A 57,671-nucleotide genomic window follows, 5' to 3' on the forward strand; every position below is an offset into this window, starting at 1 on the left:
GACGTGACCTTTGGACTAGGACATGGCAAGGTACACGTATCTCCCTTTATATCGGGGTACTTGCCGCAACAATTGACTTAATTATAGGGATAGCCTACGGTGGAGTTTCTGGATTCTACGGGGGCAGAGTCGATAACCTGATGCAGCGTATCATTGAAATTCTTGTAGGGATACCAAACTTAATTGTTGTCATCCTATTTATTCTTCTCTTTGAACCAGGGTTATTTACAATTACGATGGCAATGGTTATTACCGGCTGGGTCGGAATGGCCCGGATTGTCCGTGGCCAGATATTACAGTTGAAGAACCAAGAGTTTGTGCTGGCTTCCCGTACATTGGGAGCAACAAATAACCGCCTTATCTGGAAACATTTACTACCAAATGTTATGGGCCCTGTTATCATTACGACAATGTTTACTGTGCCAAGCGCAATCTTTACAGAAGCATTCCTAAGCTTTATTGGATTAGGGATTGCACCACCGCAAGCTTCATTGGGTTCATTGGTTAATGATGGGTACAAATCAATCCAGTCATACCCACATATGATGTTAATACCGTCTGCCGTTATATCTGTTCTTATCTTGAGCTTTAACTTAATGGCCGATGGATTACGTGATGCACTTGATCCGAAAATGCGTAAATAATGGGGGGAGAAAAAATGAATAGATTACTAGATGTAAAAGATTTGCATGTCTCCTTCAAAACGTATGGAGGAGAAGTAAGTGCAGTACGTGGGGTAGAATTCCATCTTGATAAAGGAGAGACGCTTGCGATTGTAGGTGAGTCAGGTTCTGGTAAATCAGTTACCACCAAAGCGGTAATGAGATTGATTCCAAACCCTCCAGGGTATATAAAGCATGGAGAAATCCTTTTTGATGGAAAGGACTTGGCGAAGCTTTCTGAAAAAGAAATGCAAAAGATTCGCGGGAAAGACATCTCAATGATTTTCCAGGATCCCATGACATCTCTAAATCCAACTATGACGATTGGTAAGCAAATTATGGAGCCGCTTTTAAAGCATCAAAAGTTAAGTAAAGCAGATGCTAAAAAACGTGCCATTGAACTTTTAAAACTCGTTGGACTGCCTAGTCCGGAAACACGCTTTAAACAATACCCGCATCAATTCTCTGGTGGACAGAGACAACGTGTTGTAGTTGCCATAGCGCTTGCATGTAATCCAAAGATTTTGATTGCAGATGAGCCGACAACAGCACTTGATGTTACGATTCAAGCTCAAATTCTAGAATTGATGAAGGATTTACAGAATAAAATTGAGACTTCTATTATATTTATCACTCATGACCTTGGAGTTGTAGCGAATGTAGCGGATCGTGTTGCTGTAATGTATGGTGGTCAAATTGTAGAAAGTGGAACAGTCGATGAAATTTTCTATGACCCAAGACATCCCTATACATGGGGCTTATTGTCTTCGATGCCAACATTAGATACAGATACTGGTCAACAGTTGACAGCGATACCAGGTACACCACCAGACCTAATGAATCCTCCAAAAGGGGACGCATTTGCGTTACGAAGTGAGTATGCGTTAAAAATTGATTTTGAAGAGCAGCCGCCAACTTACAAAATTTCAGATACCCATTTTGTTCGTACATGGTTACTGCACCCGAATGCACCTAAGGTTGAGCCTCCTGAGGCAGTAAAGCTAAGACAACGTAAGATGCCTTCTAACTATGAAGAGCCTGTACTAATTGAGGAGGTTCACGCATAATGGCAGAAAAGTTATTAGAAATTAAGAACCTTAAACAATACTTTAACCCAGGAAAGCCTAATATGGTAAAAGCAGTCGATGATGTTTCTTTTGACATTTATAGAGGTGAAACTCTTGGATTAGTTGGGGAGTCTGGTTGTGGGAAATCTACAACTGGACGTACAATTATTCGGCTTTACGATGCAACAGATGGGAAGGTATTATTTGAAGGTGAAAATGTCCATGGACGTAAATCTCGTAAAGAACTGAAGAAATTCAATCGTAAAATGCAAATGATTTTCCAAGATCCTTATGCATCTCTTAATCCTCGTATGACGGTTAAAGATATTATTGCAGAAGGAATTGACATTCATAATCTTTCTTCATCTGAGCAGGAACGTACAGATAAAGTTCATGAACTTCTCGAAACAGTAGGTCTAAATAAAGATCATGCGAACCGTTATCCACATGAATTCTCTGGTGGACAAAGACAGCGTATCGGAATTGCACGTGCTCTTGCGGTTGATCCTGATTTTATTATTGCGGATGAACCTATTTCAGCACTTGACGTGTCCATCCAGGCACAGGTTGTAAACTTAATGAAAGACCTTCAAAAGGAAAAAGGTCTGACTTACCTATTTATTGCCCATGATTTATCAATGGTCAAATATATTAGTGATCGAATAGGGGTTATGTATTTTGGTAAATTAGTGGAGCTTGCACCTAGTGATGCTCTATATAAAAATCCATTACACCCTTACACTCAATCTCTTCTGTCGGCGATTCCACTACCAGATCCAGAATATGAGCGCGCACGTAGAAGAAAAGAGTACGATCCAGCTGTTCATAACTATAATGATACAGATGATTTACAAATGCGTGAAGTGTCTCCGGGTCATTTTGTTTATTGTTCAGAAAAAGAATTCAAACAATATCAGGCGCAATATAAAAATTAAGAGGAAAAAACGATCTCATTATGAGGTCGTTTTTCTTCTGTAAACAGATGAGCTGCATATACTAAAGTATATGGTTGATTTCCCTGGAAATTTCGACAAATAAGGAGAATTTTCTCTTTTCTTTCTAGTTATTTCCTTGTTATGATAGAAGTAGTTTTGTAGATAGATATATTGATTGAGGAGAGGTTATATTGAACTGGAAGAAAATCATTGCTGCTTTAAGTGTATCTGCCTTGTGCGTAATTCCATTTCAATCTGTCGCTGCAGATGAAAGTTCAAAATCATTAACTAATCACATGAAGAGAGAAACAGCGTTGGAATTAAAGAGTATTCCTGATCAAGTTTCACGTTTTACTTATGATTCAGGTTTGAATTTTGAATATCCGGATGCTGTAAGAGGAATTTATGTGACTGGGCACTCTGCAGGTGGAAGTCGATTTGAGGATCTTATTCATTTAATTGATCAGACAGATTTAAATGCTATGGTCATTGATATTAAAGATGATTGGGGCAATGTTACATATCAACACAAAGATTCAAAATTTAACGGTATTGGAAAATCTTATATTAAAGATCCAAGAGCAGTGTTAAAAAAATTAGAAGAAAAGCAAATTTATCCAATAGCAAGAATTGTTGTTTTTAAAGATTCGGTGCTTGCAAACAAACAGCCAGAGTTAACCTTTAAAGATGGTAATTCCATCTGGAAAAATGGACGCGGAGAATCATTTGTGAACCCGTTTATGAAGGAAGTTTGGGATTATAACGTTAATATTGCGATCGAAGCTGCTAAATTAGGCTTTAAAGAAATACAGTTTGATTATGTACGTTTCCCTGAAGGATTTGAAAAAAGGGATGACGAATTAACTTATGGGCATGGTGAATACACTGATAAAAATGTTGATAATGTTCAGAAGCGTGTTCATGCTGTAACAGACTTTGTTGAGTATGCAAGTGAGAAATTGGAACCATATGGTGTGGAGGTTTCAGTTGACATATTTGGCTATACTGCAACTCTTCCAGAAGCACCAGGTATTGGCCAAAACTTCTCGAAAATTTCTGAGCATGTAGATGTTATTTCTTCAATGATTTATCCTAGTCATTGGACATCGTATTTTGGTATTGCAAAGCCAGATCTAGAACCATATAAACTAATTTCAGAATATGCAAAGCTTGAAAATAAAAAACTAGCTGAACTTGAGGATCCCCCAACTTCAAGACCATGGTTACAGGATTTTACTGCATCATGGTTAGGAGCTGGAAATTATAAGGTTTACGGAAAATCTGAGATCGAGGCTCAAATAAAGGCATTACAAGACAATGGGATTGAAGAGTATCTACTTTGGAATGCAGGAAACAGTTATACTAAAGGTGTAGACTTTACACCTTAACAATAAAGAGGCTGTCCCATAAGGGTCCGGAACCAATGATTGTTGATATATAGAGGAAGTCTTGTGGCTTTCTTCTATATATTGAAGTTGTGGTTCCTGACACCTTGGTTTTGGGAAAGCCTCTTCTTTTGATTTTCTATAAATGAAACGTATGATCATTTGACAAATTTTCAGAATACGTTAAGATTATAATGTAAACAAATACCGCTTGACATCCACTTATTTCCACTTATTTGTTTTATCCCTTTAAAACCTATAAGCACTTTTCCATTTTTTATTCACAATTGAGAAGGTGCCAATCAGTATTATTGCTATCATAATTTAATTTTCATAATTGTTAAGGACTTGGCTAAAAATAATGATAACAACCTTCTTTGATTGTAAAAAACATAAAAGGAGTAGATCCATGCATTGGTATGAAAAACTAAATCAATATTTCCCGGTAGAAGAAATGAAATCGAAAGAGCACATGGAAACATTATTAAAAGAGAGAAGCGATATTTATCGTAAAGATGAAGGTAAGCATCATATTTTAATGTATGTAGAGTTAGATGATTTTACCTTTATTGATTACTTATTCGTTTCTAAGGATGCCAGAGGCCAAGGTTTAGGTCATAAGTTAATACAGAAATTAAAAGATAAGAATAAACCTATTATATTGGAAGTAGAGCCCGTTGATTATGATGATTCAGACACTGAGAAACGTTTACGTTTCTACAAGCGTGAAGGCTTTGAACATGCAAAAAGTATCGGCTATAAACGACGCTCTCTTGCTACAAATGAAGTGAACCCAATGGAAATATTATATTGGGCACCAAATGATGAGTCAGAAGAGCTTGTATATGAGAGTATGAAAAAAACTTATGAAATGATTCATACTTATAAAGATGAAGAATTTTATGGTGAATCCTACCAACCTGTAGAAGAAGTACTGACAATGGAAGTAAGTGCAGAAGATGATGTTTTAAAGAATATTTAAAGCTCAAACCTTTTGAAGCCTTATTGTGTCAATTCGCAATAAGGTTTCTCTAAATGAAAATATTTAGTTCATTATAATAGGTTTAGATCCTTAGATATCGGGTATATAAAAAGTAGATGAAGTATAAAAGTGTAAGTAAATCTTCTGTATAAGAATTGTGACAATTTGATTAAAACTATATCCAATGTTTTATAATTCATGTATAATACATAATAGAGATTTCTTCTTTAAACTAATTATAATCTGAACATTAATTTTGTTTAAAAGAAATTCACTCTAATGAACAATTTATTCCTATTCTTATATAAGGGAGTGTGAATGAGTTATGGTAACATTGTTCACTTCACCTAGTTGTACATCTTGCCGAAAGGCGAAAGCGTGGTTAGAAGAACATGACATTCCATATACAGAACGTAATGTTTTTTCAGAACCTTTAAGCATTGATGAAATCAAGGAAATCTTACGTATGACGGAAGATGGAACAGATGAGATTATATCAACACGTTCTAAAACTTTCCAAAAGTTAAATGTAGACTTAGATAATTTACCTTTACAAGATCTTTTCGAGCTTATTCAACAAAATCCAGGTCTTTTACGTAGACCAATTATTATGGATGAAAAAAGATTACAAGTTGGATATAACGAAGATGAAATCCGTCGCTTTTTACCAAGGAAAGTTCGTACTTTTCAGCTTCTTGAAGCACAGCGTATGGTAAACTAATGATTTCTTAGGAGCTGTCCCATAAGGGGTCGGGAACCACTGTGATTGTCCGTATATAGAAGAGGACTTGAGGGTTTATTCTATATATGGAAGTTATGGTTCCTGACATCTTAGTCGGGGCAGCTCCTTTTTTTGAATTGTGCTTTTTCTTCTATTACTTTTCAAGTACTTTTTATTGAGATAAAACAAATTAATAGAGCAGTCGTTTTTATATTTTTGAAGGAGATTTATGGTAAGAGGCGAACTAATTATAATAAGAACACACTACACGCTTGAATTTTGTGAAAATATTCGCTAAAATGACCAAAACAGGAATAAATAATAGACTAAACCAATTAAAAAATGGGTAATCATTTTAATTCCATTTCATGTCTATTTATCATAAAATAGAAGTACAAGGCATATACTAACAAACGAACTTTTATCTTTTTCACCAGCAATTCAGAGCACTGCTCGGGGGTGTATTCCCTTCACAAACTACGTACAGAAGGGAGAGGTGTATGATGGAAATCGAACGTATTAATGATAATACTGTAAAGTTTTACATTTCTTATGGAGATATAGAAGATCGCGGATTTGACCGTGAGGAAATCTGGTATAATCGAGAGCGAAGTGAAGAACTATTTTGGGAAATGATGGATGAAGTTCATCAGGAAGAAGACTTCACGATTGAGGGACCGTTATGGATACAAGTGCAAGCACTTGATAAAGGCTTAGAAGTTTTAGTGACCCGGGCTCAAGTATCAAAAGATGGTCAGAAATTTGAACTTCCCATTCCTGAGGATAAATTAAAAGACTTGCCGGTAGATGAGAAAATTGAGGAATTCCTTGATGAGCACTTTCAAATCAAACAAGATCAAGAAGATGAGGATGGAGCGTTAGAGTTCACCATTAAATTTAAAGACTTTGAAGATGTAATCTCTTTGTCTAAACAAATCTCTTCTTTATCTTATGAACATATGATGAGTAAGTTATTTTCATATAATAACACCTATTATATTTATGTAGAGTTCTCAGATGAGCATTTTGAAGAGGAAGATGTCGACAACTTGTTAAGTATCATGCTTGAGTATGGAGATGAAACACCGATTACTGTACACCGTCTTCAGGAGTATGGAAATAAGATATTAGATGAAAACGTATTTTTAACGATAGAAAATCATTTTGCTTAAGAGAGTTGAGGGTGACCCGAAACAAAGAGTCCAGCACCCGTTCATTATATTGAACGGGTTTCTTGACCTTTTCTGGGTCACCCTTTCTAGGTAACCAGCCTTTTACTATGCCTGCGGTTGGCGGGGGTAGCGATAATGCTTTTCATCGAATGATCAAGCGCTTTTCTAGTAACGTCTTTTTGAATAGATTTTTGGAAGGTGCGAGCGAATGAAGAATACTGTTAGAGTTCTTATATTTTTAACGATTATTTTTCTCCTCTATACATTTTATTTAGACACCTACATAGATGGGTTTATTTTTAAATACGTAAGTATTCTCTTAACTCTGACCGTCATTGTTATTGGGTTTGTGATTTTTTTTGAAAATCGACATCCAACTCAAACCCTAACATGGTTAGTCGTTTTAGGAGCCTTCCCGATTTTTGGATTTATCTTCTATCTTTTGTTTGGGAGAAATTACCGTAAAGAGAGAATGTTCCGGAAGAAATATATTCTGGATAAGGAATCATATACAAAATATGAACCATCTACCAAGAATGTTGATGAAAATGATGTAAGACTAAGTCTTTCTCAAGATAAACATATTCGGCTTGCAAAAAAGCTTAGTAATAGTGCCATTTCTTTTTCATCAGAAACGGAAGTATTGGCGAATGGAGAAGAAACATTTTCTCGAATCAAAGAACAGATAAAAAGAGCCAAGCATCACATTCATTTAGAATATTATATAGTGAGACATGATGAATTAGGAAATGAAATTAAGGATCTTTTAATAGATAGGGCAAATCACGGTGTTAAAATTCGATTTCTATACGATGCAGTAGGTTCTTGGCAGTTATCCAAAAAATATATTATCGAATTAAAAGAAGCCGGGATTGAAATGATTCCTTTTGGTCCAGTTAAAATTCCTGTTCTAAATAATAAATTTAATTTCAGAAACCACAGAAAGATTATTGTCATTGATGGTAGTATTGGGTTTGTTGGTGGATTGAATATTGGCGATGAATATTTAGGGAAGAATGAACATTTTGGTTTTTGGAGAGACACTCATTTAATGGTTAAAGGTGAGGCTGTACGTACACTTCAATTAATATTTCTTCAGGACTGGTTTTATATGACTAATGATAGTTTCTTGACACCAGGATATTTAAGCCCAGAGCCAATTCAGGGGCAAAGTATTGGTGGTGTTCAAATGATCGCCGGAGGGCCTGACAATGAATGGAGCGTTCTTAAAAACCTTTTTTTCTCACTAATTACTTCAGCGAAAAAGAGTGTCTGGATAGCTTCTCCTTACTTTATTCCAGACGAAGATATTTTTTCAAGCTTGAAAATTGCTGCATTAAGTGGTCTCGATGTTCGTTTACTCGTTCCTCACCGCCCGGATAAACGGGTTGTATTTCATGCTTCAAGATCTTATTTTCCAGAATTATTAGAGGCTGGGGCCAGAATCTTTGAATATGAAAAAGGATTTATGCATAGTAAGATTTTAATAGTAGATGAAGAGTTTGCATCGATGGGTACGTCAAACATGGATATGAGGAGCTTTCATTTGAATTTTGAGGTGAATGCTTTTCTATATAAAACGAAAAGTACTCAATCATTAGTTAACGAGTACGAGAATGATATGAAGAATTCGAGAGAAATTACCCTTGAACAATTCAATAAACGTCATTTTGGTTATCGTATCATTGAATCGACCGCAAGACTTTTATCTCCCTTATTATAGTAGAAGTGGCACCATAAATTTAGGTGCCACTTTAAAATTTTAAAGGATTTTTTGTCTTAATGTTGAATGTTATAAAGTATGGAGGTGTTTTATGTTAGTTAGTAAGAACATGCTAGGACAATTCATTTTTAGCCTTCAATATTCAAAGGAACACTTGAAGGAAATGAATAATGAAACTACATTTTTTTGTCCTCAGTGTTCAAAGAAAGTGATATTAAAAATAGGTACTCAAAAAATCCCGCATTTTGCTCACCAAACAGATTCTACATGCTCATCAGAACCAGAAACCCCACAACATTTACAAGGGAAAATTCTTCTCTACCGTGCCTTGTCAAACAAATATACCCAAGTAGGATTAGAACAGTTCTTCCCACAGATTAGACAAAGGGCGGATGTTGCTTTAAAAAACAGTGGAAAGGTTTATGCTATCGAATATCAATGCTCATCACTAACTGAAGAAGAATTGATTAAGAGGACTTCTGGATACGAAGGAATTGATATTTCTGTTCTCTGGTTATTAGGTAAAAAGATTGAGTCAAAATATCAACACGGTAATAAATATATTTTATTAAGTCCGTTTCATCAGATGTTCATTCAATATTCAGAGAAGAATGGATACTGGATACCTTACTTAAATAGTGATGAAGGGATGATTTATTATTACAGTGATTTAATCCCAATATCTAAAAGAAAATTTAAAGCTAGTATTTCATCACAATCTATCAGTCAAATTAAGCTCCCTCTTATACTTCCTAATACGGATAACACTCATTATACTTTAGCTGAATGGGACCATGATCGGAAAAGTTGGATTCAAAACAAGCTTCTTTATAATAAAGGAATTTACGATCCATTTCTTAAGGAAGTGTACCAATCAAATGATTTCCCTACTCAGCTTCCTCTATTTATAGGACTCCCAGTAAAACATTCCATTCATTACAAAACCGATTGTATTCCATGGCAATATTATTTATGGAAAGATGTATTAAAAAATAAGAAGAGTGGAGAGATGATTACTAATATTGAAATCGGTTCCTCAATTAGCAGGAGGGTAAAGAACGGGGAAATTCAAAAAAGAGAATTACCGTTAATAACAACCTTTCAAAGTCCAATATCGGATTATATCAGACTCTTAGATCGACTGGGTATAGTTAAAATCATCGATAATAAGTCATTAATCCTTCGGAAAGAATGGAAGTCAGGACGTACGGTGGATGATTATCAACAAGAATCAAGAAAATTCTTAGAAGATTTTAAAGAAAAATTGACTCAAGATTATAAGAATAAGAAATAAAAAACAAATTTATGTGAGTAAATAATAGGAAAGTAAACAAAATATATGAGAAACCGATAATTATTTGAAGGATAATTAGTAAAGAAAAGAGAATATTATTAGGTGAGAATTTTCGTAATTCGAAAGAATGGAGGGTCATAATGACAAGTGAGACAGCAAATAAAAGTCTTCCATCCCGTAAGGATGTAAAAGAAGAGTTAACATGGAGACTAGAAGATATTTTTAAAAGTGATGAAGACTGGGAGAAGGAATTTAAAGAGATTCAATCTTTAGCAAAACAAGCGGAAGAGTTTAAGGGAACTTTAAGTCAAAGTGCCGATAACCTATATAAAGCGTTACATTTCCAGGATGAAATTTTGGAACGAATGGGAAAATTATATACATATTCTCATATGAGATCTGATCAGGATACGACCAATTCTTATTATCAAGGTTTGGATGATCGAGCTAAAAATTTATATACACAATTATCAAGTGCATTCTCTTATATGATACCTGAAATTCTAACAATTGAAGAAAACAAATTATCTTCATTTTTAGAAGAAAAAGAGGATTTGAAATTATATAAGCATGCACTTGAAGAAATCAATCACCAAAGACCTCATATACTATCAGCTGAACAAGAGGAACTTTTAGCAAAAGCCTCTGAAGTGTTAAATGCTTCTAGTAACACTTTTGGTATGCTGAATAATGCTGATATCGAGTTCCCATCTATTCAGGATGAGAACGGTGAGGAAGTAGATGTGACACATGGACGTTATATTACTTTCTTAGAAAGCAGTGACAGAAGGGTTCGAGAAGATGCTTTTAAAGCAGTTTATGAGACATACGGAAAATTCCAAAACACTTTTTCGACTACATTAGCTGGGGCTGTTAAAAAGGATAATTTTAGTGCTTCAATTCGAAACTACAGTTCCGCTCGCCATGCAGCATTATCAGCAAATAATATTCCTGAAAAAGTATATGATAATTTGATTAGTACAGTACATGAGCACCTTCCTTTATTGCATCGTTACATAAAACTTCGTAAAAAGGTTCTTAATATTAATGAGCTTCATATGTATGACCTTTACACTCCTTTAGTGAAGGATGTAAAGATGGATGTATCCTATGAAGAAGCTCAAGAATTAATTTTAAAAGGACTACAGCCATTGGGCGAAGATTATTTAAATGTTTTAAAAGAAGGGTTTCAGAATCGCTGGGTTGACGTAGTAGAGAACAAAGGAAAACGTAGCGGTGCCTATTCCTCAGGTGCTTATGGGACAAACCCATATATCCTCATGAACTGGCAGGATAATGTTAACAATCTTTTTACTCTTGCCCATGAGTTTGGTCATAGTGTTCATAGCTATTACACAAGAGAATCCCAGCCATATCCATATGGCCATTATTCAATATTTGTTGCAGAGGTAGCTTCTACATGTAATGAGGCATTGCTTAATCATCACCTTCTCAATACTATAGATGATGACAAGAAACGACTATACTTATTAAATCATTATTTAGAAGGATTTAGAGGTACTGTTTTCCGTCAAACAATGTTCGCGGAATTCGAGCATCTAATTCATAGAAAAGCACAAGATGGAGAAGCCTTAACAGCAGAAATGTTAACGCAAGAGTACTATAATCTTAATGCAAAGTATTTTGGAGAAGAAGATCTCGTGATCGATGAAGAAATTGGCTTAGAATGGGCAAGAATTCCTCACTTCTATTATAATTATTATGTTTATCAATATGCGACAGGCTTTAGTGCTGCAACAGCATTGAGTAAACAAATTCTTGAAGAAGGAGAACCTGCTGTTGAGAGGTATATTGACTTCCTTAAATCTGGAAGCTCCGATTATCCTATCGAAGTATTAAAGAAAGCAGGAGTCGATATGACAACGTCTAAACCAATCGAGGAAGCATGTAAAGTATTTGAACAAACCCTAACTGAGATGGAAAAATTATTAAATTAATAAGATAAGAAGAAGGCTGTCCCAACAAAGGTTTATGGAACCGTAACATCTATTTATAGAAGAACCAAAGAGATTCTTCTATTATAGAAAAGTAATCGTTCCAGATCCTTATGGGACAGCCTTTTATTTGACAAATTAATAGACCTCCTCAAAATTTTACCCTTTAAATCCCTTAAACTGCTTTGCATAATTCATATAATAAATAAAACAAAGTAAAGAGAGAAATAATAGAGGAGAAGTTATATAAATCGGCATTAATTTCAGCAAGCCTAATATATTTAGAAAAAAGGCGATGATTATCAATAATAGTAAAAGTGCAAAACGAATTTTTGCTCCCACGAGAAGGTTCCACTCCTTTATTCTAAAGTTAGTATAATATATGAACTTATTTCTAAAATTATCAATATAATTTCAATGTCAAACTGTGTAAAAATCTTCATAAAAGAAGAGTGTTTTTTCTCTCTTTTTTAATGAAAACCCTTTCATATCAAGGAATTTGACAATATTGTGAAATAGCAAACAAACAACTTGCCAATACAAGATTTTTCATGATATAGTAGCACTGTGAAGTTGATCACAAGCAAACATATACCCCTTTGTTTGACCGTGAAAAATTTCTCCCATCCCCTTTGTTCGTATTTGAAAAGCCGATGTCGTGAAGCGACATCGGCTTTTCTGGTTTTAATAAAATAGTATAAGATTACGATTAAGAGCGATCTCTCCAAAATGTCCCATGCTTGGCAGGGATTCTTTCAACTTTTTGTTGTAACATTAACCTCTTCATTTGTTTTTCTACTTCATTTTCTTCCATATTATATACCACAGCAATTTCTTTTGTGGCAACTAGTTGATAATACTTCAAAAATGACTCTAATGGCGGTAATGCTTGAGGTACTAGCTTTTCAGAAAGCATTTCCTCTAGAATTTGTACATAAACTTCATAATGATAAATACCTGTTACCTTAATCCCTTCATCTTCAATGTTTTCATTAAAGAACACAAGTGTAGGGATTTCATCAACTTCCATTTCAGAGGTAATCTTTAAATCACATTGAAACGCTTTGGATGCCCCTTCTGAATGGAGATCATTGAGAAATTCGTCCATATCAAGATTGACCCGATAAGCGCACTCTTTTAGAACTTCAAATTGAGAGATGTTTTTCTTTTCAAGAAATAAAACTTCTTGAAGCTTTCGTAGAAATAAAATGCCTGCACGTCTACCTTGAAGTTCTGCTGCTTTTATTCCTATTGAGGCAAGAAAGGGTGAGTGGATTGGATCCTCAAACCATAAGCTACCATCACAGGACATCCCCGAACGACTAGCTGTTTTTTCATATTGTTGAGCCAACGTCTGGTGTTTTTTCTTTGTTCCGACATTTAAGGAAGCTAATTTCCCGCTGATGACGTATTTAATCGTAAAACATTTTCCATATTCAATTTGGAGTTTTTTTAGTATTGGTTCTAAACCCCAGCATTCGGGACATAATGGGTCAATAAACATGTAAATTTCTAATGGCTTTTTCTCAGAACTGCACCATTTCGGATGTGTCCATTTAGTTGGATTACTCAATTTGATCACCTTTAGTTAATTCTTCCGTATTCACCATATGTCTCGCTGTCAAAACCAATCTAGAATATAAGAATTCTCGTATTTCTCCTACTAGCTCGATTTCATTCATGGCTTCGTCCATACAGGAAAGCCAGGCTCTTGCTCGAGTTGGTGTGATTTCAAAGGGTAAATGTCTTGCTCTTAACATAGGATGACCATGTTCTTGTGTATATAGTGCCGGTCCACCCAAATATTGTGTTAAAAACTGCTTTTGTTTTCTTGCCGTCTCGGTTAAATCACTTGGGAAGATTGGGGCTAAATCTGGATGCTGTCCAACTCTATGATAAAAAGCATCTACGAGCATCGAGAGTTTTTCTTCGCCAATAAACTCGTAAGGCGTCGCATTATTCTCGACCATAGTTATGACTCCTTTTTCCTATGTTTGTAATTATTTTAGCAATGGACGAAAAATATCTCAAATAAATAGCTTTAAGGAGCCTGTTTACTCCATAAAATGAGTCTAATTTGAACGTTCTTTCTTCTATTTTCATCCTCGGGTTTATAAATTATGTAGGCAAAAGAAATGGGATGACCTCTAAGTTGGAGAACATCCCTTCTGTTAATTCGAGTAATGATTATTAGCTTCCTTAGATGAATTTAATACTAAGTGTAATAACTACTACTTACTTTTTTCACATAGTTCCTAGTCTCTGTAAAGGGTGGGATTCCTCCGTATTTTTCGACATTCCCTGGCCCCGCGTTGTAGGCTGCAAGTGCTAAATCTATATTACCATTGAATTTATCTAACATCTGTTTCATATATTTTGCTCCAGCAAATACATTTTGTTCCGGATCAAAAATATCGGTTACACCCAGACCTTTTGCAGTAGTTGGCATTAATTGCATTAACCCTGATGCTCCTGCATGGCTAACAGCAGTTGGATTAAAATTAGATTCATGTTGTATAATCGATTGAATTAATTTTTTTGGTATTTTATAGATGTCCGCTGCACGAGTAATAATCTCATCCAAATTTTTAGGCACTTCATTAGTTGCTGCAGATGGCTGGAATCTTTCTATATCAGTAGATTGAAGTGAATGAAGCAGACGAACAGCTCCAATCTTATTCTGAAAATCATTTTGTCTCGATAGGGAATTTATTGCTTCTTCAAATATTTCCTGAAAGGAACTTTGATTATTTTGATTATAGGTAGAATTGGTTCGATTCATTCCATTTAAGGCTTTAAGATCTATCATTATTTTTAACTGTTGGATGTCCATTACATATTCTCCTTATGTTTGGCCAGTTCAAGGCGTCTGCGCTTTTCTATTTCTAATCTCCAGCTCCGGCGCCTAGCTCCTCGAGACATAAGTCAAGCCACCAAGGAAGGGAAAAAGCCCCCTTCCTTGGTGACTCGCCTTATGCTTGTCGGAGCTGATCAAGGCGCCTCTGCTTTTCTTATTCCAATGATTTAATCATTTCATTATAAAATCTTCTAATTTTATTTTCGGTTGAACGATAGGGAATGTTTAGTTCTTCTAAAAGGGAACGGAATATTTTTTCTCCTTCTTCTCTATTTCGAACTTCATATTCCAATTCATAGTCTTCATTATTGAGGTAGAAGCTATAATCGAACACTAATAATCCATTTTTATAATGCACTTCTGCCCTTTTAGTGGAGAGTGTACCAAAATGCTCCAAAGAGTCGATCTCTATATCCAACTTCTTAATTTCTTCTAAAACCTCGCCTCTAGGAAAATCTTTATCATGAATCATTCTCGTTACATCTTCTTCTGAAATCTTTTGGTTTGTTTCTAATAATCCTTCCGTAATTGGCTGCTTTAATGTTAAATGATATTGAAGATCTTTGTATCGAATCCTCAGTGCAGAACCTAAATCTTTCAATTGAAAATCTTGAGTATCGAAATAATGATTTTCCTGTAAGAAAAAATCATGTTCTGCAATGGAAAAGGTTTTGAGTAAAACTATAAATTCATCCTCTGTTAAAAGGTTCTTAAATTCAATTTCTACTTCATGCCCCAATCGAATCTTCCTTTCCTTTATTCTATTTCTATTATCTCTTGCAAATGGAAAGACTTCAATCCTTAGATGAAAAAGGGTTTCATGTGTTAAAATAAGAAAGTGATTTTCTGTGATTTTTTTTTCTATACGCTGTTTTCTAAAAGATTGTTGTTTATTAAGAACATAAATCTTTGTAAAAAGGTTGGTCTTCGCTGCCGGTGCGAGACTCCTGCAGGAGAAGCGGGACAGGTGAGACCTAAGCAGGAGCAAGGCGACGAGGAGGCTCACCGCCCGCCCCACAGAAAGCGAGCATCCTGCAGCGGAAACCAACTACCAAATAACAACAATGTTTACAAAAACAGCCTATAAAAAATCTACCTTATTGCATGTATCTTGCAGATTATTAAAAGGGTAAGGCGATTATTTGATTAGTTGGCACACAGGAAAAAACAATTTTTCATGATGGATAAGAAAGGGGACTATAAAATATGAGACAAAACATACATATTATAAAATCAACGATTGATGAAAAGGGGTTACACTTACATACGGAAGAATCATTAGAAGGTTTAGCACCTACGGGACAGATTATTGCTGATTCCGATAATCTCTCGTTTATTTACCTTGCAGAAACAAAAGATGATTATGCACACATAAGAATAGAAGCAAAGGTATGGGATGATGTAAAAGAGGCATTAGATAAAGAATTGAATGTATTCGTTGTCAACGAGAAAGAAAGTTTAAAGTTAGAAAGCTTTCAAGAAGAACTTTCTTATTTAATAGAGAATATTGAAGGAAATGGGAATTATGGAGAAGTAATGGTCTCAAGAGTGGAGTCTGTATTCTTACCTAAGGGTTAAAGTTGGAAAATTGAATGAACCTATCAGGATAGGATGTTACTGTAAAGAGGTGAGAGGAAAATGAATCATTGGGATCAGCTCCTAGCTCCATATAAACAAGCAGTTGATGAACTCAAAATTAAACTTAAAGGAATGAGAGGAGAATATGAGTTAGAAAATATTCATTCTCCTATTGAATTTGTTACAGGGAGAGTAAAACCGATAGCAAGTATATTAGATAAGGCTAACGAAAAAGGGATTCCTCTTGAAAAGCTAGAAAGAGAAATTCAAGATATTGCTGGGTTACGAATGATGTGTCAGTTTGTAGATGATATTCACTCGGTTGTGGAAATGCTGAGAAAAAGAAACGACTTTCAAATTATTGAAGAGCGTGATTATATTTCTCATAAGAAGAAAAGTGGGTATCGTTCTTATCATGTTGTTATTGAGTATCCAGTTCAAACCATCCATGGGGAGAAGAAAATTCTAGTAGAAATTCAAATCCGTACACTGGCTATGAATTTTTGGGCTACTATAGAACATTCATTAAGCTATAAATATAAAGGTCAATTTCCTGAAGAGATCCAGCTTAGATTACAAAGAGCTGCAGAAGCCGCTTTTCGACTAGATGAAGAAATGTCTCTAATCCGTGAAGAGATTCAAGAGGCACAAGCCTTTTTTTCAAAGAAGAAAGAGTTGGATAAGGAAGTACGGAAAAGTGCTAAAAATAAACTAGGTAGGAAAAGAAAATAAAAAGGGTGAAGTGATATGCGATTTGCGATAACCTCTAAAGGAGATTCTAAATCCAATACGTTAATGCATAAGATGAGAACCTACTTACAAGACTTTGAATTGATTTACGATGAAGAAAAGCCGGATATCGTCATATCTGTAGGTGGGGATGGAACACTCCTTTATGCGTTTCATCGTTATAGCTCTAGACTAGATAAGACAGCTTTTGTCGGAGTACATACAGGTCATTTAGGCTTTTATGCTGACTGGGTACCAGAAGAAATTGAGAAACTTGTCATTGCTATTGCTAAAACTCCCTATCAAATTATTGAGTATCCACTCTTAGAAACGATCATTCGCTATCAACATGGTGGAAAAGAAACCAGGTACTTAGCTTTAAATGAATCCACTGTAAAAAGTGTGGAAGGTACTCTCGTAATGGATGTAGAAATTCGCGGACAGCATTTTGAACGCTTCAGAGGAGATGGGCTCTGTCTTTCCACTCCTTCAGGAAGTACTGCCTATAATAAGGCTTTGAGTGGAGCCATCCTTCACCCGTCTCTCCCTGCTATTCAATTAGCGGAGATGGCTTCAATCAATAATCGTGTCTTCCGAACAATCGGATCACCATTGATTTTACCTGCTCATCACACATGTATGTTAAAGCCTATCAGAGGAAATGATTTCATGATAACGATTGATCATTTGACACTTCTTCATAAAGATGTAAAGTCTATTCAGTACCGTGTTGCAGACGAGCAGATTAGATTTGCAAGGTTTCGTCCATTTCCCTTTTGGAAAAGAGTTCGAGATTCCTTTATTGCTGATGAATAAAACAGCCAATAAAGAGGTAAGCATATGAACTTATATTTAATAAAATGGACGATTAAAGAAAGAGATGAAAATAAAAAAATCAAACACTTTCTTCATGAGAACCTTATTTCACGAAGAACACTAAAAGCGATAAAATTTGATGGTGGCCATATTCATGTGAACGGTAAAGAAATAGATGTAAGATACCCGCTTAAGGTGGGAGATCTTCTTGAAGTAGCTTTTCCTCCAGAGATCAAAAGTGAAAAGATCCAAGGAGAAGTTATTCCGATGGATATTGTCTATGAAGACCGTGATGTGCTGGTAGTAAATAAGCCTGCTGGAATGAATACCATTCCTTCACGAGAACACCCTGAAGGAAGTCTTGCAAATGCTATTATCGGCTACTACGAAAGGAATCAAGTTCATTCAACGGTTCATATCGTAACCAGGCTAGATCGTCAAACCTCAGGACTGTTGTTAGTAGCAAAACATCGCCATGTTCATCATCTATTCTCACTTCAACAAAATGATAATATTGTAAAAAGAAGATATGAGGCACTTGTTGAAGGAAAGTTGGAGAATGAGCAGGGGAGCATTATTGCTCCTATTGGGAGAAAGTTGAGTAGTATTATAGAAAGAGAAGTACGTAATGATGGACGGTACGCTTGTACACATTATAAAGTTCTTGGAGAATATGATGAATTCTCCCATCTTTCTCTTGAATTGGAGACGGGGAGAACCCATCAAATACGTGTTCACTTATCACATATTGGTCATCCATTACTTGGAGATGATCTTTATGGTGGGAAGATGGATAGGATTAACAGACAAGCCCTTCATTGTGTCCAGTTATCATTTTATCATCCTGTATGTAAAAAAAAGATGAACTTTTTTTGTAAGCTACCTGAAGATATTCAGCAGCTACAGAAGTAACAAGTTTGTTTAACGATGGAGATCGGGTCATCAGAGCAATGATTAAATCAATAGAAAAGTAACTTAAGGTTACCTTGGATTTGATTTAATTATTAATTCTAATGCCTATTAGGTCTCCTTCTTTTTTTATATTTCTCTAAATTTTTCAGGAACAAATGGGAGTGTAGAAGGGATACTAATGATTTCATTTTCAGGATATCGGAATGCAGTTAATTTCCCTCCAAAAACTGCTCCTGTATCAATATTAATGGTATTTTTCGTTTTCTTTGGCTCCCTTACAGGAGTATGTCCATAGACAATGAGAGATTCCCCGTGATAACTCAGTGACCAATCTTTTCTGACAGGTGTACCATCATCATTCTTCTCGCCTGTAATGTCGCCATAAAGAACAAAGGTTTTTACTTTCTTATTGACCTTTCCGATATATTCTTCTTTTATTCCCGCATGCGCAATAATGAGCTTCCCATCATCAAGAACCTGATAGAGAGGGGATTGTTCATATAATTCTTTAAACATATTACCTATTACTTCTCTTTTATTCTGAGGGAGAGCACCCAGTTCTGCCACTGTTGTTTCAAGTCCATGAATGATTTTTACATTATTTCCTAAAAAATAACGATATAGCTTATTGCAATGATTTCCAGGTACATAATAGGCAATTCCAGCTTTCCAAAGCTTCCAAACGATTTTTATTACTTCCAATGACTGTGGACCACGGTCAGTTAAATCACCGACGAATCCAAGTCGGCGATTTTGTGGATGAACGGGATATCCCTTTTCCCAACTGTAACCTAATTGTTGTGTTAATTGATTAAATTCTTGATAACAACCATGTATATCACCGATAATATCGATTTTCATTACTACACCCCTTCTATAACATTTTACTTTTAACCATGAATTTTCATACAAAAATGAAAGCGTTTTTGAATAAATTTTTTTATATTTAATGTTTATTGGGCGACAACTTAATGAAGATTTGCTAGTATTATGAGGACTTAGTTTTGAACAACAAGAGAGGAGGGTAATGAAGATGTCAGAAACGAAGGAAGAAAAAGAAAGAGAACGTGAGATGATCAACGAAGAGCTGCTAATCCAAGCATTAGAGGAAGAAAACCTAGATCTGTTTCGAGAAGAGTTTACTGCACTCCATTCATATGACCAAGGGAAATTCTTTATGAAAATTGGCGACCATCTTCGGATTCGATTATATCATTACCTCTCTCCCGAAGAAATGGCAGAGCTATTTGAAGGTCTGGATATCGAAGAAGATGAATATCAACCAATTTTAGCAGAAATGAACCCTTCGTATGCGGCAGAAATGCTATCAGAAATGTATGCTGATGATGCTGTTGATGTCTTGAATGAACTTGATAAGGATCAAGTGGCGAGCTATTTAACGATTATGGATGATGATTCTGCTAAGGAAATTAAGGAACTTCTTCATTATGAAGAGTATACCGCTGGAAGTATTATGACAACTGAGTTTATTGCAATTTCAGCAAATCAAACAGTGCGTTCAGCAATGTATATTTTAAAAAACGAAGCTCCAAATGCAGAAACCATTTATTATATTTATGTGATTGATGAAGATAAACGTTTAGTGGGTGTTATGTCCTTAAGAGATCTTATTATAAGTGATGATGACACAATGATTTCTGAAATCATGAGTGATCGAGTTATGTCAGTTTCGGTTGGAGATGATCAGGAAGCAGTAGCTAGAAAAATGAAGGATTATGATTTTCTTGCTGTCCCAGTCGTTGATTTTCAAGATCATCTATTGGGTATCATAACAGTTGACGATATTATGGATGTTATGGATAAAGAAGCCTCAGATGATTATTCGAAATTAGCAGGTGTCGCCGATATGGATACCGTTGACCGTAATCCATTTAATGCTGCAAAAAAAAGGCTACCCTGGTTAATAGCTCTATTATTTTTGGGAATGTTTACAGCAAGTTTAATTGGGCGGTTTGAAGAAACCCTAGATAAAGTCGCCATTTTGGCTGTTTTCATTCCATTAATTGCAGGAATGGCTGGTAATACAGGAACTCAGGCACTTGCTGTCGCCGTCCGAGGGATTGCAACGGGTGACTTAGAACATGAGAATAAGTGGAAGCTCATTGCTAGAGAAGCAGGAACAGGCTTGATTACAGGATCGATATGCGGTGTTGTTGTCATGGTTATTGTGTATGTTTGGCAAGGTTCATTTTTTCTTGGTATTCTGGTAGGATTTTCTATACTCGTCACCCTTATTGTAGCGACGTTAGCTGGTGCACTTATCCCACTATTAATGCATAAATTGCATGTTGATCCTGCCGTAGCTTCAGGACCATTTATCACGACCATTAATGATATTATTAGTATTTTAATTTATTTTGGGATGGCTACTTTATTTATGAGCTATTTGATTTAATTAGAAAGGGGATTAGTTATGGAGCATCATGCCTCAGTATCATCATTAGTGATTGTTATTTTAGTGGCATTCTTAACACCGATTTTACTGCATCGTTTAAAATTAAACTTTATACCTGTAGTTATTGCAGAAATCATTATGGGATTGGTCATAGGTCAAAGCGGTTTTGATCTCGTTGAACAAGATATGTGGCTCGAAACCTTGTCAACATTGGGTTTTATCTTTTTAATGTTTTTGAGCGGACTTGAAATAGATTTTTCTGCTTTCTCATTAAGTAAAAAGAGAGAAAAACTACCTAACGGTAAAGATGAGCCTAATCGGCTAGTCATATCAAGTATTATATTTACGGGGATATTTATCATTTCATTGTTATTATCCTATATTTTTGTTCTCGTTGGACTAATTGATAATGCCTTTTTAATGACTTTAATTATATCAACGATCTCATTGGGGGTTGTATTACCTACCCTAAAAGAAAATCACCTTACTAAAACAGGTATTGGGCAGATCATTTTGTTAATTGCAGTAATTGCTGATTTAGTAACAATGATATTACTCGCTGTATTTGTCTTTTTATATGGAGACAAAGGTGGAAATATGTGGTTGCTATTGCTTTTATTTGGTGCAGGGTTTCTCTTGTACTTTTTAGCAAAAAAATTCAAAAACAATCCATTTATGAAAAGCTTATCCACCGGAACAGTACAAATTGGAACAAGAGCTGTATTTACCTTAATTATCCTGCTAGTAGGTGTTTCCGAATCTGTTGGAGCTGAAAACATTCTTGGTGCCTTTATAGCAGGTACTCTCGTATCTTTACTTGGACCCAATCAGGATATGGTACATAAACTAGATTCGTTTGGATTTGGGTTTCTAATTCCGATTTTCTTCGTTATGGTGGGAGTAGAATTAGATTTATGGTCTCTCCTTAGCAATCCAAAGATGCTGATTTTAATCCCATTATTAATGATTGCTTTTATCGTGTCTAAGATCTTCCCAATTTTATTACTGAAGAAATGGTATGATACGAAAACGACGATTGCCTCAGCATTTTTATTAACATCGACTTTATCTCTTGTTATCGCAGCTGCTAAGATTGCAGAGCAGATGGAAGTTATTTCACCCGAGGTGAGTGGAACCTTAATCCTGGTAGCTGTCATTACATGTGTTGTTACACCTATTGTATTTAAGAAGTTATTTCCTAGAGAAGTGACTGAAGAGAAACAGATTCGAGTCGCATTTATTGGTGCTAATCAATTAACGATGCCGGTCTCAAGGGAATTAAAGTCCTCTTTATATGTGCCGACTATTTATCACACTCGGCAAGATAAAACAGAGCGAGGTATTTCAGATTCCTTGTTCTCGATTATTGAAATTGACAATTATGAAATGGATACGCTTGAAAACGAAAATATTTTTGAAGCGGATATCGTTGTGATTTCAACGGGAGATGAAGAAACCAATGCGACCCTTGGAGTGGCTGCGAAAGAAAAAGGAATAGATCGAGTCATTGTTCGTGTGGAAAGTCCAGATTTAGAAGACTCTTTACGAGAACAAAATGTCGAGGTCTTTTCTGTATTCCTATCTACTAAAGCACTGCTCAGAGCCCTTATTGAATCACCGTCGGTTATGAGTATTTTAACTAATCAAGAAACATCTTTGTACGAAATCAAAATGTTGAATGCTCAATTCGAGGGGATGACATTAAGAAAGTTTCCATTTACCGGGGATGTCATTTTTGTACGAATTTTTAGAGGGAAAGATAGCATCGTACCACATGGTGATACGGAACTTCATATTAATGATCGTCTTATTGTGACGGGATCTAAGGAATACGTCGATGAATTAAAACGAGAGTTGGAGTTTTGTGAATACTGTTAATAGAAGGGAACCACTTTAGGTGGTTCCTGTTTTTTTAGTAGGCTCTTATCAGTTTTAGTAAGCGGATTTCATAGAAGGAATTAGTTGAATAAATCTCGAAACTATTCATTAAAGAATTGACTCAATAATCTTGAAAAATAATTCATGACAATAAGGAGTGCTAGCTCATGTGGGAGAAAAAGATTGATGAGATTAGAGAAAAGCTTATGATGTCGATCGAATCACTAAGTGATCACGAGATTAATACGAAGCCATCGGAACAGGAATGGAGTATATCCGAAATTATTCTTCATTTAATTGGAGCGGAAGGCAGGTTTATGAAGCTTGCGAATCAAGCTGCAGAGGAAGGGAATAGTAGGAGTGTAGGGTTAGTAAACTTATCTCCTCTAGATAATCGAAAACAGAAGCATATCGCTCCAATTGATCCACCAAGTGACTTTCATACAAAGGAGCAATTAGTTTGTGAATTAATCAAATGTAGAAGACAAACTCATATTTTTTTAAACCATTACATTGAAAAGGATCTTGCCAATCATTCGATGAATCATCATCGTTTTGGGGAAATGCCTATTTGGCAAGTTTTTGAATTAATGGGGAAACATGAGTTACGTCATTTACACCAGATAGAAGAGGTTAAGCAGAGAATTTTGTAGAAATACTTTTAAAATGAGTAATAATAAGTTAAAATTAGTATCAGGTACTAATAACATGTATTAATAGGAGGATCATATTATGTCTCTTTCACTTCAAGGCAAAACCTATGTGGTAATGGGTGTTGCTAATAAACGCAGTATCGCATGGGGCATCGCGCGATCATTGCATAATGCTGGAGCAAAATTAATTTTTACATATGCAGGTGAACGATTAGAAAAAAGTGTTAAGGATCTTGCGTCTTCACTTGAAGGTGAAGAAAGTCTTGTATTACCATGTGATGTAACAAATGATGAAGATATTGAGAAATGTTTCGCTGCAATTAAAGAAGAGGTTGGCGTGATCCATGGGCTGGCGCACTGTATAGCTTTTGCGAATAAGGAAGAGCTTGTCGGTGATTATATGAACACGACGCGTGAAGGATTCTTATTATCCCAAAACATTAGCTCCTATTCGTTAACAGCCGTTTGTAAAGTGGCAAAGGATTTAATGACAGAAGGTGGCAGCATCATTAGCATGACGTATCTTGGTGGCGAGCGTGTTGTTGCCAACTATAATGTCATGGGTGTTGCAAAAGCATCTTTAGAAGCTAGCGTAAAATACTTAGCAAATGATTTAGGAAAACATGGTATTAGAGTGAATGCCATTTCTGCTGGCCCGATCCGTACGTTATCAGCAAAAGGTGTCAGTGATTTTAACAGTATCTTAAAAGAAATTGAAGAACGTGCACCACTTCGTCGAAATACAACACAAGAGGAAGTTGGAGATACAGCTGTATTCCTTGCAAGTGATATGTCTCGAGGAATTACGGGTGAAAATATTCACGTTGATTCAGGTTATCATATTCTCGGGTAACCATGAAAGAGGCTGGTCCGTTGATGGATCAGTCTTTTTTATTTTAAAGAAAAATGGAACAAAGGCTCTATTTGTAGCCCTTTTGTTTGACTTCTCTCTGTTCATGGTTATTTTAGGAATGAATTAGGGGATGTATCTAACTCTTCAGTAAAATTCTGTATAGCTTTTCTTGACACTTCAACCGATAGGAATTCCTCTCCATTTTCTTGTTATTAAATTTCCCGATAAGCTTTCGTACATCCTTATCGTGGATGATTAGTTTCCTATATTGTTCCTCTTTAATAAAGTTTTGGAACCATTCATATTTTGTTAAGTGGTTAATATTTCTTACTATGTCCTCTTGTTGTACCTTTCGAAAAGGCAGATAGACAATCAGGTTTAACAAATCAATTAAAATGGCCAAAGTATTACCTCCTAAATCTTTATAAGAAATACGTTTAATGGAGGAAAAGGTTTCTTAAATTAACCCATTTAAATGGAAGAAGGTACACCCGGATATTAGGCAAAAGGAATGGCGACAAAATGTGGTTCACGTATTCATTATTTGAGCCACTCCGACAATTCTTAATTCAATGAAACCAATGGGCACTTCTCGCATACATATAATATAGAGTATGTTATGGAGGTGTCTAGATGGGATATGACGAGGTTAAGAGACGAGATCCTTTACTGTATATAAATCAACCAAAGATGCAAGAGGCTAAAGCAAATATGCAGGATATGTTTCGATCTAAAAGACAAGACCCGGTAAAAAAAGAAAAAGCAAAAATGATTGCAAAGCGGGTTATGAAGCCTGCTGATGATCATGAAGCCGTGGTTCAAGATTCATTTAAATTATCCGAAAAGGACAAACAAGAGGAATTGAAAGGGGCATTAGCTTTTCACCGAGTGAAACCTTTTAAGGAAATGAATTTAGAAGAGAGAATAGAATATTTATTGGTTACCATTAGTGGCAGACCGCCTTTTCCGTGTGAGTATATAACTGAGGAGGGAAGCTTTAGAGGAATTATTCAGAAACATGATGGTGAAGCTATAGAGGTAAAAACCTTTCAAGGAGATAATGTAAGAATTAAGAAAAGTGCTTTACACGAGATTAAGATGATTGGGTTATAAAAAGAATAGGGATGCCCCTATTCGAAATAGGACCCCACTTTACACTATTAGAGAGGTTTCTCTTCAGTAAGAAAGTGGGACCTTATTTTCTATGGGGTATCCCTTATAGATTTCTATTTCGATTAAACATTACTTAATCATCATTGTCGTCACAGAATAAGTCAACGTGTACATCTTTTACACATTGAATAGCGCAGAAGCAGTCTAAATCTACAGTAATACAGTCACCAGTTAATTTCCACTCACTTTCGCCAAGTGCATTAGCAAAGAATTCGTCCTCAGAATCTGCATTCATTTCTCTAGAACATTTATGTTTCACTACTTGTAGTGTCGCGCAGCAATTATCAAAGATTTCTTTTACACGGAAAAATGGTGATTTGTAAGGCCATTTTTTAGTGTGAGCTTTAAATACATCGCCTTTTTTGGTATATAGCTTGAAGATACGTGTGTTTGGACGTTGATTTGATGGACTAACCATTGACCCTAGTGGTTCGAGAAAACAATCTAGTTTACACTCATCACACTCGTCAACTGCGTTATCTTGAATATCTTTTATGGCACGCACAGCTTCGCACACACAATTGCGCTTTTTGTGATCAAAATCATCTCTATCTCTACCGCAACCCATATTGAAGTTCCTCCTTGTTTATAAAGATTTTATTTACATTAATAAGATATTGCAGGAGAGGGCTTTCAGTGACGGACAAACGCCCGTTTTTAGGAAAATAGGCTATTTAAAAGGAGAATCTAAATTGGAATTAACAATCTTTCAATTTTTAGTTATTTGTTTAGCATCCTTCCGTCTTACACATTTAATTGTTTTTGATAAAATTACTGAATTTTTAAGGGCTCCGTTTTTTGAAGAATTGAGAGAGAAAGCGGAAAATGGGGAAGAAGAAGTGTATTTAATTCCGAAATCTGGTGGGATTACTGGATTTATAGGCGATCTTCTAAGTTGTTATTGGTGTACAGGAGTTTGGTCAGCTACCGGACTCTATCTTCTATTCATTTTCTTTCCAATCGTTGCTGGACCAATCATAACCATCCTTGCTGTTGCAGGAATGGCGGCGGTTATTGAAGTGGTTGTACAAAAACTGTTTTAATTCTGATTATTTTAAACAGCTTTAGTTTAAAGCTTCCTTCGATGTTTTTAATATAGGAAGCTAAAGAGCTAAAGCTTTTTATACATAGAAATTAAGTTTGTTTTTCTAAACTACCAATTTTCCTTAGGCAAATGCAGGATACAAGCCATTTAATTGCTTCATATGATATTTAGTAGGAATGGAAAGAAGGAGGAAGCAAAATGAATATGCCGTCATCTTCTAATAACAAATCAGTTCAAATTCAGCCCGTACAAAAGAAAAAAGGTTGCGGATGTGGAAAGAAAAAAAAGAAGCAAAAAAGATTGTCCTAAGTGGCAATCTTTTTTTGGGGATAGGAAAGGATAAAATTTTGATTGAAACCTAAATAAATAGGATTATTCGTGTATAGCTTCAGCTCCTGTTAAAGGTGCTTACGCTTTTCTTTTTTTTATTGGCATAAAAATTCCAAATAAGAAAAAAATAAGTGAAGATAATCTATAAAAGAGGAGTTTATTATGAAAAAACTAGTATTTACAGTACCTTTATTGTTCCTGTTTAGTGGATGCTCTAATTTAGAAGAACCTCATGATGAAAGCAGAGTTGCATTGATTAAAAAAACAAACCCACCTCCAATTGAGCTTGTTGATCACCCAGAAACAGATAGTGTCGGACATGCTATAAAAAAAGATGTGGACAAATTGGAAGAATTATACGATACCGCTGTGATTCAAGGAATGGATAAAGATGTCCTAGTTGCCTATAAAGTGAAGCACCTTCAACGATTTCATATGAAGAAAATTGAAAAAAAAATGAAGAAGAAGCTTGAGGAGAAATATCCAGATATGGATTTTACGGTATCAAGTGATTATAAAATTTTTTTAGAAACGATTCGATTAAAGGAGAGAATTGAAAGTAAACATATCTCCAATAAAGAAGCAGAAAAAAGATTTAAAGAGATTGTCGACCTTCAACAGGAATTAACATAGAGAGGAGCAGGAATATGAGCAAAAAACAAAAGACACCTGAACAGATGCAATATGAAAAGGTAGAGCAGAAACATGAAACAAAACGACCTGTTGTGAAAAATTGTATTAAGGCGTTTTTTATCGGTGGATTGTTTTGTATTGTGGGGCAAGCTATATCATATTTCTATATTTATTTTTTTAATTTTACAGAACAGACAGCTGGAAACCCAACTGTTGCCACAATGGTTTTTATTGCGATGCTTTTAACAGGATTTGGTGTTTATGATCGAATTGGACAGTTTTCAGGAGCAGGAAGTGCTGTTCCGGTTACTGGTTTTGGAAATGCTGTCATCTCTGCAGCAATTGAACATAGAACGGAAGGATATGTACTTGGTGTAGGTGGGAATATTTTTAAATTAGCTGGGGCAGTCATTGTATTTGGTGTGTTTTCTGCGTTTGTCGTTGCCCTTATTAAATCCATTCTGATTAAAATGGGGGTGATTTAATGTTGAAAGGTAAATATTCTTGGCACTTTCAAAATAAACCAGTGATTTACTCTACAGGTGTTGTAGGAGGCCCATTCGAGAAACAAGGGCGTCTTGCTGAGGATTTTGACTCATTTTATGATGATCTTTGGATGGGAGAGGATACGTATGAGAAAGCAAACCGTACTTTGATTGAGGATGCGGTAAATCTTGCTCTCGAAAAAGGGAACATTCAAAGCGATCAAGTACAATTTTTCCTTTCAGGTGATTTAATTAATCAAATAACTCCTTCTAGCTTTGCGGCGAGAACGAGTAAAATACCATATTTTGGATTATTTGGTGCGTGTTCCACTTCAATGGAGGGTCTAGCACTAGCTTCATTTATAGTCGATTCTCAAGGAGCGGAAAATGTAGTTACTGGAGCTTCAAGCCATAACGCAGCAACAGAGAAGCAATTCCGTTACCCGACTGAATACGGGAGTCAAAAACCTCCAACAGCTCAATGGACTGTAACAGGTGCAGGTTATGCAGTTGTAACAAATGGATTAAATGCAGTTGGTAAAATGCCACGTGTTACTTCAGCGACAATTGGCAAAGTGCTTGATCTTGGATTTACTGATCCTTTCAATATGGGAGGTGCGATGGCCCCTGCGGCTGTGGATACAATCGTCCAGCATTTTCAAGATTTAGAACGTGATCCAAGTTATTATGACCTTATTATTACAGGGGACTTAGCAAAAATCGGGCGTGAAACAGCCTTGGAATTATTAGAACAAAAAGGCTATACCTTAAATGAAGATCAATTTATGGATTGCGGGCTATTAATATATGACGCCAATCAGCCTGTTCAATCTGGTGCAAGTGGACCAGGGTGCTCAGCTGCTGTCTTATATGGGCATTTATTAAACCAAATGAAAAAAGGGGTATACCAAAAGATTCTAGTTGTTGCAACAGGAGCTTTATTATCACCGTTAACTTTTCAGCAAGATGAAACCATCCCATGTATCGCCCATGCGGTTTCTGTTGAATATTGTTAAAATGCGGAAAGGAGGAAGTAACTCATGCTTGCAATGTTTTTTTGGGCTTTTGTTATAGGAGGTATTATTTGTGTAATTGGTCAGCTTTTATTTGACATTGCCAAATTAACACCAGGTCATACATTAAGTCTTCTTGTTGTAGCCGGTGCTGTATTAGCAGGTTTTGGACTTTATGAGCCACTCATTGATTTTGCCGGAGCAGGAGCCACGATTCCCATTACAAGTTTCGGAAATTCGCTTGTTCAAGGAGCAATGCAGGAATCAGAACAACATGGAATTATTGGTGTGTTAACAGGTATGTTCGAAGTAACAAGCTCTGGGATATCTGCGGCTATTATCTTTGGATTTTTAGGTGCGCTATTATTTAAACCAAAAGGGTAAAGAAGGTGTCAGGATTTGCCGGAGTATTTTGAAGTTGCATTTAGGAGTATCGGAATTGTTGCAGCGTTATTTTTTATCACAAAACTCCTTGGGAAAAAACAGCTTTCTAAACTTTCTTTTTTTGAATATATTACGGGAGTGACGGTAGGGAGTATTGCTGGAACCCTTTCCATGGATCTTGATTTAGCACTTGGAGAAGGGCTAATGAGTATCCTGATTTGGTTTTCAATCCCATTCATCTTTTCTTTAATTTCATTGAAAAGCACTAAATTTAGACATTTTGTAGAAGGAATCCCAACAGTATTTATTGAGAACGGTAACATTGATGAAAAGGCTTTAAAAAGAGAGAAATACACAACAGATGAATTATTAGAGCAGCTGAGGAAAAAAAATATATTTCGAGTTGCCGATGTAGAATTTGCATCATTGGATACGAATGGCGATTTAAGTGTCTTGTTGAAAAAGAATAAACAGCCTCTCATTTTTGAAGATATTAACATAGCTATGAAAAAAGCGACTACTCCTCAAATGGTTATAAGTGATGGGGTTGTAGACAAAGCGGCATTAAAGAAAGTCGGCTTCAATGAAGCTTGGCTTCAAAGTGAGCTCAAAAAAAGAAATATTGGTATAACAGACATCTTTTTAGCCCAGTTAGATGAGGATGGTCACTTGACTTTAGATCTTTTTCATTGGCAGAAGAATTAAAACTGATCATTATTATGAATTAACTATCGCCCATACACATTTATCCACTCTTACATATGTTAATAGGGAGCTTTAGGATAAAGTGAGGTGATACTTAATGCCTTATGGATACGGAGGATATGGCTATGGTGGTTATGGCTGTGGCTATGGCGGTGGTTACGGATCAACATTTGTATTAATCGTAGTATTATTCATCTTGTTGATCATTGTCGGTGCAAGTTTCTGCTAATTAAATACTCGTGTGTGGAGGTGAATCCAAACGGATCACCTCTGTTTTTTTGTTTAGCTGTATTCATAAGATTTGTTGCTATTAGAACAACAAGAAACACTATATGTGCAGAGATCTAAATGGGGAGGACGGATTTGATAAAATTGATGATTAGCCAATTTTTTTGTATTAGATGCCTTTTGGTACACTAAAAACATCTTTTAACACCAAAGGAGTTTTTGTTTTTTCTAGCATAATGAGGCGAACCAATCTTTTGCATATTACATATCATGAAAGTAGTTGTAAAGGAGGCGTAGAAGATGAATAATAACTTCTTTAAAAATATTGAGAAAAAAACCGGAGTCAATATGAACGATGTTTTTGAATTAGCCAATTCATTACAGAACGCTAATTTTAAAGATGAACAAACCGTTCGTGGAGTCATTAGACGAGTGTCCCAAATCGCCAATAAATCTGTAAATAAAGAAACTGAAGACAAAATTGTTAAATCCATTATTAATGATGGAAAACAACTTGATTTTGGAACCATTTCCAAAATGATAAATAATACCAATAATGGCAAGAAATAAGGAGGAGAGGATGACCTTTTAGGGAGTCCTCTTTATTATTGTTTTTTTTTCATCCCTTTAAGTTGCACCCTTTCACTTTCTTTATCTTATCCCTGAACACTTACTCGCTCGATAAATAACAACCTTATATCCATATTTTTTCAATTTCACACCCAAATAATCTCTCAAATTACCGAATAGTTTATAGTAATTGAATTTCGGTAAAGTGTTAAGAGAGGTGAAGAAAAATGGGTTACATTGCTCCAATCCCTCATCATCAGTATAAACAATATGCAGAACGAGAAATGAAAATAGTGTATGATCCTTTTAAATTTGTACCTATACCCAGAATTAACTTAAAATCGAAATTAAAGGAAAAGGATCATACTCGACTTCAGCAAAAATTTTCAAGAAGGAAAAAGAAGCACCCAACCTTAATAAACAAAAAAATAATGCACGATTCTTCAATATCACCTGACTTTTTAGCAGAGTTTACAGGAAAAGGGATACACTTTAACGAATATGTTTGAAAACAGGGAAAGGGAGATTTTCTTGAAATTTATAAAAGTAAGTGACGAATGTTTCTATTTTTCAAGTGCAGTCAATATTGGATATATCAAGAAAGATGGAAAAGGGTTGCTCATTGATTCGGGGATTGATAAATCAACGATGAAAAAAGTTTGTAATGAACTGAACGAAAACAAGTTCCCCCTTGATTATTTAATCATTACCCATGCTCACGCGGATCATTTTGGAGGTGGGCATTACATAAAAAGTACGTTAAACCTCCCTATATTTGCTCCTGCTTTGGAAGCGGCTATTATCGAAAACCCAGTTTTAGAACCGATTTATTTATGGAATGGTGCTTTTCCTCTTTCGGAATTAAGGAATAAATTTCTTGAAGGAAAAGCTGTTAAAGTAGATCACTTTATCCATGAAGGTAAGCTAGAAATAGGACCTTTTGGTTTAGAGGTCCTAAGTTTACCTGGTCATTCCTATGGGCAAATCGGTATTTTATTTCAGGGTATCCTGTATGCGGCAGATAGCTATTTCGGAATGGCCGCATTGGATAAACATGTAGTGCCGTTTATTACTGATCTGAAGGAGGCACTGTCTACTCTGAAATATTTGAGTGAGTTCCCTTGTCAAGGCTCCATTCCTGGGCACGGACCATTTGAGGAAGACTTTCATTTAACCATTCAACAGAATATAAATGTCCATAATAAGCAATTGGCCACTCTTGAGGGTTTGATACAAAAATATACATCTATTCCATTTGAAAAATTATTATCAAGATTCCTCGATGTGAATGATTTAAATGTAAACAATATTGGGCAGCTTCTCTTGTTTAGAACGACTTTTACAGCATATTTGACATATCTAATGGAACAAAAGACCATCAATCTTTGCGTCAAAAACAATCACCTAATGGTCGAATGGTAAGTTTTAATAACTCTGTATAAAGAACCCTTCCACATCTTCCCACTCTGCAAAGAGAACCTCTTTTGCGGAGTGGAATCCATGTTTTTTTATTTCCTCCATTAACCATTCTTTGTTTGCATCAATTATTTTTAAGTTATCATAAATAATCTCCCCGTCCATGATTAACGCAATTGGGATTGTAACCTTTGATGGCTTAAGATTTAAATCCTGTCTTTTAACCAATTCGAACATTGACTTTTTAACAACACTAAGTGAACCATTCGGTTCTAGGAAAGCGAATTCGCACTCCCTTACTGAGAATATATCTTTAGCCCTTAATAGGTGTTGAAGCTGATTAAGATCTAAATGATTTTTCTTGAGCTGTTGAAAATTAATTTTTCCTTTATGTATGACGATTGCAGGAGTGCCTTCTAATACATGTCTAAACCTTCGATATCTTTGAGTGAAGTGTTCAGTAAGATAGATTAATCCTCCCCAAATAATAATGGCAAATAATATTTCCTTCACACCGGTTTTGCCATCATACAATGAATTTCCAACAAGTTCCCCCAAGATTAACGCTGAAATGAAGTCAAATGCTGTAATTTGTGTAATTTGAGTTTTTCCCAGGATTTTTGTTAATAATAAAAGTGCAACAAAACCAATAGTGAGTTCTATAGCGATCCCAAATAAATCCATAGAAAGACCCCTTTATAATAAGTAATAGCTGTTTTCGCAAGTGTTGTTGCTTTTACAAGTTTAAATCTAAATTTATTATAATTTGATTATATGAAGTTAGAAGTTGGAGTGGACCGAATCATAAAGTTATTAGCAACAACTTTGCGTAAAGAGCAAAAGTATTCTATGACATTATGGTCTGATTCGTAGCGGAATATACAATGAAAATGAAAGAGGGTGACCCTTTATTTAGGGGCACCCTCAGCTTCTTTTCTGTTTATAATGTCTTGGTCATTGTTTTATGTGGGATTCCGGCGTCCATAAACTCATCAGAAACAACATGGTAGCCTAGGCCTTCATAGAAAGGAATGGCTTGTGTCTGTGCGTTTAGTTTTAAGGAAGGAATCGCTTGTTGTTTTGCATATTCCTCTATTGCATCCATGATTCTCTTTCCTGCGCCTGTACCTCGCTGATGTTTGACAACACAAATTCTTTCCACCTTGCCTATACCATCTACTAAACGAAAGCGTCCTGCTCCTATTGGTTCTGATTCGAGATAAAGAACGAAATGAGTAGACTCGTCTTCCAAATCATCAATCTCAATTTCCATAGGAACCATTTGTTCATCTACAAATACGGTTTTTCGTACAGAAAATGCATCGTCTAGCTGAGACTTTGATTCAACTACATAAACATTCACTGTGAATTAGTCCTTACCTAACCGGAATGTTTCATAAACTGTCCAAGAACCATTTTCAAGTTGATAGAGTAGGTGGAAGCGATCGACAATCTCTTCATGGTCTATTCCCATCATTCTTAAAGAGCCATAGACATCCGAATGTTCATCATTGGAAAGTTTTTGAGCAACCGTAATATGTGGAACAAATGCATACTCAGGTTCTAGTCCTAAAAATTCAGGCCCATGCATATCATTATGAAGCCCTTCTAATTCTGGATTTGAGTCTACTTTAAAATAGATAACATTGTTTACAGGCTGGAAAGAACTAATTTTATATGCCTTTAGGTTAAATGGGTCGTACTTTTTCGCAATATTACGCAGTTTGTCAGCAATTTCTTTAATATGCCCATCATCATCTGTCGAAAACACATTTCTCAATGTAAGATGTGGTGGAATCAAAGCATAATGTGGATCATATCTTTTTCTGTAAGAATTCGCTAAATCTTGTAATTTCTTCGATGGGAAAATAACAATTCCATAATTCATTTTGTACAACCTCCTCATTCCATTAGATACTAAATTAGAGCATATCTTATATTATAGCAAATTTTCAAACATTTTCACATAGGGCGAATGGTTTGGAGTTTTTTATGAGAGGACTCTATATGATGGTATTGGACCAGCATATAGAATCACCCTATATTCATTTGTATTAAGTTGTTTTTGTCATTGTCCATTTCTTATTTCAATTAATGCTTAGAACATCATTTTTAATGCACGTTTTAGATCAGGCTGCCAATATTTCCAAGTGTGGTCACCATCAAATTCGTCATAAAACGAGGAAAAATTCTTTTCCTCAAATAATTGATGTAACTCTCGATTAGGTACAAGAAAATCTTTAACTTTACCATCAGTTGTTTTCACTTCTGTTTCGCCTGTCCCGATGATGTGGTAAAGATTTATCAAATGAGGTTGTGTATGCTCTGTTACAGCCGTTAGGACTTTCTCGTTTACAAAAGGAGACTGTAGGATCACTTTACCGAAAGTATTAGGGTATTTAAGAGCGGTCATGAGTGATACTGTTGCACCAAGGGAATCACCTATCAAAGCTCTTCCCATACCAATATGATAGGTAGGATACTTTTCATCGAGAAATGGTACTAGTTCATGTGCTAAAAAGCGAATATATGCATCATTTTCTTCTCCATCCGGATGATACTTCCTGCGTCGATCTTCTACATTTTTATAAGGAATCCCTACAATGATCATATTTTCAATTTCACGTTCCCCAAGAAGTTCGTCTGCTAAACGAGGAATTCTGCCTAACTGAAAATAATCCTTTCCATCCTGTGCAATGAGTAAAGAATACTTATACAAAGGAGAGAATGTTGCAGGTAAATAGACAAGCATTTCTATTTCTTCATTTAATTCTTTGCTATAGAGGCTAAGTTCATTGATTGTACCTCTTGAAGACGTCATTATTCATACCTCCAAAAATGTTCATCATTAATTTTAAGCGGTTACAGGAAGATTGTATCATAACTTAAATCATAATTCCTTGTCATTACCTTCAATGCGAATTTTCGGAAAAGTTGATATAATGAAAGAACAACATTTTAAATCGTATTACTGTAATTTTGAGAGGGGAAAAATCTATGAAAAAAACGATTCATTCGCAAGAGGTTACACTAGCCGCACGTAAGCGTTTAGAAGATAGAGGTGTCAAAATAGAGGATATTGCAGAAATTGTTTTTGAAATGCAGTACCCCTACCATCCAGAACTCAGGATGGATGACTGTGTAGACAGCGTAAAAAAAGTCTTATTAAAAAGAGAGCTTCAGCATGCGATTTTGGTAGGTGTAGAGCTTGATATGCTAGCAGAGAATAAACAGCTTTCCGAACCATTACAATCGATTGTAGAATCTGATGAAGGATTATTTGGAGTGGACGAAACCATTGCATTAGGTGCGGCACTTGGTTACGGAAGTATCGCGGTTACCACATTTGGTCATCTCGACAAAAATAAGATTGGAATTATCCGTGAGTTAGATACAAAAAGAGGAGAGGGTGTTCATACTTTCTTAGATGATATTGTCGCAAGTATTGCAGCAAATGCTGCTTCTAGATTGGCCCATAGGTTTAGAGACAGTGAAGAAGAGTTGGCTGATGGGGAGATTAAAGATCAAGAGGAATTAATAGGATGAAGAAGGTAAAGGCCAGCTCTTAGTTATAGGGTTGGTTTTTTTCTTTGGAAGAAAGTTACTTAAACCACATGGTCGGTAGTATTTATGAAGCTTTAAAATTAGGTTAGCAAGTATCAGAGATCTAATGATAATAGCTTTTAATGACAAAAAACAATCTAGTATATGTAAACGGTTTATACATTATGCATACATTTGAGACAATTCAAGTAATTTAAATCATTGATTCGTTGAGGTATAGTAATTTTCTGAATAATTAAAACCTTTGTTTTTATTAGTTAGATTAAGAAAATATGTAAAGTGTTTGACAATTATATTACATAACATGATAGAATACTGTTTAGGTAAGTACAATTTTAATAGGGGGGAATTTCTTATGAAGAAACGCAGTTATTTTCTTGGGACAGCAATAGTCCTTATGCTCTCTATGATTCTCGCAGCATGTGGTGGAGGAAGTGGGGACTCCTCTGATGGCGGTGGAGATAATGACAGCAAGGTAGACTTTGTTGCAATAGCAACAGGTGGAACAGGCGGTACATATTATCCGCTTGGAGGAACTTTTGGAAAACTTATTACAGATGAGACTGATATTAAACACTCAGTTGAGACATCTGGGGCATCAGCTGAAAACATGGCGACGTTAAAAGCTGGCGATGTTCAAATTGCTTTTACTCAAACAGATATTGCAAGCTATGCAGTTGAAGGAACACAAATGTTTAATGAAAAAATTGATAATGCCAGAGGAATTGGAACACTTTATCCAGAAACAATTCAAATTGTAACGACAAAAGATTCAGGCATTAAATCTGTAGAAGACTTAAAAGGAAAAGTTGTGTCTGTAGGGGAAGCTGGGTCAGGAACACTTTTAAATGCTGAACAAATTTTAGAAGTCCATGGAATGACAACAGATGACTTGGAAGCAAGAAACCTGTCATTTGATGATTCTACAAATGGCATTCAAGATGGAACTATTGATGCAGCATTCATTACTGGTGGAACTCCAGTCGGTGCAGTTGAAGGATTAGCAGCAACTGAAGACATCTCAATCGTGCCAATCGAGCAGGATATGATTGACAGTTTAATTGAAAAGTACCCATATTATGCAAAAGACGAAATTCCTGCTGATACCTATAGTAAAATTGCAGAGCCTGTGACAACTGTAGCGGTTCGAGCAATGCTAGTTACTTATGAAGATATGCCTGAAGATGTTGTATACAACATTACTAAAGCAATTTTTGAAAATACGGATAAAATTCAGCATGCTAAAGGTGAGTTAATTAGTGCTGAAACGGCACTTGATGGTATGGGTATCGAACTTCATCCTGGAGCGAAGAAATACTTTGATGAGAAAGGTATTTCTAAAGAGTAGTATGGATGAACAAGGATAGACCGAGAATTTCTTGGTCTATTCTTTTATTGTTTACAATAATCTATATGAATTCATCAAAGTTTTATTTCGTGTTATCGATGGAGGATTAAACATGAAGGTTAAACTAATTTTTATTTTTTTCATTCTTCTCGCATGTTTAAGCGTAATCATCCTCTTCCCCTTTAAAACATATCTTGTCATTGAGTCAAGAAATAACCCTGAAGACTATTTGTTTCTGTCTATTGAAAAAGAGAAAGAATTTGCCGTTTTCTATACTCATTCTATTCATAAATCTTTAGTAGAAGAGTGGTATGCTCTAAGTGAAAATGATCGGATTAAGCAAACTAAACTAGTTTATGAAGACACAGCGATTGGTATGCCTTCAAACTCAGAATCTGGAGGAGAATTCGTTCGGACAGATGACGGTAAGTATGTCATTGAGAATATAAACAGAACGTTTACTTCGATAAATATGAGAATAGGTCAAGTAATTGCCAATCATAAACTTGTCTTTCGAAATAATCTCTATGAATTTTCGGAATATTTTCCGGAAGGTTCAGTTGTGACAATCAAAGCTAAGAAAATTTCGTTATGGCAAAAATGGAAAGGAGTGAAAGTTGATGAGTGAAAAGAAACTACATCAAACACTTAGTGAAGAAGAACAAAAAGAATTATTAGAAAAGTACGATCCAGAAGCTGCTACTCGAAGTGTAAAGGGAATATTTAAATGGATTATATTCTTTGGGTTACTTGCGTTCTCAGTATTTCAGCTATATGCATCGATCGCACAAGTTATTCCTAGACAACTACTATTATCTATTCATTTAGGGTTTGCACTTTCTCTTATTTTCTTATTATATCCGGCTAGAAAGAAGAATCTAAAGAAGAATAAAGTTGCTTGGTACGACATTATTCTTTCGATACTATCAATTGTTGTAGGCGCTTATTGGCCGATTATGCAAGAGGATATCGTTAATCGTATTGGACTAATGACCACAACAGATTTTGTTATTGGTGGACTGGCAATTCTATTAGTCTTAGAAGCAACTAGGCGTGCTGTTGGTTTACCGATTACGATTATTGCTGCTTTGTTCTTGCTGTATATGTATTATGGACGTGTAATGCCTGGATTCCTCGCACACCGTGGATTTGACTTTGATGATATTGTTAAAACGATGTTCTTTACAGGTGAAGGAATTTTAGGAACACCTCTATATGTATCGGCAACCTTTATTTTTCTTTTTCTTTTGTTTGGAGCTTTCCTCGTTAAAACAGGAGTTGGTCAGTATTTCAATGACTTAGCTGTTTCGATTGCAGGTAAGAGAACGGGGGGGCCGGCAAAAGTGGCGATTTTCTCCAGTGCTCTCCAAGGGACGATTAGTGGAAGCTCTGTTGCGAACGTTGTCACTTCCGGTTCATTTACCATTCCGATGATGAAAAAACTCGGATATCGGAAGGAGTTTGCTGGTGGTGTTGAGGCAGCAGCTTCAACAGGTGGACAATTAATGCCACCTATTATGGGTGCTGCAGCATTCTTAATGGTAGAGTTTATCGGTGGGATATCGTACTGGGAAATCGCTAAAGCGGCAGCTATCCCAGCATTGCTTTACTTTACAGGTATTTGGATTATGACTCACTTTGAAGCGAAACGAATCGGTCTTAGAGGGTTATCAGATGAGGAGATGCCTAATCGTAAAGAAGTCTTAAAGAAGATCTATCTACTTATTCCTATCTTAACTGTTATTGTATTATTACTTAGCGGAATAAGTGTTATGCGGGCAGCATTATGGTCAATTGTTGCTACGATTGTTATTAGTGCAATTCGAAAAGATACAAGAATCGGCCTCATGAAAATGATTGATGCGCTTGTAGATGGCGCGAGAACAGCTCTTGCTGTTGCTGCAGCTACTGCATGTGCAGGTATTATTGTAGGAGTTGTAACGAAAACAGGATTAGGATTAACACTTGCAAATGGTCTTGTGGACCTTGCTTCTGACATTACAAACACAGCAAACGGTAAGCTATTGTTGACTTTGTTCTTTACAATGATTGCATCGATTGTTTTAGGAATGGGATCACCTACAACAGCAAACTATGTCATTACATCAACGATAGCGGCACCCGCTATTATCTTATTAGGGGCTCCTGAGTTATCTGCTCATTTGTTTGTGTTCTATTTCGGTATTATTGCTGATATCACACCACCTGTAGCGCTCGCAGCATTCGCAGCAGCAGGTGTATCTGGGGGAGAACCTATTAAAACAGGGGTCAATTCGGCAAAACTTGCCATTGCAGCGTTTATTATTCCATATATGTTCGTGCTCTCGCCTGAGTTATTATTGATTGATACAACGATTCCAGAGATTCTGTGGGTTGTCTTTACGGCAATTACCGGTATGACGGCTATTGGTGCGGGGATAATCGGGTTCTGGATGAGAAAAATTTATTGGTATGAACGAATTGTGTTCGTTATTACAGGATTACTGCTGATTTATCCAGAAGGCATGACAGATATGATTGGTTTAGGGTTATTTATAGTAATGGTTGCCCTTCAATTCTTTATGAAAAAGAAGGATGGAGGACAAAAAACAGAGGTAACAGCATAAAGAATATTCTGGCTTTCTCTATGTAGTATAGGGGGAGCCATTTTCATTGAGATAAAGACCAAGTTGGTTAAATAATATTGGGACGAGATGAAGAAGTTCTTTTCTTCTCAATAGCGAGGATTTGGTCGAGCTTAAACGTTCTTATGTTTCGTCTATAATAACAATATGCTCTTAAGGTTTTAACGTTTAGCTCCTTAATGATTATGGTTCTTTTTGTACAAATACCTTTTTCACTTAAATAAATCATTTCTACAGGACTTTGTTCTAGCTGAAAACGGATTAATTTACTTCTCATAATGGAACCTCCTTTTTATTTATATTATTAGTATATACGAACAAACGTTCCTTTATACATGTTGGATTTTACCAAGAATTATTTTATATAATGTATTGATTGTTTACTAATAGTGGTAGTCTTAACAGGAAGTTAGACGAAATATAGAAGTGGTTAGAATTGTAGTTACTTATTGACAATTTTATTGATTCGTTATATATTATTAATTGTCGTTAGAATAATTTATTTACATATGAATGGGATCTGTTAGCTCAGCGGGAGAGCACTTCCTTGACAGGGAAGGGGTCGGGGGTTCAAATCCCTTACAGATCATACCGGTTAGTGAAGGCTGTAATCCTTGAGGGTTGCAGTTTTTTTTTACAAAAAAATATGTTGTCTTTGTCTTCTGACTTTATAATTTTATTAAGAAACCTTTTTGGAATTGACGGAAGTTTTCAACACTGAATATAGTGGAAGTGACTGTGATAAATTACTTGAACCTTTTGGGGGACTGGATATGAGTGGAATTGTCAAAACCTTTCAAACACCGTATTATGCAGTGATATTTACTTCGCAGCGAACAGATAGTGACAGAGGATATGGGAAAATGTCCGACAAAATGGTAGAGTTGGCTTCTCAGCAAGAAGGGTTCTTAGGAGTGGAAAGTGCCCGTCAGGAAGGACTAGGAATTACAGTATCATACTGGACCTCTCTTGATGCAATCAAGAACTGGAAGGAGCAATCAGCACATAAAATTGCACAAGAAAGAGGTAAAACAGAATGGTATAAAAATTTCTCTCTAAGAGTTTGTAAGGTGGAGAGAGATGATTATTTCGAAATATAGTTCTTATATGTCCATTATGAAGTCTATAATCAGAAGGACAGGCTAGGTTATCGAGGGCAAACACGTTTAGAAAAAGAAGGTGCGAGCGCTTTTAACAAGAATTTATTCGAGGAGCGAAGGCGGTTGGAGTGAGTGCAGAATTATCTTTAAGCATTTTATTCCAAATGCGATAGGTCCTATTGTTGTTAACGCAACATTGATGATGGCTATATGATTAATCTTTCCTATCTTAGATAATTATCCAAAGCCTATACAACCCCGAACCTATATGGAGTTCGGGGTAAGAAATAGCTCTATTCAAAGTTGATACGATCTCGATAATGAATAGTTCTGATTGGAACAATGAAAATTTTCATTCGAAGAAGTTTGAATTAATTTTTTTTAGCTTCTAATTCTTCTTCGAAAAAGAAAGTACCTGGATGCTCTTTTACTATATAAGAAAATCTTTTCATATTTTTTACATATTGAGATTTCAATATTGTGACTTCCTGACCAGTTTCTTTAATATAGGCTTTGGCTCCATTATTGAATAAGCTTTTTGATGTTTTCAAGTGGACACTCCCTTTTTTGTTTCTAATTAATTATACCATAGAAACGAATGAATCATTTTCCTTGTACATTGATTGAATCCTCTTCATTTCCTTTATCTAGCAACTATGTTACACTTTTAAAAAAGTGGAAGGCAATTTGACAAATTATAAAGCAAAGAAAAGTAATCTTAATGATTTGCTAGCTAAAAATAACATGGATTTAGATACATTAGAAAAGAGTACGAATATTTCTAAAAGCCAGCTCGAAAGCTATACATCAAAAAAAAGTGATGAATTTAAACTCAGCTATGTCGATCTCTAAACATTTGAACTGTCAAATTGAAGATTTATATGAATGGAAAACAGAAGAGTGATCCTTTCACTCTTTTTAATTTGATTAGATGAGACAGAAAATAAGTAAAAAAAAAAAGAATTAACATTCATGGACTTGCTAATTTCTTTATTATCAGTTATGCTATGTAAGAATTATTTTTGTTCGGTATGTAAGAGAACAACAACCTTCACTTAATATCGTTTAGAGCAAGAATAGTATTATTGTGTGTGAACCACACTAGGAGGCAACAAACATGGAAAATGGTAAAGTTAAATGGTTTAATGCAGAAAAAGGATTTGGATTCATCGAAGTAGAAGGCGGAGAAGACGTATTCGTACATTTCTCAGCAATCCAAGGTGAAGGTTTTAAATCACTTGACGAAGGTCAAGAAGTAACGTTCGATATCGAGCAAGGCGCTCGTGGCCCACAAGCTGCTAACGTTAGTAAAGCTTAATGATCATAAGCTAGTTATATACAAAAACAGGCCCTTAGAGGTCTGTTTTTTTAATTAATTCTCTACTTATGAAATTCTATCAAAAGCCTGTAGCCTCTGTTTAGAGGTCTACAGGCTTTTGATAATTTAGTAGATATATTTCCTTTAGGTTTGTTCATACTTTCCAATACAGTGCTCACATTCGTACAAATAGGATTCATATTGTTCTTTAATTTCACTTCCACACTCACGGCATTCTTTCTTTGGTAAGTTACGGTAAAAATCTAAATTCAACATTTTAAATTCCTCCCAATTGTTTTGTTAATTCCATTGTATTATAACAGGTAATGAAAATCCACAACTGTTATATAATTGTTTAAAAATAGGCAAATAGTTATAGTGGTGATTAAAAATGACCATGATCATGTTGGAAAAAGTCAAAGAAAACAGAATCTATTAATATTTCCAAAAATTTATGGTTGTAATCGTTTTCCATGGTTGTATACTTATATTTATAAATACATTTTTTTACTGAATATCCATCAACAAAAATGTTTTGGAGGTATGAGATGAAAAAAATTAATCCTGCCACAATCACTTCTTATAGTCAATTTGGATATGTCAAGGTACCGAAAACGATACAATATGAATGTCCAAGATGTTTGAAGATGGGTAGCATTGAGCTAAAAGCTAACTCTTATCAATCTAATCATAATGAACTGTTATTATCGAAAGGGAAGTGCAACAACTGTAATAAAACATCTGAGTTTGTCATTGCCACCCCATCAGGTACCTCAAAGGGGCAGAATCAAACTGCCACGAATGTATACATATATGACACGAGAGGAGGAGAACATCCACTCGATCAATTGAAAAATAATGAAAAAATTCCTAAAGACCTGATCAGAGCGTTTCATTCCGCGTTAAATGTCTATGAATCTAAGGATTACTCTGCTACAGCCGTTATGTCTAAACGTGTGCTGGAGAGTGTGGCTAAAAGCTTTATTGGAGAAGAATCATTCAATCAATCCTTAACACAACAATTTGAAGAGCTCCCGAAATATGTAGATTTCTCTAAGCCAATGGTTTCTCTAAGTCATTTATTAAATGGAAATGGAGAGTTTAATAAGATTCTAGACTTAGAACATGAGATGGATGATGAAACAGCAGAATTAGTGATCGATATGTTAGAGGCTTTAATTGAGTATTTATTCATTCTTCCCCAAAGAATCGAAAATGCACAAAAGAAAATCGAGCAGCGGGTTGGTAGAAAAAGTGTAGTCAGGGATCTTCAAATTAAATAATACGGATTAAAGTAAGGTTGACTCATGGTCAACCTTTTTAGTCCTATTTATTTTTTAAATCTCTCTTGGTTATTTCACTGCGAATATCCTTTTCTTTTGAGAACTCAGTATCTTGTTTAGGTTTGTTGGGGTATTTATTTTTACGTTCTCGATTATCGTTTTTATTCGTCATGATGAAACCTCCTTTTGCTTTAGATTAACTATATTTTGTCCATTTGTACTTTTTTTATAAAACGAATTAAATCTAGCTCGCTTTTCTATTTTTGACTTTGATTTAATTTATAAAAAAATGAGTGAACCTTCTAAGAAGGTTCACTCATAAGAAGTTACAGTTTTGTCCGAATATCCCAAAGCTCGGGGAAGAAGCGGTGATCTAAGACTTTCTTTAAATATCCAACGCCTGAGGAGCCTCCTGTCCCCATTTTATGACCGATAATCCGTTCGACTGTTTTCATATGTCGGAAGCGCCATTGCTGTAGCCAGTCTTCAATATCGATTAATTTTTCACCCAATTCATATAAATCCCAATAACGATCAACATTTCGGTAAACTTCAAGCCATGCGTTTTCAACACTATCGTTTGCAACATATGTTTCCGTATAATCCCGATTTAAAACGGTTTCATCAATCGGAAGCCCTACTTTAGCTAATGCATGGATGGATACATCATAAAGTCCTGGTGCTTCATGCTCACGCTTTAACTTCTCTAATAGGATAGGGTCTTTTTTATAAATTTCTAACACATGTTTCGTTTTATACCCGAGAGCGAATTCAATCATCCGATATTGATAGGATTGAAAGCCAGATGCTTGGCCAAGATCATCTCGAAATTCAATATACTCAGATGGCGTTAGGGTAGATAGTACATCCCATGCATGAATGATTTGGGTTTGGATTTTTGAAACCCTTGATAACATTTTGAACGCTTGCGAGAGATCTCCTTTATCAATACAATCAATGCTTGATTTTAATTCATGAAGAATTAATTTCATCCAAAGCTCACTAACTTGGTGGATAACAATAAACAGCATTTCATCATGATGATCTGATAATCTTTTTTGACTTGAGAGAAGATCATCTAATTGAAGATATTCTCCATAGGTCATTCGACTTATAAAATCGGTATGAACTCCTTCTTCCTTTGGTGTTTTTCTTTCATATGAGTTATTTTCCATTGGGTGATTCCTCACTTTCTCCTGTTGATTAAACATGTTAAAATATGAAGGGTTTAAAAATATACATACTTCTACAATAATTCGAGAAAAACTGACAAACTCCTTTATATTGATATAAGTAATCGAAAGAAAATAACATTAATTGGAAGGAATTGGATATCGTGATTAAAGAAAAGCTTCAGAGCATGTATTTAAGTTCAAGAGATAGAAGAAGAATGAAATTAGCAGAATGGAGAGAAGCTCGAAACTCAACTAAAGAATTTGTATTAGGTACAACCAAAATGGTGAAAGGGATTTATGGGGTACCACTTTGGGAAATTAATAATCAATTTAAAAAATTAGCAAAGAGGAAAAATCTTGAGGAGAAGGTAGGGGAGAAAATTATTATTCCTCTTCCAATGAAAAAATCCTCCGAACCACTGACTTCTATGGAATTAAAACAAGTAGAGGAAAAACTCTACAGTTTAGAAGGATTTGAATTATTACAATTAAGTCATTTTGCTTTATTGAAGCCTACGTATAAAGAACAAAAATTATTTCATCATGTATCTAGAAAAGTAGAAATCCATATTGAAAGCTTCTAATAAAATAAATAGTGGGAACTCTTTTAATGGAAAAGGGATGACCCAATTTAAAATGTACCCTATAGAGTAGACACTTTACAAAAGGTCTACTCTATAGGGTATTATTTATCAAGGTCTGACTTTTGCATAGATTGTTGCTTTTCGAACAAGAATAGAAACCCATTATGATTAAGTTTTCGGAGCATTTTTTGTCTAGAGAATAAATGATTAACTATGATTGAATTATTTAAGATGTTTATAGCTGACAAAAAGCAACAAAGTTTACGAAAAGAGCCTTCCTCAAAGGTATTGCCAACGAGAACACCTCGAGACATTTACTTGTGTATTAGACAGGTGACTTATCGTCTTGTTTCATCATGTTTACGAGTTTTTTAGATATAAACAACAGGATAATACCAAGAAAAATCGCTACTCCTCCAATTAGAGAAAAGATTTCTAGGTATCCTAATGTGGCTGTTAACGATGCAAGTCGACCAGCAAGTAGGCTCGCTACTCCGATTGCTGCCATCCAAACTCCCATTAATAGAGAGGCAATTTTCAAAGGAGCAACTTTACTTACTAGCGATAATCCTACTGGTGATAAGAAGAGTTCTCCAAGTGTATGAAGTAAGTACGTGAAGACAATGAACATAATATTTGCTCTAGCTGTGATATTCGCTTCATCAGACCCGGTTTGGAGAACAGCTGGAACCAATACCATGAAACCTAATCCTAAAAGAATCATTCCAATCCCCATTTTAGTAGTCATATTTAAGTCCCCACGTTTAGAACGTGAAAGCCTCAACCATACATTTGATAAAATAGGCGCTAGAATAATAATGAATAAAGGATTAACGGATTGAAACCATGCTACCGGTATTGTATATCCGAATATTTCTCTGTCAATAAAATTTTTTGTGTAAAGAGTAAAGGAGCTGCCTGCCTGTTCAAATCCTGCCCAGAAGAAGACAACAAAACAAGCAAGAATTAATATCGCTACTGTTCGTTGCTTATCTTTTTTCGATAAAGGTGTAGAATCATTCGAATTATTATATTCTATAAGCTGTTGCTTCACTGGATTTATTCCAACATTTCCTAAATATTTCTTACTTAAAGAAGTGAAAATAATTTGTCCAATCAACATCCCTATTGAGGAAGCTAAAAAAGCCCATTTAAAACCATAATGCAATGTTCCATCCTCAAGCGTGGTTAAGAAAAGATCGGCTTGTAAATAGCCAGCAACTAGCGGAGCGATAAATGCCCCTATATTAATTCCCATATAGAATATCGTAAATGCTGCATCTTTGCGTTTATCATTTCTTGGATACAATTCTCCAACTAAAGTAGAAATATTTGGCTTGAAGAATCCATTTCCTAGGACTAAAAACGCTAGGCCAAAGTATAATCCGGTTTGAGAATGAGTTAAGAATATGGTGAAATCGCCAATTGCCATTGTAATCCCACCGATTGTAATCGCCATTCTTAAACCTATATACCTATCTGTAAGCCACCCGCCTAAAATTGGTGTGAAATAGACCATTCCTGTGTAAAATCCATAAATTTGCAATGCACTTGCTGGTTCAACACCTAACCCGCCACTTATATATGCTGTCGTTAGATAAAGAACGAGAAGTGCTCTCATTCCGTAATAACTGTACCTTTCCCATAACTCCGTAAAAAAAAGTAGATATAGCCCTTTAGGATGTTTTTTACCCTGTGGTAAATTATGAGGTGTAGTTGTCTCCAAAATATCCACTCCTGATGTCCGAATTTTAGCTTAATTATTATTAGTAATAAATTAGTTGATTCTTATATCCCATTTTTAACTATCCCCTAAATACTGTCTAATATTCCGAGAATAATTAGATGGTAAATAACTATATTTTTTTGAGCTATTCAGTGACTAATTACATTTAGGAAAAATCAAGGTCATGGTTCAAACTCTCTTAACATACGTTGTAGAAGTACTATAAGAAGGAGGGATGATGTGGAAAGCCCTATTTCTTGTACATTCTGTGGCAGTTATCATGTAAGTGAGCAGGAAATGGTTTATTCTTATGGTTATCGTTCAGGTATGGATACAGGGGAAAAACTTGAGAATCTAAATTCTGTTCATACCAATCTTTATTTATATCAATGTAATGAATGTCATTTTGTCATGATGTTTTCAAAGGAACAGCAATTGCTTAAAAAAGCAAAAACAGAGAGCAAGAAGAATAGGTTGATTAGGTGGAAAATCCGTTAGCTTTTGGGGTGATTTGATCCGTTCTCAGTAAAATTCTTGCCAATGGAAAATACAATTTAGAAATCATCTTCTTGTGTACAGAATTTATATATTGATTCATATGATCATCCCTTTATCTTTTTTAAAGAATTTTTTCCAAATACAGAAAACATTTTCATTTTCTTATATAATAGAAGAAAGTGGGGAAGGAGAATGAAAATGAGTACATATCCTAATACAAAAAATACAATAGGCACAATACAAGAATTAGTTACTATTCCTAGTCCATCTGGAAATACTGAAACCGTTATTTCGTATGTTGAAAATGCATTAAAAGAGACTGGATATGAAATGGGTAGAAACAGAAAAGGCGGACTGATTGTAACCATTCCAGGAAAGGATTCTTCCAAGCATAGAATGTTAACAGCGCATGTAGATACTCTAGGTGCAATGGTGAAAGAAATAAAATCAAACGGTCGCTTGAAGTTATCGATGATTGGCGGGTTCCGTTGGAATGCTGTTGAAGGAGAATATTGCGAAATAGAGACAGCGTCAGGTAAGAAATTTAGCGGAACGATTTTAATGCATCAAACATCTGTACATGTGTACAAGGATGCTGGTGAAGCTAAGAGAGATGAAAAAAATATTGAAGTTCGTATTGATGAAGTAGTTTGGAATCAAGAAGAAGTAAGAGCACTTGGAATCGAAGTCGGTGATTTTGTTTCCTTTGATCCAAGGGTAGAAGTAACGGATAGCGGATTTATTAAATCTAGACATTTAGATGATAAAGCAAGTGTTGGAATTCTTCTTGAATTAATTAAAAACGTTTCGCAGGAAGGGATTGAACTACCCTATACAACACATTTCTTAATTTCTAATAATGAGGAAATCGGATATGGCGGGAATTCAAATATTCCTTCTGAAACGGTTGAATACCTAGCAGTAGATATGGGGGCGATTGGTGATGGACAATCAACTGATGAATATACCGTATCGATCTGTGCAAAAGATTCAAGTGGTCCTTATCATTATGCGTTCAGACAACATTTAGTGGATTTAGCAAAATCTAATGAAATTCAATATAAGGTAGATATCTATCCATATTATGGTTCAGATGCTTCAGCTGCAATAAGAGCTGGTCATGATATTATCCATGGTTTAATTGGTGCAGGGATCGATGCTTCACATGCTTACGAAAGAACACATGAAACATCCCTTTATCATACAGAAAAGCTTTTATACCACTACATTCAATCAGAAATGGTGGAGTAGAAAGAAAAAAGTAGTGATTTATAAATTCTCACATCATCTATCTGGTTGTTTAACGATCTCAAAAAGACATTTCCAAAAGGGAGTGTCTTTTTTACAAAGGTTCTTTGCTCTTGAAAGATCGTTTACAAATTTTAAATTGCTAATACCCAATTACCAATCTAAAACAATGAAATGGGAGAAGAACAACATGCAAAAGAGTCTGGTGAAAATTGGCACTCTACCTAAAGGGCAGAAAAATTGTCTGACAGATGTAGAAGGAATTAAAATAGGGCATGTAACATTGGAAAAATCGATATCAGAAGAGGAAAAAATTCAGACTGGTGTCACAGCGATCCTTCCACATGGAGGGAATCTATACAGAGAAAAGGTCATGGCATCTTGCTTTGTCATTAATGGGTATGGGAAAACAACAGGGCTAGTTCAAGTCGGTGAATTAGGGGCAATTGAAGCACCAATTATGCTAACCAATACTTTCAGTGTCGGAAATGTATGGCAAGGAACACTTCAATATATGATGGACCATACGGAGGAAATTGGTGATACTTCAGGTTCCATAAATATTGTAGTAGGTGAATGTAACGATATGTATTTACACTCGGCTAGACACTTTACCGTTGAGGCTCATCATGCAGCTGAGGCAATTGAAAAAGCAAGCTCTCTACCTTCAGATAACGGTGCAATAGGAGCAGGGACAGGAACTTTATGTTTAGGCTATAAAGGTGGTATAGGGACATCTTCTAGACTAATAAAGTATAATGATATTACTTTTCGGATAGGAGCTTTAGTACAAACCAACTTTGGCCAAAAAAGCGAAAATCCTTATATTTCTGAAACCAATAAATTTTCGATTGAAAAACTTCCGGATGGCTCTATTATGATTGTCCTAGCAACAGATGCTCCACTGTCTGATCGCCAACTAAAAAGGATTGCCAAAAGAGCATCAGTTGGGTTAGCAAGAGCAGGTAGTCACATACATCACGGTAGCGGAGATATTGTTATCGCTTTTTCTACTGCAAATAAAATAAAGCATGATGATTCCGATTATTTCCAAGATGTTAGAATTTTGAGAGAAGACCATCCTATTATGAATCTTTTATTTCAAGGAGTAGCGGAAGCCGTTGAGGAAGCTATTTTCTATTCTATGTATTTTGCTAAAGAAGTGAAAGGGAGGATGGGGAGAAAGGTACCATCTTTTAAGCGTGAGTCCTTATTTTCTTCTCAATCAGAAAGTGATAATATAAAATAGTTATACATTTAAATATATGTAGTCCTAAAAAGGTCTATATTTATTATACAAACTATTACATTGTGAGGTTTGGGATATGAATACATATGAATTATTATCCTGTTTGAAAGTAAAAAAGGTTTTTGGTGAATTACCTAAGAAAATTGACCATGTCTACCTAGATTCAAGAAAAGTTGAAAGCAACAGTATGTTTATCTGTACACGTGGATTTACAGTTGATGGGCATGATTATGCCCATAATGCTATTGATAATGGAGCTACTCTAATCATTGCGGAAAAACAATTGGATATTGATTTATCCAAGGCTGCTCTTGTAGTCGTAAAGGATTCCTTTAAAGCAATGGCCCAACTCGTGAATAGATTCTATGACTATCCATCTACAAAATTAAATGTGTTTGGTGTGACGGGTACGAATGGTAAAACAACGGTAACAAATTTGATTCACTCTATTTTGAGAAAAGATGGTCAAAAGTCTGGACTATCCGGTACCATAGGATTTGATTTAGATGGCGACCAATTCCCAAGTGAAAATACAACTTGTGATAATTTAACTACACAGGCAATGCTTCACAAAGCAAACGAGCGTGACATCAATAATATGGTTTTAGAAGTATCGTCTCACGGGTTAGTCCAAGGAAGACTTTGGGGAGTAGATTTCGATGTTGTTACGTTTACGAATTTAAGTCACGACCATTTAGATTTTCATGAAACGATGGAACATTACGGGTATGCAAAAGGACTGCTGTTTTCACAGCTAGGTGAAAATTTATCAAAGCCTAAATACCTTGTTCTAAATCAGGATGATGAATGGTATGAGCGTTATTCGAATATGTCTGGTCATGAAGTTATTAGTTATGGTATGGAAAATAACGCAGATTTTAAAGCAGAAAATATTCAATATCATCAGGATTTGACACTATTTACACTACACTCTCCTGAAGGAACATATGAAGTAGAAACACAGTTATTAGGGAAATTTAATGTATACAATATACTCGCAGCGATGGCAAGCTTATTCGCTAACGGTATGACAGTCGAACGCCTTGTAGAAATTGTAAAGGATGTAGCACCTGTTAATGGGAGAATGGAGAAGGTCGACTTTGACGCACCTATATCCATGTATATTGATTATGCACATACAGCAGATGCGATTGAAAAAGCGATTCAATCTGTCCTTCCTTTTAAGAAAAATAAAATAATTTTTCTAGTGGGAACAGGCGGGAATCGCGATAAGACAAAACGTCCAATTATGGCAGAAAAAGCATCAATAGCGGATTACGTAATATTAACAACAGATGATCCAAGATATGAAAGTTATGATAGTATTGTGAATGATTTAGGAAAAGGAATGCAGCATTCTAATTTTGCCTTAATTGGTGACAGAGAAGAGGCAGTAAAGCATGCGATTGATGTAAGCGAACCTGGAGATATCATTATTTTTGCAGGGAAGGGTCATGAAGATTACCAAATAATCGAAAATACAAAATATCCCCATAGTGATAAAGAAATTGCCTGTAAAAGATGTACTGAAAAATATTCCTTATAATAATAAAGGCTGATCCATTGGATCAGCCTTTTGTTTACTAAAGTATGAAATCGAATAGGTTCTCTGAAGCATAACGTCAATTATTAAAAAAGGGTATCACCGGAGGATACCCTTTCAATTAAACAAACATTCCTGCAATAGCAGCACTTAGCAGTGAAGCGAGTGCACCGGCGAAGATGGATTTCATTCCTAAGCGAGCAATATCTTTACGTCTATTTGGAGCTAGGTTTCCTAATCCTCCAAGCAAAATTCCTAAAGACGAAAGATTTGCGAATCCGCAAAGAGCAAAGCTAACGATTGCCACCGTTTTTGGTGAGAGACTCTCAATTTGAGGAGCGAAAGCAGAATAAGCAACAAATTCATTAATAACTAATTTTTGTCCAATAAAGTTTCCTGCTTTAATTGCCTCATCCCACGGTACTCCAATGGCAAAAGCAAGTGGTGAAAAGACATAACCTAGAATCAATTCTAACGTCAGATTATCAAATCCAAACCATCCGCCAATCAGTCCAAGGATTCCATTGATAAGAGCAACAAGTGCAATAAACGCCAAGAGCATGGCACCGATGTTAAGAGCTAATTGTAGCCCAACAGATGCCCCTTTTGCAGCAGCATCGATTACATTGGCAGAATCTGAATCTACTTCCATCTCTAGTTCCTTAGGCTCTGGAGAAACATCCGTTTCGGGGATAAACAATTTAGCCATGACTAAACCAGCAGGTGCAGCCATAAAGCTTGCGGCTAATAAGTATTCAAGTGGAACACCTAGCAGTGAATAACCGATCAGAACAGAGCCTGCCACAGACGCTAATCCACCTGTCATGACAGCAAATAATTCTGATTCCGTCATTTTAGCAAGGAAGGGACGAACAACTAGTGGTGCCTCTGTTTGTCCAACAAAAATATTAGCTGCAGCTGACATTGATTCTGCTTTTCGAGTACCTAACAGCCAAGATAATGCACCTCCAAGAATTTTGATGAAAAATTGCATAATCTTTAAGTAGTAAAGTACTGAAATAAGGGCAGAGAAGAAAATAACAACAGGTAACACATTTAGGGCAAACACAAAAGCGATATTTGAATCTTCTGTGAAAAACCCACCAAACAAGAAATTGATTCCTTCATTAGAGTAGTTGATAATATTGTTTACAATTTTTGTTACTCCTTCTAATACATTACTGCCCCAGCTTGTCTCTAATACGATAAAAGCAAAGAGTAATTGTATCGCTAGACCACCCAAAATGGTACGATAATTAATTGATTTTTTTGAACTGGAGAATATGAAAGCGATTGCTAAAACGGTTAAAATACCTAAAATCCCCCAAAGATATTGCATATTACTCACCTCATAAGTAGATTAATGACTTGTATATACTTGAAGCCACGGATTTTTTATTTTACAATGCTTTCGTGGATAATACAATGAAAAGTTAATGCCAGTAAGCACTTCCTTTTCTATTATGCGCTAAAAAATACATTTCATGAGAGGAAATAGTAAAAATGAAAATAAGAAAAAGTATTACGGATGGCAAAGATAGAACAGTGTATATATACGAAAACAAAAAAGAAGAATATTTTATGATCGCCATCCCAGATATCAACTGGTCAATTATGTTTACATATGAACAAGAAATGAAAGAAAACGTTCAAAAGACACTGGCTAATAGAGGTTTAGATGAAGCAGAAAGTACCATTATCGCAAATAGAATTTTTCAATGGACGACCGAAATGTAAAATGCTGAAGGAACGTGTTTTCCTTCAGCATTTTCCCTTACTGGCTATTGTTAAACCATATAATTTATTAAAAAAGTGTATTCTTTCAATCAGCTATAAGAATGTGTTATTGCATAATGCGTAAGGAAGGAATATGATGAAAAAGTAGATTTTATCCGAGTATGGACAGTTAGGCTCCATAATTAAAGATTCACTTTACACGAAAGGATTTTACCTAATGAAAAATGACTTTAAGAACGATGTTTTGTCTAGACGAACTTTTGCTATCATTTCTCACCCTGATGCAGGGAAAACAACCTTAACTGAGCAACTTCTATTATTCGGGGGTGCTATCCGTGCAGCGGGAACCGTTAAGGGGAAAAAAACGGGGAAGTTCGCGACATCGGATTGGATGGAAATTGAAAAGCAAAGGGGAATATCCGTTACTTCTTCTGTAATGGCATTCGATTATAATGGAAATCGAGTGAATATATTAGATACTCCTGGTCACCAGGATTTTAGTGAAGATACGTATCGTACCCTTATGGCCGTAGATAGTGCTGTAATGATTATCGACTCTGCAAAAGGGATTGAAGCTCAAACATTAAAATTATTTAAAGTATGTAAAATGCGCGGGATCCCAATATTCACCTTTGTCAATAAAATGGATCGCCAAGGACGCGAGCCATTGGAGATTCTTGAAGAATTAGAAGAGGTATTAGGCATTGAATCTTATCCAATGAATTGGCCAATTGGCATGGGTAAGGAATTTCTTGGAATATATGACCGATACCATAATCGTATTGAGCAATTTAGAGTTGAGGATGATGATCGGTTTATCTCATTAAATGATGAAGGCGAAATTGCGGGTGATCATTCTTTAAAAGAAAATGATTTATATTCGCAAACATTAGAGGACGTTCTACTGTTAAATGAGGCGGGAAATCATTTTTCAGATGATAAAATTGCCTCTGGAGAGTTAACACCTGTCTTTTTTGGAAGTGCATTAACAAATTTTGGTGTTCAAACCTTTCTAGAAACCTACTTAAATTTTGCTCCATCTCCACAACCAAGGAAATCTGATAAAGGATTAATAACACCGACTGCCGAGGAATTTTCCGGGTTCGTATTTAAAATTCAAGCCAATATGAACCCTGCTCACAGAGATCGCATTGCTTTTGTACGCATCTGTTCTGGACAGTTTCAAAGAGGAATGAGCGTCAATCTGACGAGAACAGGTAAGTCCATCAAGCTAGCGCAATCAACTCAGTTTTTAGCTGATGATCGCAGTACAGTAGATGAAGCGGTAAGTGGAGATATTATTGGAGTGTATGATACAGGGACATACCAGATTGGTGATACATTGGTGGAAGGCAAGCAAGCATTTCAATATGAAAAGCTCCCACAGTTCACACCTGAATTATTTGTTCGTGTAACAGCTAAAAATGTCATGAAACAAAAGCACTTCCATAAAGGGATCCATCAGTTAGTTCAAGAAGGGGCAATCCAATATTACAAAACATTAAGAACAGAAGATGTTATATTAGGTGCTGTTGGTCAGCTCCAATTTGAGGTTTTTGAACACAGGATGAAGAATGAATATAATGTTGATGTCATGATGGAACCAATCGGTTCTAAAATCGCTCGTTGGATCGAGAACGAAGAAGCTGTAAATGATTCCATGTCAAGCTCAAGAAGTATGTTAGTTAAAGATCGTCATGATCATTTAGTCTTCCTATTTGAAAATGACTTTGCTACAAGATGGTTTCAAGATAAGAATCCAGAGGTAAAATTATATAGCTTGATGTAAACGATAAAAGAGGGTGACCGAAACGGTCACCCTCTTATATTAAAGATAAGAAATCAGGTGTTTCTACAGGTTTCTACAGGACATGATGGAATTAGCCTGTTCAAGGCGCTTCCGCTTTTCTATTTTGCAATAAACATTTGGGTCCAATAAATTCCTTGGGATTGATCTTGTGATATGCCCACACCTATATGTGTTACTTGCTTATTCAAGATGTTTTTTCTATGACCTGAACTCTTCATCCATGCATTCACTACAGCTTCCGGTGAATTTTGACCGGCTGCAATATTTTCTGCTGCAGTAGAGTATTCAATACCGAAATTCTCCATCATTTCAAATGGTGAACCATATGTTGGGGAAGTGTGGCTAAAATAATCTTTATTAACCATATCCTCTGATTTAACTTGGGCAACATTTGATAGTTCTGAATCCGATTTAAGTGATGAAAGTCCATTTTTCTCTCTCTCTTTATTAGTTAAGTCTATTACTTCTTGAACAAATCCTTGTGTTTGATTTTGATTTTGATTTCTTTGAATGGAATTAGCATTATTTTCTTGATTTTGATTACCGGTTTGAGGTAAATAATCTCTATTTATATTTGGGTCTATTTCAGTGTTCCCATCTGTATTCCTATTTAGGTTAAAAGGTATTTCATTTCTTTTTAGGTTCTCTGTTCCTTGATTTTCATTTGGGCCAAATCGGACTGGTTCATAATTAACGTCTCTTGGTTCTGCCAGTTCCTGATTATCATTTTGGGTATTACAAGCTGTAAGTATGAACACTGAAACAACTGTATAGATCAGAGCCGACAATATTTTTTTATTCATTGTTTTCACCCTCCTATTTTAGGTTTAAAACCATTTATAATATTAGTCCTATAGATTTTTTTATCCATAGCAGATAAAGAGTAAAAAACCAATAATTAGAAATGGAACTTGTGAACCCTTCTGAATCAGAAATACATTCCCATGGAAAACGGAGAACAGGGATTTTTTGTTCTAAAATAGTTGACAACATCTGAATTGCTGATAAAATATTGTTTATAGTACTTTAGTGCTTAAAAGCGTCTAAGTAAAAAAGCATATATAATCCTTGACTGAACATTAGTAAAGCTGCCAACAGCAAAGAGAGACTGAATGGATGGTGAAAATTCAGGTAGCAGTTTTATGAATTACACAGTAATTACAGGGGATAACGTTTAAAGTGAATGGAGAATATTATAATGATCGATGATCTCATTGTTTATTCTTTATTAATTAGGGTGGTACCGCGGAGGCTTCTTCGTCCCTATATGGGATGATGAAGTTTTTTAATTTTATTTGGAGGAGAAAACAATGTTTACAATTGAACCAGTCCATAAACCTAAAATGACAGAAACGTTGCTTATGATGTTAGCAATTATTGCATTAATAAGTATTAGCATTATAAAGTGGGGAGCTGTACCTCATATACCGATTTTATTTTCAATTTTTTTACTTCTACTATTTGGAGCAGTTAAACGTGTATCTTTTAAAGAATTAGAGAGCGGGATGTTAGCAGGAGCTCAATCAGGGTTGGGTGCTGTTTTCCTGTTTTTTATGATTGGGATATTAATCAGTAGCTGGATGGTTGGAGGAACGATTCCAACTCTAATGTTTTTAGGGTTTGAACTAGTTACACCAAAGTTTTTTTATAGTATCGCTTTTCTCATTACAAGTATTGTTGGAATAGCAGTTGGAAGTTCATTAACGACAGCTGCGACAATTGGTGTGGCCCTTATTGGTGTTGGTGAGGCATTAGGAGTATCTCTGCCATTAACAGCGGGAGCGATTGTATCTGGAGCGTTTTTCGGAGACAAAATGTCCCCCTTATCCGATACAACGAACCTTGCCTCTGCTATTGTGAAAGTAGACTTGTTTGAACATATTAAAAACATGTCATGGACAACGATTCCAGCATTTATTTTAACTTTTATCATTTTTCTATTTTTATCTCCTTCAGAGATGAGTTCCAATTTAACTGAGCTAATAACCATCAAGGATGGTTTAGAGAAGACGAATCTAATCCACTGGTACAGTTTACTACCGGTCATTTTATTAATATTTCTAACGATTAGGAAGTTTTCTTCCTTTATCACACTAGCCCTTAGTTCTTGTGTGGCGATATTGATCTCTTTCTTTCATGATCAAATGAATATAAGGAATCTTTTTTCTGTTCTCTTTAATGGATACCAATCAGATACGGGTCTTAAGGCGGTTGATTCGCTTCTAACTAGAGGAGGGGTAAATAGTATGATGTTTACCATTGCATTGGTTTTACTCTCCCTTGCTCTTGGTGGA

Annotated in this window: 64 protein-coding genes and 1 tRNA gene (2 of these 65 only partly in view); 46 read left to right on the forward strand and 19 right to left on the reverse strand. The window is 35.5% G+C overall.

What is annotated here, in order from left to right:
* The 10 genes from opp3C to pepF form a co-directional block, all read left to right on the forward strand.
* Positions 1-644: the 3' portion of an oligopeptide ABC transporter permease gene (opp3C, locus tag JOC86_RS15030; protein WP_205173737.1), read on the forward strand. The gene continues 385 nt to the left of window position 1, outside the view; only the last 644 of its 1,029 coding nucleotides appear in the window; the start codon falls outside the window, past its left edge; it ends in the stop codon at positions 642-644.
* 14 nt (positions 645-658) lie between these two features.
* On the forward strand, positions 659-1,729 hold the full coding sequence (locus tag JOC86_RS15035; protein ID WP_205173738.1) for an ABC transporter ATP-binding protein: 1,071 nt from the start codon (positions 659-661) through the stop codon (positions 1,727-1,729).
* The gene (locus JOC86_RS15040) at positions 1,729-2,664 is read left to right on the forward strand and encodes an ABC transporter ATP-binding protein (RefSeq protein WP_205173739.1); all 936 of its coding nucleotides are present in this window, start codon (positions 1,729-1,731) and stop codon (positions 2,662-2,664) included. The genes JOC86_RS15035 and JOC86_RS15040 overlap by 1 nt, the downstream gene beginning before the upstream one ends.
* 191 nt (positions 2,665-2,855) lie before the next feature.
* Entirely contained in the window at positions 2,856-4,052 is a 1,197-nt protein-coding gene (locus JOC86_RS15045; RefSeq protein WP_239587629.1) for a putative glycoside hydrolase, read from the forward strand.
* A 406-nt stretch (positions 4,053-4,458) separates the two neighbouring features.
* Positions 4,459-5,031, forward strand: a complete 573-nt coding sequence (locus tag JOC86_RS15050) for a GNAT family N-acetyltransferase (protein ID WP_205173740.1) — start codon at positions 4,459-4,461, stop codon at positions 5,029-5,031.
* Between the two features lie 325 nt (positions 5,032-5,356).
* Positions 5,357-5,752, forward strand: a complete 396-nt coding sequence (gene spxA, locus JOC86_RS15055) for a transcriptional regulator SpxA (RefSeq protein ID WP_205173741.1) — start codon at positions 5,357-5,359, stop codon at positions 5,750-5,752.
* A 503-nt stretch (positions 5,753-6,255) separates the two neighbouring features.
* Positions 6,256-6,924: an adaptor protein MecA gene (gene mecA, locus JOC86_RS15060; RefSeq protein WP_205173742.1), complete on the forward strand. Its 669-nt coding sequence runs from the start codon at positions 6,256-6,258 to the stop codon at positions 6,922-6,924.
* Positions 6,925-7,132: 208 nt separating this feature from the next.
* Positions 7,133-8,647: a cardiolipin synthase gene (gene cls / locus JOC86_RS15065; protein WP_205173743.1), complete on the forward strand. Its 1,515-nt coding sequence runs from the start codon at positions 7,133-7,135 to the stop codon at positions 8,645-8,647.
* Positions 8,648-8,738: 91 nt separating this feature from the next.
* Entirely contained in the window at positions 8,739-9,941 is a 1,203-nt protein-coding gene (locus JOC86_RS15070) for a competence protein CoiA (RefSeq protein ID WP_205173744.1), read from the forward strand.
* Between the two features lie 140 nt (positions 9,942-10,081).
* The gene (pepF, locus tag JOC86_RS15075; RefSeq protein ID WP_205173745.1) at positions 10,082-11,899 is read left to right on the forward strand and encodes an oligoendopeptidase F; all 1,818 of its coding nucleotides are present in this window, start codon (positions 10,082-10,084) and stop codon (positions 11,897-11,899) included.
* A 706-nt stretch (positions 11,900-12,605) separates the two neighbouring features.
* Here pepF and JOC86_RS15080 read toward each other — a convergent pair.
* The 4 genes from JOC86_RS15080 to JOC86_RS15095 all read right to left on the reverse strand — a co-directional run bounded on the left by JOC86_RS15080 (position 12,606) and on the right by JOC86_RS15095 (position 15,492).
* Positions 12,606-13,469 carry a ClpXP adapter SpxH family protein gene (locus JOC86_RS15080; protein WP_239587630.1) on the reverse strand — a complete coding sequence of 288 codons (864 nt, stop codon included), beginning with the start codon at positions 13,467-13,469 and terminating at the stop codon, positions 12,606-12,608.
* On the reverse strand, positions 13,462-13,866 hold the full coding sequence (locus JOC86_RS15085; RefSeq protein ID WP_205173746.1) for a globin domain-containing protein: 405 nt from the start codon (positions 13,864-13,866) through the stop codon (positions 13,462-13,464). The genes JOC86_RS15080 and JOC86_RS15085 overlap by 8 nt, the downstream gene beginning before the upstream one ends.
* 245 nt (positions 13,867-14,111) lie before the next feature.
* On the reverse strand, positions 14,112-14,729 hold the full coding sequence (locus tag JOC86_RS15090) for a transglycosylase SLT domain-containing protein (protein WP_205173747.1): 618 nt from the start codon (positions 14,727-14,729) through the stop codon (positions 14,112-14,114).
* 178 nt (positions 14,730-14,907) lie between these two features.
* On the reverse strand, positions 14,908-15,492 hold the full coding sequence (locus tag JOC86_RS15095; RefSeq protein ID WP_205173748.1) for a CYTH domain-containing protein: 585 nt from the start codon (positions 15,490-15,492) through the stop codon (positions 14,908-14,910).
* A gap of 467 nt (positions 15,493-15,959) precedes the next feature.
* Here JOC86_RS15095 and JOC86_RS15100 point away from each other — a divergent pair, with 467 nt between their 5' ends.
* From JOC86_RS15100 to JOC86_RS15115, 4 genes are read left to right on the forward strand one after another with little or no spacing between them, the layout of a single operon-like run.
* Complete coding sequence (locus tag JOC86_RS15100) at positions 15,960-16,331, forward strand: UPF0738 family protein (protein ID WP_205173749.1); 372 nt, start codon at positions 15,960-15,962, stop codon at positions 16,329-16,331.
* Positions 16,332-16,391: 60 nt separating this feature from the next.
* The gene (gene yjbM / locus JOC86_RS15105) at positions 16,392-17,063 is read left to right on the forward strand and encodes a GTP diphosphokinase (protein ID WP_205173750.1); all 672 of its coding nucleotides are present in this window, start codon (positions 16,392-16,394) and stop codon (positions 17,061-17,063) included.
* A gap of 15 nt (positions 17,064-17,078) precedes the next feature.
* The gene (locus JOC86_RS15110) at positions 17,079-17,876 is read left to right on the forward strand and encodes an NAD kinase (RefSeq protein ID WP_205173751.1); all 798 of its coding nucleotides are present in this window, start codon (positions 17,079-17,081) and stop codon (positions 17,874-17,876) included.
* A gap of 24 nt (positions 17,877-17,900) precedes the next feature.
* On the forward strand, positions 17,901-18,788 hold the full coding sequence (locus JOC86_RS15115; protein ID WP_205173752.1) for an RluA family pseudouridine synthase: 888 nt from the start codon (positions 17,901-17,903) through the stop codon (positions 18,786-18,788).
* A gap of 126 nt (positions 18,789-18,914) precedes the next feature.
* On the opposite strand, the gene prpE is transcribed toward JOC86_RS15115, so the two are convergent.
* Positions 18,915-19,649 (reverse strand): bis(5'-nucleosyl)-tetraphosphatase PrpE, encoded by a 735-nt coding sequence (gene prpE, locus JOC86_RS15120; RefSeq protein WP_205173753.1) that lies wholly within the window; start codon positions 19,647-19,649, stop codon positions 18,915-18,917.
* Positions 19,650-19,860: 211 nt separating this feature from the next.
* Between prpE and mgtE the strand changes: the two genes are divergently transcribed.
* The 4 genes from mgtE (at position 19,861) to fabI (ending at position 24,588) form a co-directional block, all read left to right on the forward strand.
* The gene (mgtE, locus tag JOC86_RS15125) at positions 19,861-21,204 is read left to right on the forward strand and encodes a magnesium transporter (RefSeq protein ID WP_419096096.1); all 1,344 of its coding nucleotides are present in this window, start codon (positions 19,861-19,863) and stop codon (positions 21,202-21,204) included.
* An 18-nt stretch (positions 21,205-21,222) separates the two neighbouring features.
* The gene (locus tag JOC86_RS15130; RefSeq protein WP_205173755.1) at positions 21,223-23,082 is read left to right on the forward strand and encodes a monovalent cation:proton antiporter family protein; all 1,860 of its coding nucleotides are present in this window, start codon (positions 21,223-21,225) and stop codon (positions 23,080-23,082) included.
* A gap of 167 nt (positions 23,083-23,249) precedes the next feature.
* A complete protein-coding gene (locus tag JOC86_RS15135) occupies positions 23,250-23,735 on the forward strand; it encodes a DinB family protein (RefSeq protein WP_205173756.1) in 486 nt (161 codons plus the stop codon).
* 79 nt (positions 23,736-23,814) lie between these two features.
* Positions 23,815-24,588: an enoyl-ACP reductase FabI gene (fabI, locus tag JOC86_RS15140; RefSeq protein WP_205173757.1), complete on the forward strand. Its 774-nt coding sequence runs from the start codon at positions 23,815-23,817 to the stop codon at positions 24,586-24,588.
* Positions 24,589-24,724: 136 nt separating this feature from the next.
* Here fabI and JOC86_RS15145 read toward each other — a convergent pair whose 3' ends face one another.
* Complete coding sequence (locus JOC86_RS15145; RefSeq protein WP_205173758.1) at positions 24,725-24,991, reverse strand: hypothetical protein; 267 nt, start codon at positions 24,989-24,991, stop codon at positions 24,725-24,727.
* 230 nt (positions 24,992-25,221) lie between these two features.
* On the opposite strand from JOC86_RS15145, the gene JOC86_RS15150 reads away from it, so the two are divergent.
* The gene (locus tag JOC86_RS15150; protein WP_205173759.1) at positions 25,222-25,701 is read left to right on the forward strand and encodes a CotO family spore coat protein; all 480 of its coding nucleotides are present in this window, start codon (positions 25,222-25,224) and stop codon (positions 25,699-25,701) included.
* A 133-nt stretch (positions 25,702-25,834) separates the two neighbouring features.
* Here JOC86_RS15150 and JOC86_RS15155 read toward each other — a convergent pair whose 3' ends face one another.
* The gene (locus JOC86_RS15155) at positions 25,835-26,329 is read right to left on the reverse strand and encodes a CotY/CotZ family spore coat protein (protein ID WP_205173760.1); all 495 of its coding nucleotides are present in this window, start codon (positions 26,327-26,329) and stop codon (positions 25,835-25,837) included.
* 124 nt (positions 26,330-26,453) lie between these two features.
* Here JOC86_RS15155 and JOC86_RS15160 point away from each other — a divergent pair, with 124 nt between their 5' ends.
* The 10 genes from JOC86_RS15160 to JOC86_RS15205 all read left to right on the forward strand — a co-directional run bounded on the left by JOC86_RS15160 (position 26,454) and on the right by JOC86_RS15205 (position 32,576).
* Complete coding sequence (locus tag JOC86_RS15160) at positions 26,454-26,804, forward strand: DUF1360 domain-containing protein (RefSeq protein ID WP_205173761.1); 351 nt, start codon at positions 26,454-26,456, stop codon at positions 26,802-26,804.
* 494 nt (positions 26,805-27,298) lie between these two features.
* Complete coding sequence (locus tag JOC86_RS15165) at positions 27,299-27,769, forward strand: sporulation protein (RefSeq protein ID WP_205173762.1); 471 nt, start codon at positions 27,299-27,301, stop codon at positions 27,767-27,769.
* 14 nt (positions 27,770-27,783) lie between these two features.
* The gene (gene spoVAC, locus JOC86_RS15170) at positions 27,784-28,254 is read left to right on the forward strand and encodes a stage V sporulation protein AC (protein WP_205173763.1); all 471 of its coding nucleotides are present in this window, start codon (positions 27,784-27,786) and stop codon (positions 28,252-28,254) included.
* Positions 28,254-29,270 carry a stage V sporulation protein AD gene (spoVAD, locus tag JOC86_RS15175; protein WP_205173764.1) on the forward strand — a complete coding sequence of 339 codons (1,017 nt, stop codon included), beginning with the start codon at positions 28,254-28,256 and terminating at the stop codon, positions 29,268-29,270. The genes spoVAC and spoVAD overlap by 1 nt, the downstream gene beginning before the upstream one ends.
* A 24-nt stretch (positions 29,271-29,294) precedes the next feature.
* The gene (spoVAE, locus tag JOC86_RS15180; protein WP_205173765.1) at positions 29,295-29,651 is read left to right on the forward strand and encodes a stage V sporulation protein AE; all 357 of its coding nucleotides are present in this window, start codon (positions 29,295-29,297) and stop codon (positions 29,649-29,651) included.
* A 15-nt stretch (positions 29,652-29,666) separates the two neighbouring features.
* Positions 29,667-30,356 carry a DUF421 domain-containing protein gene (locus JOC86_RS15185; protein WP_205173766.1) on the forward strand — a complete coding sequence of 230 codons (690 nt, stop codon included), beginning with the start codon at positions 29,667-29,669 and terminating at the stop codon, positions 30,354-30,356.
* A gap of 97 nt (positions 30,357-30,453) precedes the next feature.
* Complete coding sequence (locus tag JOC86_RS15190) at positions 30,454-30,585, forward strand: YjcZ family sporulation protein (RefSeq protein ID WP_205173767.1); 132 nt, start codon at positions 30,454-30,456, stop codon at positions 30,583-30,585.
* A 299-nt stretch (positions 30,586-30,884) separates the two neighbouring features.
* Positions 30,885-31,154: a sporulation-specific transcription regulator SpoVIF gene (spoVIF, locus tag JOC86_RS15195; protein ID WP_205173768.1), complete on the forward strand. Its 270-nt coding sequence runs from the start codon at positions 30,885-30,887 to the stop codon at positions 31,152-31,154.
* Positions 31,155-31,381: 227 nt separating this feature from the next.
* Complete coding sequence (locus JOC86_RS15200; RefSeq protein ID WP_205173769.1) at positions 31,382-31,663, forward strand: hypothetical protein; 282 nt, start codon at positions 31,382-31,384, stop codon at positions 31,661-31,663.
* A gap of 22 nt (positions 31,664-31,685) precedes the next feature.
* Complete coding sequence (locus JOC86_RS15205; RefSeq protein ID WP_205173770.1) at positions 31,686-32,576, forward strand: MBL fold metallo-hydrolase; 891 nt, start codon at positions 31,686-31,688, stop codon at positions 32,574-32,576.
* A 3-nt stretch (positions 32,577-32,579) separates the two neighbouring features.
* On the opposite strand, the gene JOC86_RS15210 is transcribed toward JOC86_RS15205, so the two are convergent.
* The 4 genes from JOC86_RS15210 to JOC86_RS15225 all read right to left on the reverse strand — a co-directional run bounded on the left by JOC86_RS15210 (position 32,580) and on the right by JOC86_RS15225 (position 35,391).
* Positions 32,580-33,254 (reverse strand): DUF421 domain-containing protein, encoded by a 675-nt coding sequence (locus JOC86_RS15210; protein WP_205173771.1) that lies wholly within the window; start codon positions 33,252-33,254, stop codon positions 32,580-32,582.
* 256 nt (positions 33,255-33,510) lie between these two features.
* A complete protein-coding gene (locus tag JOC86_RS15215; RefSeq protein WP_205173772.1) occupies positions 33,511-33,933 on the reverse strand; it encodes a GNAT family N-acetyltransferase in 423 nt (140 codons plus the stop codon).
* A 6-nt stretch (positions 33,934-33,939) separates the two neighbouring features.
* A complete protein-coding gene (locus JOC86_RS15220) occupies positions 33,940-34,458 on the reverse strand; it encodes a YjcG family protein (protein ID WP_205173773.1) in 519 nt (172 codons plus the stop codon).
* A gap of 210 nt (positions 34,459-34,668) precedes the next feature.
* Positions 34,669-35,391: an alpha/beta hydrolase gene (locus JOC86_RS15225; RefSeq protein ID WP_205173774.1), complete on the reverse strand. Its 723-nt coding sequence runs from the start codon at positions 35,389-35,391 to the stop codon at positions 34,669-34,671.
* 176 nt (positions 35,392-35,567) lie between these two features.
* Here JOC86_RS15225 and JOC86_RS15230 point away from each other — a divergent pair, with 176 nt between their 5' ends.
* From JOC86_RS15230 to JOC86_RS15245, 4 genes are all read left to right on the forward strand, one after another.
* Positions 35,568-36,116: a phosphatidylglycerophosphatase A family protein gene (locus JOC86_RS15230; protein WP_205173775.1), complete on the forward strand. Its 549-nt coding sequence runs from the start codon at positions 35,568-35,570 to the stop codon at positions 36,114-36,116.
* A gap of 373 nt (positions 36,117-36,489) precedes the next feature.
* The gene (locus tag JOC86_RS15235; RefSeq protein WP_205173776.1) at positions 36,490-37,482 is read left to right on the forward strand and encodes a TAXI family TRAP transporter solute-binding subunit; all 993 of its coding nucleotides are present in this window, start codon (positions 36,490-36,492) and stop codon (positions 37,480-37,482) included.
* Between the two features lie 112 nt (positions 37,483-37,594).
* Positions 37,595-38,110: a DUF1850 domain-containing protein gene (locus JOC86_RS15240; RefSeq protein WP_205173777.1), complete on the forward strand. Its 516-nt coding sequence runs from the start codon at positions 37,595-37,597 to the stop codon at positions 38,108-38,110.
* Entirely contained in the window at positions 38,103-40,088 is a 1,986-nt protein-coding gene (locus JOC86_RS15245) for a TRAP transporter permease (RefSeq protein WP_205173778.1), read from the forward strand. The genes JOC86_RS15240 and JOC86_RS15245 overlap by 8 nt, the downstream gene beginning before the upstream one ends.
* A gap of 67 nt (positions 40,089-40,155) precedes the next feature.
* On the opposite strand, the gene JOC86_RS15250 is transcribed toward JOC86_RS15245, so the two are convergent.
* Positions 40,156-40,383: a hypothetical protein gene (locus tag JOC86_RS15250; protein WP_205173779.1), complete on the reverse strand. Its 228-nt coding sequence runs from the start codon at positions 40,381-40,383 to the stop codon at positions 40,156-40,158.
* A gap of 240 nt (positions 40,384-40,623) precedes the next feature.
* On the opposite strand from JOC86_RS15250, the gene JOC86_RS15255 reads away from it, so the two are divergent.
* Positions 40,624-40,695: transfer RNA gene (locus JOC86_RS15255), tRNA-Val, on the forward strand.
* Between the two features lie 184 nt (positions 40,696-40,879).
* Positions 40,880-41,206: an antibiotic biosynthesis monooxygenase family protein gene (locus JOC86_RS15260; protein ID WP_205173780.1), complete on the forward strand. Its 327-nt coding sequence runs from the start codon at positions 40,880-40,882 to the stop codon at positions 41,204-41,206.
* A 371-nt stretch (positions 41,207-41,577) separates the two neighbouring features.
* On the opposite strand, the gene JOC86_RS15265 is transcribed toward JOC86_RS15260, so the two are convergent.
* The gene (locus tag JOC86_RS15265; protein ID WP_205173781.1) at positions 41,578-41,757 is read right to left on the reverse strand and encodes a hypothetical protein; all 180 of its coding nucleotides are present in this window, start codon (positions 41,755-41,757) and stop codon (positions 41,578-41,580) included.
* Between the two features lie 251 nt (positions 41,758-42,008).
* Here JOC86_RS15265 and JOC86_RS25340 point away from each other — a divergent pair, with 251 nt between their 5' ends.
* Together JOC86_RS25340 and JOC86_RS15270 are read left to right on the forward strand one after the other, a co-directional pair.
* Complete coding sequence (locus JOC86_RS25340) at positions 42,009-42,110, forward strand: helix-turn-helix domain-containing protein (RefSeq protein ID WP_419096097.1); 102 nt, start codon at positions 42,009-42,011, stop codon at positions 42,108-42,110.
* A gap of 213 nt (positions 42,111-42,323) precedes the next feature.
* A complete protein-coding gene (locus JOC86_RS15270; protein ID WP_205173782.1) occupies positions 42,324-42,524 on the forward strand; it encodes a cold-shock protein in 201 nt (66 codons plus the stop codon).
* 144 nt (positions 42,525-42,668) lie between these two features.
* Here the strand turns inward: JOC86_RS15270 and yhfH are convergent, their stop codons facing one another.
* Positions 42,669-42,800, reverse strand: a complete 132-nt coding sequence (gene yhfH, locus JOC86_RS15275) for a protein YhfH (protein WP_205173783.1) — start codon at positions 42,798-42,800, stop codon at positions 42,669-42,671.
* A gap of 272 nt (positions 42,801-43,072) precedes the next feature.
* Between yhfH and JOC86_RS15280 the strand changes: the two genes are divergently transcribed.
* The gene (locus JOC86_RS15280) at positions 43,073-43,807 is read left to right on the forward strand and encodes a hypothetical protein (RefSeq protein ID WP_239587631.1); all 735 of its coding nucleotides are present in this window, start codon (positions 43,073-43,075) and stop codon (positions 43,805-43,807) included.
* A gap of 43 nt (positions 43,808-43,850) precedes the next feature.
* Here JOC86_RS15280 and JOC86_RS25035 read toward each other — a convergent pair whose 3' ends face one another.
* The gene (locus tag JOC86_RS25035) at positions 43,851-43,979 is read right to left on the reverse strand and encodes a hypothetical protein (protein ID WP_275583410.1); all 129 of its coding nucleotides are present in this window, start codon (positions 43,977-43,979) and stop codon (positions 43,851-43,853) included.
* A 154-nt stretch (positions 43,980-44,133) separates the two neighbouring features.
* Positions 44,134-44,982, reverse strand: coding sequence for a tryptophan 2,3-dioxygenase (gene kynA, locus JOC86_RS15285; protein ID WP_205173784.1), 849 nt, complete (start codon positions 44,980-44,982; stop codon positions 44,134-44,136).
* A 152-nt stretch (positions 44,983-45,134) separates the two neighbouring features.
* On the opposite strand from kynA, the gene JOC86_RS15290 reads away from it, so the two are divergent.
* Positions 45,135-45,566, forward strand: a complete 432-nt coding sequence (locus JOC86_RS15290; RefSeq protein ID WP_205173785.1) for a hypothetical protein — start codon at positions 45,135-45,137, stop codon at positions 45,564-45,566.
* A gap of 325 nt (positions 45,567-45,891) precedes the next feature.
* Here JOC86_RS15290 and JOC86_RS15295 read toward each other — a convergent pair whose 3' ends face one another.
* Positions 45,892-47,295 (reverse strand): peptide MFS transporter, encoded by a 1,404-nt coding sequence (locus tag JOC86_RS15295; protein ID WP_205174242.1) that lies wholly within the window; start codon positions 47,293-47,295, stop codon positions 45,892-45,894.
* 237 nt (positions 47,296-47,532) lie between these two features.
* Here JOC86_RS15295 and JOC86_RS15300 point away from each other — a divergent pair, with 237 nt between their 5' ends.
* From JOC86_RS15300 to JOC86_RS15315, 4 genes are all read left to right on the forward strand, one after another.
* Complete coding sequence (locus JOC86_RS15300; RefSeq protein WP_205173786.1) at positions 47,533-47,790, forward strand: hypothetical protein; 258 nt, start codon at positions 47,533-47,535, stop codon at positions 47,788-47,790.
* A 198-nt stretch (positions 47,791-47,988) separates the two neighbouring features.
* Positions 47,989-49,041: a M42 family metallopeptidase gene (locus tag JOC86_RS15305; RefSeq protein WP_205173787.1), complete on the forward strand. Its 1,053-nt coding sequence runs from the start codon at positions 47,989-47,991 to the stop codon at positions 49,039-49,041.
* Between the two features lie 187 nt (positions 49,042-49,228).
* The gene (locus JOC86_RS15310; protein WP_205173788.1) at positions 49,229-50,287 is read left to right on the forward strand and encodes a DmpA family aminopeptidase; all 1,059 of its coding nucleotides are present in this window, start codon (positions 49,229-49,231) and stop codon (positions 50,285-50,287) included.
* A 76-nt stretch (positions 50,288-50,363) separates the two neighbouring features.
* The gene (locus JOC86_RS15315; protein WP_205173789.1) at positions 50,364-51,833 is read left to right on the forward strand and encodes a UDP-N-acetylmuramoyl-L-alanyl-D-glutamate--2,6-diaminopimelate ligase; all 1,470 of its coding nucleotides are present in this window, start codon (positions 50,364-50,366) and stop codon (positions 51,831-51,833) included.
* A gap of 118 nt (positions 51,834-51,951) precedes the next feature.
* On the opposite strand, the gene JOC86_RS15320 is transcribed toward JOC86_RS15315, so the two are convergent.
* Positions 51,952-53,169 (reverse strand): NupC/NupG family nucleoside CNT transporter, encoded by a 1,218-nt coding sequence (locus JOC86_RS15320; protein ID WP_205173790.1) that lies wholly within the window; start codon positions 53,167-53,169, stop codon positions 51,952-51,954.
* 164 nt (positions 53,170-53,333) lie between these two features.
* Here JOC86_RS15320 and JOC86_RS15325 point away from each other — a divergent pair, with 164 nt between their 5' ends.
* Together JOC86_RS15325 and JOC86_RS15330 are read left to right on the forward strand one after the other, a co-directional pair.
* Positions 53,334-53,567: a YueH family protein gene (locus JOC86_RS15325; protein ID WP_205173791.1), complete on the forward strand. Its 234-nt coding sequence runs from the start codon at positions 53,334-53,336 to the stop codon at positions 53,565-53,567.
* A gap of 217 nt (positions 53,568-53,784) precedes the next feature.
* On the forward strand, positions 53,785-55,356 hold the full coding sequence (locus tag JOC86_RS15330) for a peptide chain release factor 3 (protein WP_205173792.1): 1,572 nt from the start codon (positions 53,785-53,787) through the stop codon (positions 55,354-55,356).
* A 119-nt stretch (positions 55,357-55,475) separates the two neighbouring features.
* Here JOC86_RS15330 and JOC86_RS15335 read toward each other — a convergent pair whose 3' ends face one another.
* Positions 55,476-56,180, reverse strand: coding sequence for a CAP domain-containing protein (locus JOC86_RS15335; RefSeq protein WP_205173793.1), 705 nt, complete (start codon positions 56,178-56,180; stop codon positions 55,476-55,478).
* Positions 56,181-56,687: 507 nt separating this feature from the next.
* On the opposite strand from JOC86_RS15335, the gene nhaC reads away from it, so the two are divergent.
* Positions 56,688-57,671, forward strand: partial view of a Na+/H+ antiporter NhaC gene (gene nhaC / locus JOC86_RS15340; protein ID WP_205173794.1) — the 5' portion only. It continues 417 nt past the right edge of the window; only the first 984 of its 1,401 coding nucleotides appear in the window; it begins with the start codon at positions 56,688-56,690; the stop codon falls past the right edge of the window.

Origin of the sequence: Rossellomorea pakistanensis (assembly GCF_016908495.1) — a bacterium.
In the GTDB taxonomy this organism is placed as follows: Bacteria; Bacillota; Bacilli; order Bacillales; family Bacillaceae_B; genus Rossellomorea; species Rossellomorea pakistanensis.

Bases quoted from the DNA above. Each gene is read 5' to 3' on its own strand.
- JOC86_RS15050 (WP_205173740.1), top strand. From the start codon at position 4,459: ATGCATTGGTATGAAAAACTAAATCAATATTTCCCGGTAGAAGAAATG.
- JOC86_RS15035 (WP_205173738.1), top strand. From the start codon at position 659: ATGAATAGATTACTAGATGTAAAAGATTTGCATGTCTCCTTCAAAACG.
- JOC86_RS15155 (WP_205173760.1), bottom strand. From the start codon at position 26,329: ATGGGTTGCGGTAGAGATAGAGATGATTTTGATCACAAAAAGCGCAAT.
- JOC86_RS15130 (WP_205173755.1), top strand. From the start codon at position 21,223: ATGGAGCATCATGCCTCAGTATCATCATTAGTGATTGTTATTTTAGTG.
- JOC86_RS15310 (WP_205173788.1), top strand. From the start codon at position 49,229: ATGCAAAAGAGTCTGGTGAAAATTGGCACTCTACCTAAAGGGCAGAAA.
- spoVAD (WP_205173764.1), top strand. From the start codon at position 28,254: ATGTTGAAAGGTAAATATTCTTGGCACTTTCAAAATAAACCAGTGATT.
- fabI (WP_205173757.1), top strand. From the start codon at position 23,815: ATGTCTCTTTCACTTCAAGGCAAAACCTATGTGGTAATGGGTGTTGCT.
- JOC86_RS15335 (WP_205173793.1), bottom strand. From the start codon at position 56,180: ATGAATAAAAAAATATTGTCGGCTCTGATCTATACAGTTGTTTCAGTG.
- spoVAE (WP_205173765.1), top strand. From the start codon at position 29,295: ATGCTTGCAATGTTTTTTTGGGCTTTTGTTATAGGAGGTATTATTTGT.
- JOC86_RS15200 (WP_205173769.1), top strand. From the start codon at position 31,382: ATGGGTTACATTGCTCCAATCCCTCATCATCAGTATAAACAATATGCA.
- JOC86_RS15325 (WP_205173791.1), top strand. From the start codon at position 53,334: ATGAAAATAAGAAAAAGTATTACGGATGGCAAAGATAGAACAGTGTAT.
- mgtE (WP_419096096.1), top strand. From the start codon at position 19,861: ATGATCAACGAAGAGCTGCTAATCCAAGCATTAGAGGAAGAAAACCTA.
- spoVAC (WP_205173763.1), top strand. From the start codon at position 27,784: ATGAGCAAAAAACAAAAGACACCTGAACAGATGCAATATGAAAAGGTA.
- JOC86_RS15110 (WP_205173751.1), top strand. From the start codon at position 17,079: ATGCGATTTGCGATAACCTCTAAAGGAGATTCTAAATCCAATACGTTA.
- prpE (WP_205173753.1), bottom strand. From the start codon at position 19,649: ATGAAAATCGATATTATCGGTGATATACATGGTTGTTATCAAGAATTT.
- kynA (WP_205173784.1), bottom strand. From the start codon at position 44,982: ATGGAAAATAACTCATATGAAAGAAAAACACCAAAGGAAGAAGGAGTT.
- JOC86_RS15090 (WP_205173747.1), bottom strand. From the start codon at position 14,729: ATGGACATCCAACAGTTAAAAATAATGATAGATCTTAAAGCCTTAAAT.
- mecA (WP_205173742.1), top strand. From the start codon at position 6,256: ATGGAAATCGAACGTATTAATGATAATACTGTAAAGTTTTACATTTCT.
- JOC86_RS15115 (WP_205173752.1), top strand. From the start codon at position 17,901: ATGAACTTATATTTAATAAAATGGACGATTAAAGAAAGAGATGAAAAT.
- JOC86_RS15240 (WP_205173777.1), top strand. From the start codon at position 37,595: ATGAAGGTTAAACTAATTTTTATTTTTTTCATTCTTCTCGCATGTTTA.
- spxA (WP_205173741.1), top strand. From the start codon at position 5,357: ATGGTAACATTGTTCACTTCACCTAGTTGTACATCTTGCCGAAAGGCG.
- JOC86_RS15315 (WP_205173789.1), top strand. From the start codon at position 50,364: ATGAATACATATGAATTATTATCCTGTTTGAAAGTAAAAAAGGTTTTT.
- JOC86_RS15070 (WP_205173744.1), top strand. From the start codon at position 8,739: ATGTTAGTTAGTAAGAACATGCTAGGACAATTCATTTTTAGCCTTCAA.
- JOC86_RS15235 (WP_205173776.1), top strand. From the start codon at position 36,490: ATGAAGAAACGCAGTTATTTTCTTGGGACAGCAATAGTCCTTATGCTC.
- JOC86_RS15280 (WP_239587631.1), top strand. From the start codon at position 43,073: ATGAAAAAAATTAATCCTGCCACAATCACTTCTTATAGTCAATTTGGA.
- JOC86_RS15260 (WP_205173780.1), top strand. From the start codon at position 40,880: ATGAGTGGAATTGTCAAAACCTTTCAAACACCGTATTATGCAGTGATA.
- yhfH (WP_205173783.1), bottom strand. From the start codon at position 42,800: ATGTTGAATTTAGATTTTTACCGTAACTTACCAAAGAAAGAATGCCGT.
- JOC86_RS15220 (WP_205173773.1), bottom strand. From the start codon at position 34,458: ATGAATTATGGAATTGTTATTTTCCCATCGAAGAAATTACAAGATTTA.
- JOC86_RS15250 (WP_205173779.1), bottom strand. From the start codon at position 40,383: ATGAGAAGTAAATTAATCCGTTTTCAGCTAGAACAAAGTCCTGTAGAA.
- spoVIF (WP_205173768.1), top strand. From the start codon at position 30,885: ATGAATAATAACTTCTTTAAAAATATTGAGAAAAAAACCGGAGTCAAT.
- JOC86_RS15225 (WP_205173774.1), bottom strand. From the start codon at position 35,391: ATGACGTCTTCAAGAGGTACAATCAATGAACTTAGCCTCTATAGCAAA.
- JOC86_RS15085 (WP_205173746.1), bottom strand. From the start codon at position 13,866: ATGGTCGAGAATAATGCGACGCCTTACGAGTTTATTGGCGAAGAAAAA.
- JOC86_RS15040 (WP_205173739.1), top strand. From the start codon at position 1,729: ATGGCAGAAAAGTTATTAGAAATTAAGAACCTTAAACAATACTTTAAC.
- JOC86_RS15150 (WP_205173759.1), top strand. From the start codon at position 25,222: ATGGGATATGACGAGGTTAAGAGACGAGATCCTTTACTGTATATAAAT.
- JOC86_RS25035 (WP_275583410.1), bottom strand. From the start codon at position 43,979: ATGACGAATAAAAACGATAATCGAGAACGTAAAAATAAATACCCCAAC.
- JOC86_RS15330 (WP_205173792.1), top strand. From the start codon at position 53,785: ATGAAAAATGACTTTAAGAACGATGTTTTGTCTAGACGAACTTTTGCT.
- JOC86_RS15320 (WP_205173790.1), bottom strand. From the start codon at position 53,169: ATGCAATATCTTTGGGGGATTTTAGGTATTTTAACCGTTTTAGCAATC.
- JOC86_RS15190 (WP_205173767.1), top strand. From the start codon at position 30,454: ATGCCTTATGGATACGGAGGATATGGCTATGGTGGTTATGGCTGTGGC.
- JOC86_RS15210 (WP_205173771.1), bottom strand. From the start codon at position 33,254: ATGGATTTATTTGGGATCGCTATAGAACTCACTATTGGTTTTGTTGCA.
- JOC86_RS15305 (WP_205173787.1), top strand. From the start codon at position 47,989: ATGAGTACATATCCTAATACAAAAAATACAATAGGCACAATACAAGAA.
- JOC86_RS15165 (WP_205173762.1), top strand. From the start codon at position 27,299: ATGAAAAAACTAGTATTTACAGTACCTTTATTGTTCCTGTTTAGTGGA.
- JOC86_RS15135 (WP_205173756.1), top strand. From the start codon at position 23,250: ATGTGGGAGAAAAAGATTGATGAGATTAGAGAAAAGCTTATGATGTCG.
- pepF (WP_205173745.1), top strand. From the start codon at position 10,082: ATGACAAGTGAGACAGCAAATAAAAGTCTTCCATCCCGTAAGGATGTA.
- JOC86_RS15100 (WP_205173749.1), top strand. From the start codon at position 15,960: ATGAGACAAAACATACATATTATAAAATCAACGATTGATGAAAAGGGG.
- JOC86_RS15230 (WP_205173775.1), top strand. From the start codon at position 35,568: ATGAAAAAAACGATTCATTCGCAAGAGGTTACACTAGCCGCACGTAAG.
- JOC86_RS15270 (WP_205173782.1), top strand. From the start codon at position 42,324: ATGGAAAATGGTAAAGTTAAATGGTTTAATGCAGAAAAAGGATTTGGA.
- JOC86_RS15245 (WP_205173778.1), top strand. From the start codon at position 38,103: ATGAGTGAAAAGAAACTACATCAAACACTTAGTGAAGAAGAACAAAAA.
- yjbM (WP_205173750.1), top strand. From the start codon at position 16,392: ATGAATCATTGGGATCAGCTCCTAGCTCCATATAAACAAGCAGTTGAT.
- cls (WP_205173743.1), top strand. From the start codon at position 7,133: ATGAAGAATACTGTTAGAGTTCTTATATTTTTAACGATTATTTTTCTC.